Here is a 47,551-nt window from a genome sequence, read left to right on the forward strand (position 1 = left end):
TATCTGTCCAACCGGACCTGGAGCGCGTACGAGGCCCAACGCCCCCTGGACGGCGGCGAGATCGACGCGCACGACCCCGACGGTTCGCAGGAGGCCCACGGCCCCGGCGCGCCCGACCCGGACGGAGACGGAGCCCCGCACCCGCCCGCCCCGGTCCGCCCCGCGCTCGGCAGGCCCGGCTTCTGGTACGGACGCCGGCTCGTCGCCCGGCTCCGCGCCGCCCACACCGCGGCCGGGTTCCTGACCGTCGCCGCGGCCGTCGCCGGCGCCGCCGCACGGCACGACCGGAGCGCCGGGGGCCCGGTGCCCCCGTTCATCGGCGCGGCCGTCGAGGGCGGCATCGTCCTGTGCGCGCTCGTCGTCGTCTGGGTCGTCTGCCGCCGTGGCCGCAGCGAACGGACCCGCGACACCCGGCTGGACGCCGCCCTCATCACCTATCTGCCCGGCTCCGCACTCGCCCTGCTCGCCCTCTCCGTCCTGTACGCCTCCTGGTCGCGACCGGACTGGCAGTCCTCCGGCTCCCTGCCCGGCGAGACCACCTTCCGGCTCCTCGCCCTCGGCCAGGGCCTCCTCGTCGTCGTCCTCGCCGTCGTCGCCCGGGACCTCTACCGGCGCACCCCCGAACCCCGCACCATCCTGTACGGACTCGGCGGCCCCGCCGTCGCGATGCTCGCCTGCGCCCTCGGCGGCGTGATGACCGGCGGCGTGGCCCAGCGCGTCGCCGACTGGCTCGACGGGTCCGGGACCCCGGGCATGGGCCACGGCGCCGACATCGCCGGGCCGCCGGTCCTGCTCAGCTGGCAGGCCTCCGTCATCCCGGTGCTCCTGCTGCTCCTGCTCGTCCCGGTCCTGTTGCTGATCGTCCGCACCGCGCGCACCGCCCGCCGCCTGGGCCCGGTCATCGAGGCGGAGTACGCCCCCGAACCGCCCGACGAGGGCCGTACCCGCCGGATCGCCCGGATCCGCGCGACCGCCGCCCTCACCGACTCCGCCCCCTGGATCGTCGGCGTGGTCTCCGCCGCCACCCTGCTGCTCGGGGCGGGCGCGATCGCCGGCTCCTGGCGCAGCGAGGAAGTGCCGGGCCGGGCCGCCGACGGGAGCGGGCCGCTCCTCGAATCGTTCGCCGAGGCCGCCCAGTCGACCGGATCCTGGCTCATCGGATTCGGCTTCGTCCTGTTCGTCGCCGGCGGCCGCCGCGCCTACAAGGACGCCTCGGCCCGCCGCACCATCGGCATCCTCTGGGACGTGGGCACCTTCTGGCCGCGCGCCGCCCACCCCTTCGCGCCCCCGTGCTACGCCGAGCGCGCCGTCCCCGACCTCGCCTCCCGGATGTCCGCCTGGACGACGACCACGCCCCGGGGCCGGCTCGTCATCTCGGGCCACTCGCAGGGCAGCGTGCTCGCCGCGTCCGCCGTCTGGCAGCTGCCCGACGCCACCCGCCGCCGGGTCGCGCTGCTCACCTACGGCTCGCCCCTGGAGCGGCTGTACGGGCGGTGGTTCCCGGCCTACTTCGGCCCCGAGCCGCTGCTCGGGCTGCACCGCTCGGTGCACTGCTGGCGCAATCTGTGGCGGGCCACCGACCCGATCGGCGGCCCCGTCCGCATCTGCGCCGACCCCGACCCCGGCGTCGACCGGGGCCCCCTCAAGGACCCCCTGGCCTACGGGCGGACCACGAAGCTCCCGCTGCCCGAACCGATCCTCGGGCACTCCGACTACCAGGCCGACCCGGTCTTCGCCGAGGAGCGCGCCGCCCTCCTCGATGAACTGGGCCCGCTGGTGCCCCGACAGGCGGAGGCACGGCTTCAGAAGGGCAGTTCGGGGAGGTCCTCCGGATAGAGCAGGGTCAGGTCGTCCGTGCTCGTCTCGGCGAGCTGGGCGACCCGGCCCGCGTGCCGCTCCACCATCGACTCGAAGGTCTGCCGGGCGGTGCGGCCGTTGCCGAATGCGGGGCCCTTGGGGAGCGCGGTGAAGTACTTCAGGAGCGCCTCCCCGGTGCCCTCCGCCAGGCTGTACTCATGCTCCTCGGCCTGCTGCTCGACGATCCGCAGCAGCTCCTCGGGGAGATAGTCGCTGAACGTGATGGTCCGGGAGAACCGCGAGGCCACCCCGGGGTTGACGGTGAGGAACCGCTCCATCTCGTGGGTGTAGCCCGCGACGATCACGACCACCGCGTCCCGGTGGTCCTCCATCAGCTTCACCAGCGTGTCGATGGCCTCCCGCCCGAAGTCCCGGCCGGAGTCCTCGGGGGAGAGGGCGTACGCCTCGTCGACGAACAGCACCCCGCCGCGCGCCCGGTCGAACGCCTCCTGGGTCCGGATCGCCGTCGAGCCGATGTGCTCGCCGACCAGGTCGACCCGGGACACCTCGACCAGGTGGCCGCGCTCCAGCACCCCGAGCGAGGCCAGGATCTCCCCGTACAGCCGGGCGACCGTGGTCTTGCCCGTACCGGGGGAGCCGGTGAAGACGAGGTGGCGGCGGACGGACGCGGCCTTCAACCCGGCCTCCTGACGGCGGCGGCCCACCTCGATCATGTCGGTCAGCGCCCGCACCTCGCGCTTGACGCTGTCCAGGCCCACCAGCGCGTCCAGTTCACCGAGGACCGCCGAGGAGTCCCGGGCCGGCTCCGCCGCCGGAGCCACCGGTTCGGGCTCCACGGCCCGCTGGCCGGGCATGGTGGTGAGGAGGCCGGGCGTCGACTGCGTGGCCGTCAGCACGGCGGGGGCCGGAGCCGGTGCCGTACGCAGACCGCTCTCGTCGCTCGTGCAGTCCTGGGCCACCGGCCCGGTCGCGGCAGCGTGGTCGCCCTCGGGGAACTCGTAACCGCCCCGGGCACACCGCTCGGTCCGGCAGCGGGTCAGCGTGGTGCGGCAGCCGTCCATGACATGGAAGCCATAGCCCTCGCTGCCCGTCACCCGGCAGCTGTCGAAGGTGCCCCGGCCCTCCGCCGAGACGTAGAACCCGGCCTCGGCGGGCGAGGTGACCGTGCAGCGCTCGATCGTGGGATCCGCGCCCTTGGTGACGATGACCCCGGTCTGCGCCGCGTCGATCGTGCAGTTGTTCAGCGTGCCGCCGCTGCCGTGGTCGCGGAACCAGGCGCCCGTGGACGCCTCCCGGATCCGGCAGTCGTCCAGCTGGGCGGTGGCCCCGTCGCTCACGGAGACGGCGGTGTTACGGATCTGGGAGAGGTCGCTGTCCACCACGTCCGCGCGCGAACCCCGGTCGAGGACGAACAACGCGTCGGGCACGTCGTGCACCCGGCAGGCGTCCAGTATCACCGTCGCGCCGTCGCTGACCCAGACCGCCGGGTAGTCGCCCGTGCTGTCATGGATCTCGCACTGGTTGGCGTCGACCCGGGTCCCCGGATCCCAGACCGACAGCCCGTTGCGGCCGAAGCGGCGGACCGTGGAACGGGTCAGCGTGAGCACCGAACGCGACCGCAGGTCGATCGCGTTCTCCGGAATGTCGTGGATGTCGCAGTCGGCGAGCGTCAGCACCGCGTCGGTGTCCAGCGTGACGCCGTCCGCCGACGTGCGGTGCACCGTGCAGTCGGTCAGATGGGCCGAGGCGCGGGCGGTGACCTGGATGCCGCTGCCCTTGATCTCGTACACCTCGCAGCCGAACGCCTCCAGACCGCTGCCCTCGCCGGTGACGCCGATGCCCGCCCCGGACGCGTGATGGATCCGGCAGCGGTCCAGGCGCGGATGCCCGCCGTCGCGGACGGAGACCCCGGACTGGCCCGCCGAGACGATCTCGCACTCCTCGAACACCCCGCCCGCACCGTCCAGCACGGCGATGCCGACCCCGGCCGGATTGTCGACCGTGCAGCGCCGCACGGTGGGCCGGGCCGCGCCGCGTACCTCGATGCCCGCGGCGGACCGCGTCACGATCCGCAGGTCCGTCAGCTCCGCCGTGCCGTCCTCGACCAGCAGCGCCGGGGCCGTCGAATCCTGGCCCTCGATGTGCAGCCCCTGGACGACCGCGGAGGCGCGCACGGTCAGCGGTACGCCGTCGACCGGCGCGATCCGCACGGAACCGACCGACCCCTCGGGGCCGCGCAGCGTCACCGCACGGTGGACGACGAGGTTCTCCCGGTAGGTCCCGGGCGCGACGGTGAGGACGTCGCCGTCGGCTGCCGCCTCCAGGGCCGCGGAGAGGGAGGCGTACTCGCCCGTGCGGCGGCGCCATCGCGATGTGCCGGTGTGCGTCACCTGGACCGTGCCCTGTGCCATGGAGTTGCTCTGCCCCCACCTCGTGCTGTGCGCTGCCTCGGGTCCGTCGCCGGAGAGGCGGACGGGGTCGGACCACCGTAGCGCGCGCGAGGGGCGGGAGTTGACGAGTCGGCCCCTCGGCGCGATGTCGCCGGCCGTCGTCCCGGGCCGGGGGAGAGTGTGGTCAGCCGCCCGTTCCGGCCCTGCCCCAGTCCGGACCCGCCGAGGCCCACTCCCGGTCCAGTCGCGCGTACCGCTGCCGCACCATGCGCCCTACGACGCGCCGCCGGCCCGCCTCGACGCATCCGGCGACGAGCAGGAACGTGCCGATGCCGCCCAGCACCGCGTGGGTCCGGGCGGTGCGTCCGTCCATCGGCGGCGGAACCGGCAGCCCCGCCGCGTCCGTCCAGATCCGCACCCGCGCCCCCGGAGGCCCGGGCCGCGACGCGGTGGTCACCTCGCCGGTGCGCGGGCTGCCGTCCGGTGCCTGCCAGGACGCCACCACCCGGGTGCGCGCGGCCCGTTCGGAACCGCCCTCGGGATCACCGGCGAACCGCTCCCGCCCCGGCAGCCGGCCCACCACGACCGCGTCGACGGCATGACGCTCCGCGTGCTGGGCGCGCACCGACCGCTGGAGAGAGGCGTCGGCGAACGTCCCGCCCGCCCAGCCCGCGGCCGGGGCGCCGACCACGAGGAGCAGCAGCGCTCCCAGCGCCACCCAGGCCTCGCGGCGGTCGGTGGCACGGCGCAGCGGATTGCCGCGCCCGCGCAGCAGTGCCCACAGGACCCACACGCCCGTGCCCCCTCCCCTTTCTCGCCGACTTCATCGCGCACACGCCGAGCGAGGACGTGGTGGTCACCGGCAGCGACTCGACCGGACTCCGTACATGTGGCTCTCCGGGGCGTCAGCCGCACACCCGTGTGTTCCGGATGCGGGCGGACGCCCGGTGCGTCCCCCGGCGCACCGTGCTGTACGGAGTCGCGGTTCAGTACCCCCGGCTCTGGTACGGCCGGTTGTACGGGTCCTCGTACGGCGACTGCGCCGGAGCGGGCGCGGGCCGCGGCGAGGCCGGGCGCATCGACTCGTACCCGGTGGCGGGCGCGGGGCGCTGCGGCTGGGGCTGCTGCGGATAGCCGCGGACCGCCGAGGGCTGCTGCGGGATGTACGGCGCGGGCGCGTGCTGCAGCTGGGCGGGCTGCATCGGCGCGTGCTGCGCCGGAGCCTGCTGGTACTGCGGCATCGGCTGCTGCTGCGGGTAGCCGTAGGAGCCGGTCTGCTGCGACGGGGCCGCGGGCAGCGCCGGCAGCGCGGACGGCAGGGCCGGCAGATAACTGCTGCCGGTGTCATAGGCGGCCGGCACACGGATGGGGGCGATCTGCGGGGTTCCCCGCTCCGCGACCAAGGAGTCGTAGATCGGAGTGTCGGGGAACGACGCGGCGTAGTAGCCGCCGCCGAAGGTGGAGCGGGGGGACGTCATGCCACCTAAGTTAAGCCCACGATGTGCTGTATGGGGAGCCCCAATCTTTGGGTTATCCGTTTTACGCTGGTTCTGTGCGCCCGGCCCGCCAAAACATCGTTAAAGCTTTCGTTAACGACAGGGGTCTTTCCGCTGGTGGGTGATGGCTTCGGGCCGCGCTCCCGACGGTGATCGGGAACGGCTTCGACGTACACGGGTGGGAAGCGAATAGGGATTGACCCAAAGCGCGATGCGCACGGCTCGTCGTAGTGAAGATCGTCCGCGGACGTGAAAGGCCCGGCCCCGGCTCACCGGCACGACCAGCAGGGCGGCCAGCCCGGCCATGAGGGCCAGTGCCGGATAGCCCTCCCGTGCGACGACCGGACCCGACGCCAGGCTCCCGGCCGCCCCGGCGACCGCGAGGCCCATGTCCACCAGTCCCTGTGTGGTGGCGCGCCGGTCCGGGGGCAGGGCGTCGGTGACGATCGCGGTGCCGCTGATCAGCCCGAAGTTCCAGCCCAGGCCGAGGAGTACGAGAGCGGCGCCGAGCGCGGGCACCGAGCCCGCCGGCGCCAGGGCGGCGAGCGCCCCCGCCGCCAGCAGCAGCGGTCCGGACGCGAGGGCGACCCACCGTCCGCCGATCCGGTCGACGAGCAGCCCGGTGAGCGGGGAGGGCAGGAACATCGCTCCGACGTGCAGGGAGATCACGAGCCCCGCGGCCTGGGCGGTATGACCGTGCGCCAGCATGTGCACCGGCGTCATCGTCATGATCGCGATCATCACGACCTGGGTCAGGACCATCACGGTGGTGCCGACGGCGACATCGTGGCGCCCGGCGGGCGCCGGCCCGGTCCGCTCCGGCCCCTCCGGGCCCGCACCGCCCTCCTCGCCGGTGTCCGCGCCTCCGCCCGGTCCTCCGCCAGGTCCACCGGCCGCCCGGGCGGCCCGTGTCTGGGCGAGCCGGAGCGGATCGGGCCGGAGCAGGACCGCGAGCAGGACCGCGGTGGCGGTGAAGGCCGCCGCCGCCAGCAGGAAGGGCCCGGCGAGCCGCGGTACGCCCCAGGCGTGCGCGACCTCGCCGGCCGGCGTCACCAGCAGGGGCCCGGTCACCGCCCCCAGCGTGGTGGCGAGGAGCACCGTGCTCACGGCCCGTCCGCGCCGGGCGGGGGAGGCCAGGTCGGCGCCCGCGTAGCGCGCCATGAGGCCGCTCGCGGTGCCGATCCCGTACACCAGGAGGGCCGGGAGGAGCAGCGCGACGCTCCCGGTGGCGGCGGCCACCACCACGCCGGTGCTGCCGAGCGCCCCGAACGCGTAGCCCAGGGCGAGTCCGGGACGACGGCCCCAGCGGGTGCAGAGCCGGCCGATGCCGAGCGCGCCGAGTGCGGCCCCGGCGGTGAAGAGCGCGCTCGGCACGCCCGCGAGGCCGGCCCCGCCGAGCATCTCCTCGGCGAGCAGGGCCCCGACGGTTATCCCCGCCGTCAGCCCCGCGCCGCTGATGATCTGGGCCAGTACCAGCACGGTCAGAATGCGCCGCTGTTCCGGAACCTCACCGATGGCAACCGGATATCTGGTGCGAGTCGACAAGGGAGTGCTTCCGATCGTCATGCCGGCGAGGAGCGTGGCGAAGAGGGTGACGAAGAACGTTCCGCTCAGGCCACGGCAACGGGTTTCAGATCCGCGATGTCCGTGAGTGAAATCCCCATCTGCTCATGGAGGAACCGCACCATGGTCCAGTGCGGCAGCGCGCCTTCGTCGAACGGCCCGAATTCCCGGCAGTACAGGGGGATCCAGCGCAATGCCTCCTCCAATGCCTGTTCGCGCCCCGGCTCCTCCTGGTAATCCTCGTAGGCGATGCTGCGGTGGTTGATGAAGAACCGTCCGGGAAGCCGCTCTTCGCACAGCTCGCGGTATTCGCGGGTCTGCAGGATGAGGTAGTGCCATATCTCGTCGATGTCCTGTTCCACCGGCAGGAAAAGCCCACTGAGCCGGTCCCGGTACCGGGAGACGAGGTAGAGGTACCGCAGACATTCGGTGATCTGGCGCTCCACGAAGTCCTGCGGTGTGTCCGGCGCCCTGTCACGGAAGTGCCGCAACACCTCGGTGTGCAGTGTGTCCCCGAGAAGGCGCTTCAGGTCGTCGGCGGAGAGTGTCTGTCCGCTGGTCATGGCACTCCGTTTTCCGAAGGGGGAGGTGGCGGGTCGTCAGACGCTGTGGGTGGCGAGCCAGGAGTACTTGCCGGAGCGTCCGACGGGAATATGGGTGCGGTGTTCGATCCGGCAGTGACGTCCGGTCAGTTCGCCGATGCTCTGCCGCAACTCCGCCGCTTCCGTGGCGTCGACGGGTACGTCGGTGAACGTCGTGTAGAGGAGAGTGGCGTCGGCGTGGCCGTGGAGGTGGAGTTGGTGCAGGAAGATCCGGGGGGAAGCGTCCGCGATATGCCGGTCGAGGTCGCCCTGGGCGACCGGGCCGTTCGGTGTGCTCAGCAATTCCTTCTGCCGGCCGCAGAACTGGGTGATCGCCGCGGGGTCCGGCGTGCCGTCCAGGGTGCGCACACAATCGCCCGACCGGTAGCGGACGAGCGGCATGTAGGGATTGCGCACACTGGTGACGATGAGCTGGTGGATCGTGCTTCCGGGGGCCACCGGCAGGAGTTCGACGCTCATCCCGTCGAGGTGCGGCCGGTACCGGCCCTCCCGGTCGCTGTAGTAGAGGTAGCCCAGTTCCGTGCTGCCGAACAGATCGATGACCGGGCAGTCGAAGCGCCGGCGCAGGAACCGCCGGACGTTCGCCGGGGTGTATTCGTAGGCGTGGATGATGCTGGCCGGCGCGGGGAACGCGTCCAGCAGGCCGAAGGCCTCGGCCTTCCGCACCAGGTGCGCCAAGTGGTAGCCGGAGCAGTCGAGGTGGTACTGGCCCCGCGGGTGCGTGCTCCGGGCCAGATCGATCTCGCGGAGCATCCGCACGACCTCCTTGCGGCCCCAATGCGCCGGTTCCAGCCGGAGGTTGAGGTAGCAGGTGCGCGGATCGAGCCAGCGGTCGGCCAGGGTGGGGGTCCCTCTGAGCTCCACGCCGCGCCGGGCGGCGTTGACCCGCGCCACATGCTCCGTCGCGAGCACCGTGGTCAGCGAGACGCGGCGGCAGCCCGACTCCCATGTCCCGGCGATGTCGGGGTGGTTTTGCCACAGCTCGTAGTAGGAGTGGAGCAGGAAGTACGGCGGCCGGATGATCTGCATGCGGGCGTGGTTGGTGCCGGTGGACAGGACGAACTCCGCCTCGCCGGTCTCCAGCGCCGCCGCCAGCCGGGGCGTCATCCAGTTGTCGGGGAACCCGCGGGCGATCTCCGGCTTGTCGAGCAGCGGGAAGTGGCCCTTCGCCAAGGACTCCTGATAGATCGGTATGTCGCGAATATGTTCGATGACATCGCTGGTCGGCTGGCCCTTCATTAATTCCTTCTCATGTTTCGCACGGCTGAAGAAATATGGGCTATGGGGGAGTCGGAGTCGGGGCGCCCGGAAACATGCTGCGGTGGGTGAAGAATCTCTCACCGAGCTGTTCCTGCGCGCCCCTGCGGCCGATCAGGAGATGCAGCCGGCCTTCGGAGCCGCGCTGATGCAGCCGTTCTTGGGTGCGGCGCTGATGCAGCCGTTCTTCGCGGCCTGCTGGGCCGAGTTGGCGGCGAGCCAATTCTGCCAGACGCTGTCCTGCGCCATCTTCTTGATCAGGTGTTCCATGAGGTCCTCCGGTGATAGTGCGGAAGGTACTCCCTGTGCGGGGCCGACGATGAATGGATATCTCGTCGACCGCCCGCTGAATGTAAAAGCGCGGTTGAGCAACTGTCAATGAACCGCAATGCCGAACCATAGGAAGCAGCCCTTGGCGGGCCTTGTTTGGCGCGATTCCGTCCCATGGGCGTCGCGTCGGCGCCACTATCGGGCGCGGCTCGCGCGCTCCGCCGCATCATCCGCAGAGCCCCAGCTCGAAGGGGGTGGCCCGGGTACGGAAGCAGTGCGGGACCGCCCGCCGGAAGCCGCCGTCGCGACGACGGATACGGCGGCGGCCTCCGATCATGAGAATGCTCTCCTCAAGTCCGTCCCCGGGCCCGTGCGAAGGCATCATGGTCCGATGCTGTGGCGTGGGGTGGGGTCCGTATTAGCGGGATGTGGAGCTGGGGCACTGGTGTTACTGGTCGTCTGGTTGTGGCCCGGGCAGAATGTGCCGCCCTCCCTGGGGCCCGTGGTGGTCGTGCCCGTCCTGCAGGGCCCGATGCCGTCGGCCACCTCCCCGCCCGACCCCGGCCCGCCCGCCGTGACCCAGCCCCCCGCTTCGCCCGGCCCGTCCTGCACCTATGTGGGCGGCCGTGCCGTGCCGCCCTCGCCGCCGCCCGCGGCCGACGACGGGAAGGATTCCTCGGGGAACGGCCCGGGGCGCACCGGGGGTGAGGGGGCGTCACAGGTCTCCGGGGACGACGAGAAGGCCTCACGGGTTCCCCGGGGCGACACGGACGAGGACGGGGACGAGGACGGGGACGAGGACGGGGACGCGGACGGGGACGCGGACGGGGACGACGAGGACGACGGGGACGACGAGGACACGGACGAGGAGACGGGCGGGGAATCCTCGCGCGGCCGTCGGGGGGATGCGGACGACGAGTGGGACGACTGATGCTCAGGCGCTCGCCCAGCGCACGGTCCCGGATCGTCGGCTGGATGCTCCTGCTGCTCAGTGCGGCCCTGGCCGTGCCCACCTTCGGGATCACGATCGTCTGGCAGGCGGAACTGGACCGCCAGGTCGACGCACAGCTCCTGTCCGAGGCCGACAAGCTACGCGCGTTCGCGCGCACCTCGCGTGACCCGCACACCGGCGAGCGCTTCACCTCGGGCGCTTCGCTGCTGACGGCGTTCATGGCGGTCCACCGCCCCGAACACAACTCCGCCTTCTTCAGCGTCGTCGACGGGCGTGCTGACCGGCGCAGCCCGGGCCCGGTGCCGGCCCGGCTGGACCGGGACCCGGAGGTCGTGGCCCTCATGGCGCGTACGGCCGACACCCGTATCCGGTGGCTGGACTCCCCGGCGGGCAAGGTCCGTTACGGGGTCGTCCCGGTCCAGATGGCGGGCGACAACAGCGACACCCGGCTCGCCCTGCTGGCCTTCCGGGACCGGGAACTGCGGCAGGAGCGCCACATGGCGCGGCTGCTGCTGATCTCGGGCTGCTTCGCCCTGGTGGTCGCGGGACTGGCGAGCTGGCTGGTCGCGGGCCGGGTCCTGGCCCCGATCCGGCTGGTGCGGCAGACGGCCGAGCGGATCAGCGAGACGGACCTGACCCAGCGGCTGCCGGTGCGGGGCAACGACGACGTGGCGGCCCTGGCCGAGACGTTCAACCACATGCTCGACCGCCTGTCGGGAGCCTTCACGGCGCAACGCCAGTTCCTGGACGAGGTGGCGCACGAACTGCGGACCCCCATCACGGTGCTGCGCGGACATCTGGAACTGATGGACGAGGACGACGAGGACGACGACAGCGGGCGCCGCCAGACCCGCGCCCTGCTCTTCGACGAACTGGACCGGATGCGGCGGATCGTGGACGACCTGCTGCTCCTGGCCAGGGCCGAGCGCCCCGACTTCCTCACCCTCGGCCGGACCAACCTGACCGATCTGGTGGTCGACGCGGCGGCCAAGGCCCAGGCGCTGGGACGCCGGCACTGGGCGGTGGCCGAGGTCGCCGACGTCAGCGTGAACCTGGACGAACAGCGGGTCACCCAGGCCCTGATGCAGCTCGCGGCCAACGCGGTCAGCCACACCGGCGAAGGGGACGCCATCGAGATCGGGTCCCGCCTGCGGCACGGCCGGGTGCTGCTCTGGGTGGCGGACACCGGTCCCGGTGTCGCCCCGGAGGACCGCGAGCGGATCTTCCAGTGCTTCTACCAGGGGGGCACCGCCGTCCCCGGCCGGGCCGCCACCGGCATCGGGCTCGGGCTCGCCCTGGTCCGCGAGATCGCCCAGGCCCACGACGGGACCGCTCGCGTCGAGGAGGCCCCCGGGGGCGGCGCGAGATTCGTCATCGACCTTCCCGCACGGCACCCCACGACGGAAGGAACCCATGGTGAGCAGGATCCTGATAGCCGAGGACGAGGCAAGAATCGCCGCATTCGTCGATAAGGGACTGCGCCGCAGCGGGTACGTCACCCGGGTCGTCACCGACGGCGTCGCCGCCTACGAGCACGCCCGCGGCCGGGACTTCGACCTTCTCATCCTCGACCTCGGACTGCCCGGCGACGACGGGCTGACCGTGCTGCGCAAGCTGCGCAAGGCGCGCATCACCCTGCCCGTCGTCATCCTCACCGCGCGCGACAGCGTGAGCGACATCGTGGCCGGCCTGGAGAGCGGCGCCGACGACTACATGGTCAAGCCCTTCGCCTTCGACGAGTTACTGGCACGCGTACGGCTGCGCCTGCGCCGCGAGGAGCCGCCGGAGAACTTCCTGCTGCGGGTGGGCGATCTGCTCCTCGACCTCCGCACCCGCCGGGCCCAGGCGGGCGAGCGCGTCACCGACCTGTCGGCCCGTGAGTTCGCCCTCGCCGAGATCCTCATGCGCAACCCCGACCGGGTCCTGTCCCGCGAGCAACTCCTCAGCCAGGTGTGGGGGTTCGACTACGACCCCGGTTCGAACATCGTCGATGTCTACATCCGCTATCTGCGGCGCAAGATCGGCGCCGAACGGGTCCAGACCGTGCGGGGCGTCGGCTACCGGCTCCGGGCCTGAACTGCGGGGCGGGGCAGCCCGCGCCGGGCGGCGGACGCACACCGCCGCACCCGATGGGACACGCACACCACCGCACCGATGAGAACAGTCTCACCGCTGTCTCACCGCCACCTCATCGCCCGCCCCGAGACTCCTCCTCACGGGTTATCGGTGACGCGATTCCCGTGAGCGCCGCGGACGGTCGCCGCGGCCCCGCCCGGCACCAGGGCGCCGCCGCCACACCGAACAGCAGGCACGGAGGCGAACCCTCCGGCGGCATCGCGGCGCGACCACCCGCACCTGATCCCCGTGGTACCCGGGCCACCCGCGTACCACGGGGGCCCGGTGGTGGGCGGGGTGAGAGCCCGCCCCGCGCGACGAGCCACACACCACTTCCGTATGGAGGACACTCCTGTGCGACGACTCATCGACCACGCCCGCACCTTCCGCTCCCGCTGCGGCGGAGCGGGCCGTGATCTCCAGGGCTTCGAGGGCGGCCAGCGGCCCTCCGCCATGTTCATCACCTGCTCCGACTCCCGGGTGGTCCCCACCCTGCTGACCGACTCCGGGCCCGGCGAGCTGTTCGAGATGCGCACGGCCGGGAACATCGTCCCGCCCTACGATCCGGACGCGCCCACGAGCGAGATGGCGACGATCGAGTACGCCGTCTGCGTGCTGGAGGTGTCCGACATCATCCTCTGCGGGCACTCCCACTGCGGCGCCGTCGGAGCCCTGGCCCGGGGCGAGGACCTGAGAACCCTGCCGGCGGTACGCGGCTGGCTCGGCCGGTGCGCCCCCACGGGCGGCTTCCAGCACCCGGACGACATCGGCCCCGACTGCGAACAGCCCGTACAGCGCCATGCGGTGGCGCAACTGGACACCCTGCGCGACTACCCGTGCGTGAGCCGGGCCGTGCACGAGGGACGGCTCGGTCTGCACGCCTGGTACTACGAGGTCCACACCGGCGCCGTACAGGCCCACCGGCTCTCCACCGGAACCTTCTCCTCCCTGTGACAGCGACACACCGGTGAGCACGCGGGCCGCTCCCGCAGCCACCCGCTGTCTCCCCCCACTCCCTCAGGAGCTGAAGCTCTCATGTCGTCTTCTTCATTACTCCGGTTACGTCCGGACACCATGTCCCGCGATCTCCTCGCCTCGATCGTGGTGTTCCTCGTCGCCGTTCCCCTGTGCGTCGGTGTCGCGGTCGCCTCCGGCGTACCCGCCGAACTCGGCCTGGTCACAGGCATCGTCGGCGGCCTGGTCGTCGGCGCGATGCCGGGCAGCTCACTCCAGGTCAGCGGCCCGGCCGCCGGGCTCACCGTCCTGGTGTACGAGGCCGTCACCACCCACGGCGTCGCGGCGCTCGGCATCCTCGTCCTGGCCTCGGGACTCCTCCAGGTCGGGCTCGGCCTCATCGGCTTCGGCCGCTGGTTCCGCGCCATATCGACCGCGGTCGTCCAGGGCATGCTCGCCGGCATCGGTCTCGTACTGATCGGCAGCCAGCTCTACGCCCTGGCCGGGACCACCGCTCCCGGCAGCGGTCTGGACAACCTGGCCGGGCTGCCGGGCCTGTTCACACGGATCACGGGAGCCACGGCGATCTCCTCCAGCGCGGTCGGCGTCGGCACCATCGTCGTACTGATCCTGTGGAAACGGCTTCCCGGACGCCTGCCCCGGATGCTCCCCGGGCCGCTGGTGGCCGTGGGGCTGGCCACCGGAGCGGTGGCGGTGTTCGACCTGCCCGTCGCCACCATCGAGGTCCGGGGCCTGATCGACTCGCTGCGGCTGACCGGTCTGGACGACTTCGGTCTGCTGGCGAACCCCGCACTGCTGGGCGTCGTCCTCGCCTTCACCCTCATCGCCTCGGCCGAGTCGCTCTTCAGCGCCGCCGCCGTGGACCGGATGCACGACGGTCCGCGCACCCACTACAACAAGGAACTCATCGCCCAGGGGACGGGCAACACCCTCTGCGGCCTCGTCGGCGCACTGCCCATGACCGCCGTCATCGTGCGCAGTGCGGCCAATGTGCAGGCAGGTGGGCGCACCAAGGCGTCGCGGATCCTGCACGGTGTGTGGCTGCTGGTGTTCGCGGCCCTGTTCCCCGCCGTACTCGCACTGATTCCCGTGGCCACGCTCGCAGGTGTCCTCATCCACGCCGGCGCCAAGCTCATCCCTGTCACCACCATCCGCCCGCTCTGGCGCGAACACCGGGGCGAGGCCGTGGTCCTGGTGGTGACCGCGCTGGCGATCATCCTCACGGACATGTTCATGGGCGTCCTGCTCGGCATCGGGATGGCCGTGGTCAAGACGGCGTGGGAGACATCCGCCGTCCGCCTGGACATCGACGAACAGGACGACCGCACCACGGTCGCCCTCAGCGGCAGTGCCACCTTCCTGCGCCTGCCCCTGATCCTCGACACCCTGGAGGCCCTGCCGAAGGACCGGCCGGTGGAGCTCGACCTCACACGGCTGCGCCACCTGGACCACGCCTGCCGCACCGCCCTGGAGGCATGGAGCACGCACAGCGGCGCCGTCCACGCCCCCGTACCGGCGACGGACGGCACACCGCGCGAGGCCGCCCTCGCCGCCGTCGCTCCGGACGGCGAAGGACCCCCTCGCCCGGAGGGCCGCTAGCGGAGGCCGCCGGGACGACCCGGGCCGCCCGATCCCGAGGGGCGGGCGGCCCGGGTCGTCCCGCTGCCGGGGGAACCCCGGAACGGTCTCCGGGCGGGTGCCGCACAACACGCCGGGCGTGGGGATTAGGTTGTGGGGGAAAGCCTGCGGGCAGCCGGACTCGTGATGGGGGCGAGCATGACCATGCAAAAAGGAACCAACGTTCCGGTGCCGGCCGGCACCGTGCGCGTCGCAGTGGGGTGGCACACCGCACCGGGCGCCCCGGACGTCGACGCCTCGGCGCTCCTGCTGGTGGCGGGGAAGGTCCGCAGCGACGCGGACTTCGTCTTCTACAACCAGCCGGCCCACGCGTCCGGCGCGGTCCGGCACGAGGGCAAGCAGACCGCCGCCGACCGTGTCACCGACACCCTCGTCGTCGACTTCGGCAAGGTGGAGCCCGGGATCGAGCGCATCGTCGTCGCGGCCTCGGCGGACGGCGGGACCTTCGGCCGGGTGACCGGACTCTCCGTACAGGTCACGGACGCGGCGAGCGGTGCGGAGCTGGCCCGCTTCGACAGCACGGACGCCACGGTCGAGACCGCCTTCATCCTCGGCGAGCTGTATCTGCGTCAGGGCGCCTGGAAGTTCCGCGCGGTCGGGCAGGGCTACAGCACCGGCCTCGAAGGCCTGGCGACGGACTTCGGCATCTCCGTGGACGAACCGCAGCAGGCCCAGCCCGCCCCGCCCGTCCCGCAGGCCCCGGCGGCCCCTGCCGCCCCTGCCGCCCCTGCGCAACCGTGGCCCGCCGCCCCGGCCCCCGCGCCGGTCGCCCCCGCACCTGTGGCCCCCGCGCCGGTCGCCCCCGCGCCGCCGGCGGCTCCCGCCCCCATGCCGCCGGCCCCGCCCGCCCCGGCCCCCGTACGGCTGACCAAGGTCACGCTGACGAAGAGCGCGCCGTCCGTCTCGCTCGCCAAGCAGGGCGGAACCTCCGGCGGACTGCGGGTCAACCTCAACTGGGAGGTGCGCAAGCAGTTCAAGGGCTGGGGAGCGAAGCTCGGCCGGGCCGTCGCCATGCACGCCGATCTCGACCTCGACCTCTGCGCACTGTACGAACTCGCCGACGGCCGCAAGGGAGTCGTGCAGGCGCTCGGAAACGCGTTCGGTTCGCTGAACCAGCCGCCCTTCATCCATCTCGACGGCGACGACCGCACCGGCGCGCTGTCCACCGGCGAGAACATGACCATCAACCTCGACCACAAGGACCTGCTGCGGCGCGTACTGATCTTCGTCACCATCTACGAAGGCGCCCGGAGCTTCGCCGACCTCCACGCCACGGTCACCCTCCAGCCGCAGAACGGCGCGGCCATCGACTTCTCCCTCGACGAGTGCGCCGTGCCGTCCACCGTCTGCGCCCTGGCCCTGATCACCAACAACGGCGGCGACCTCACCGTGCAGCGCGAGGCCCGCTATCTCGTCCCCGAGCGGGGCGTGAGCCCGCAGCGCACCATCGACGCCGCCTACGGCTGGGGCATGAACTGGACGCCCGGCCGCAAGTGACACCCCCCGGCCGCGCCCGGCCGCCCGCCTCCCGGCGGCGTCACCGGTCGGGCGCGGCCTCCGGGCGGGCATACGTACGGCCCTTCCAGGCGGCGCCCCGCCCCCGGTAGTGCTGCACCGCCGAGTCCACCGTCATCAGCAGATACAGCACCGCCGTCAGCGGGAGCAGCGGGCCCAGCCACAGCGACTGGCGGTAGTACGCCAGCATCGGCAGATACGTCGCCGTCATCACCGCCCACGCCGCACCGCCCGCCCAGGCCGCCGCCCCGTCACCCGTCAGCACCCCCGCCACCAGCGTCGCGGGCGGCGCCACGTAGACGAGCAGCAGCCCCGGCACGGTCCCCGCCAGCAGCAGCGGGCTGTGCCGCAACTGCGCGTACGCACTCCGCGCGACCATCCGCCACAGATCCGCGAGACGCGGATACGGCCGCACACTGTCCACCCGCTCCGCGAGCCCCAGCCAGATCCGGCCACCGCCGCGCCGCACCTCCCGCGCCAGCGACACATCGTCGATCACCGCCTGCCGGATCGAGTCCGGGATCCGCGCCCGCTCGGCGGCCTCGGTGCGCAGCAGCACACAGCCCCCCGCCGCGGCCGCCGTCCGCGACCCGGCCCGGTTCACCCGGCGGAACGGGTAGAGCTGCCCGAAGAAGTAGACGAACGCGGGCACCACCAGACGCTCCCAGACGCTCTCCACCCGCAGCCGCGCCATCTGCGACACCAGATCGAAGCCGCCCTCGCCCCCCGATCCCGCCGCGGCCACCAGATCGCGCAGGCTGTCCGGCTCGTGCGCGATGTCCGCGTCGGTCAGCAGCAGGAAGTCCGGCTTGTCCCGCCGGGCCACCGCGATCCCGTGCCGCAGGGCCCACAGCTTGCCCGTCCAGCCCTGCTCCGGCTCCCCGGGCGACACCACGGTCAGCGGCAGCCCGCCGTACCGGGCGGCCAGCTCCCGGGCCAGCCGCCCGGTGCCGTCGCTGCTGCAGTCGTCGACGAGGATGATCCTGGCGTCCCCCGGATAGTCCTGGACCAGCAGCGACGGCAGGCTCACCGGCAGCATCTCCGCCTCGTCGCGGGCCGGCACCACCACCGCCACCGACGGCCAGCGCGCCGGGTCGGTGCGCCGGGGGAGCCGCTGGTCGGTCCGCCAGTAGAAGCCCTGGCCCAGCAGCAGCCACACCCACGCGATCAGCGAACCCACGGCGATCCAGGCAACGGCGCTCATCCGCCGAAGTCTGCCCCACTGAGCCCGGTCCGCAAGGGCTGTCGGCTAGGGTGACCGGGTGAAGATCGCTCTCATGGACTCCGGAATCGGCCTGCTGGCGGCGGCGGCCGCAGTGCGCCGCCTGCGGCCCGACGCCGAACTCGTGCTTTCCTCCGACTCCGGCTCGATGCCCTGGGGCCCCCGCACCCCCGAGGACGTGACCGCGCGCGCCCTGGACGTCGCCCGTGCCGCCGCGGCCTACGGCCCCGACGTGCTGATCGTCGCCTGCAACACCATCTCCGTCCACGCCCTGCCGGCGCTCCGCGCCGAGCTGGAGCCCGCCCTGCCGGTCATCGGCACGGTCCCCGCGATCAAGCCCGCCGCGGCCGGCGGCGGCTCCGTCGCCATCTGGGCCACCCCGGCCACCACCGGCAGCCCCTACCAGCGCGCACTGATCGCCGAATTCGGCGGCTCCGCCGAGGTCACCGAGGTGCCGTGCCCCGGGCTCGCCGACGCCGTGGAGCACGGCGACGAGGCCGGGATCGACCGGGCCGTCGCGGCGGCCGCCGCCCTCACCCCGCCCGACGTGCGGGCCGTCGTCCTCGGCTGCACCCATTACGAGCTGGTCGCGACCCGCATCCGCGACGCCGTGCAGCGGCCGGACCGCCCGCCGCTCGCCCTGCACGGTTCCGCCGGTGCGGTCGCCGCCCAGGCGCTGCGCCGGATCGGAGCGGCCCCCGCCCCGACGGCCGAACCCTCCGGTGCGCTCACCGTGCTCCAGGGCGGCCGCCCCGCCGGCCTGGCGGAAGCCGCCCTGACCTACGCCGAAGGCCGGATCCTGACCGCGGCGGCCCCCGTCCGCTGACCGCCCTTCTCGCCCGATCGGCGCTCCGCATCCCCGGCCGGGAGCCCGGAACGCGGCTACGCTGCTGAATATGACGGACCACCCCGAGAGTGCGAGGCACGGGTCGAGCCAGGCGCCGCCCACGGAGTGGAACGGCCGCGCCACCAACCGGCTCCAGTGGCTGCTGGCCCTCGCGGGAGCGGGCTGTGTGGCCCTCGGCATCGAGCTCGCCGTCGACGGCGCCTGGACCTCGGGCATCGCCCCGCTGCTCATGTCGGTGATCGGCTGCCTCGCCGCCGGACTGCTGATCCTCTTCGGAACGCTCGCCTTCGTCCATGTGGCCGTCAAGGTCGACGGGGACAGCCTGGAGGTGCGCTGCGGCCACGCCGGTCTGCCGCGCCGCAGGATCCTGCTCAGCCATGTGACGGGCGCGGAATTCGTCCCCCGGATCAACCCGCGCCAGTGGGGCGGCTGGGGCTACCGCTGGCGCCCCGAGCAGGGCACCGCCGTCGTGGTCCGCAAGGGCGAGGGCATGGCCCTGCGGCTCGGCGACGGCCGCACCTTCACCGTCACGGTCGACGACGCGGAGACGGCCGTACGGTTCATCCGGCAGCGCCTGCACCTGCCGGCCACCGGCAACCGGCCCGGCGACCGACCGCGCCGCCCCGCGCCGTAGAGGAGCCCGCGTCCCGGTCCCACGCAGGTCAACGCCGCCGCTCACAGCCGCCCACCGTAGACTCCGCCGGGTGAGCGCCACCATGACTCCCGTCGACGACCCGCCGCCCCCCGCCGCGTCCCCGGCCACCGGACCGCTGCTGCGGCGGCTCCTCCGCCCGGCCGCCGCCGTGCTGTCCGGACTGCTGCTCTACGCGAGCTTCCCGCCCCGGACCCTGTGGTGGCTCGTGCTGCCCGGGTTCGCGCTCCTGGGCTGGGTGCTGCACGGGCGCCGGCTCCGGGCCGCCTTCGGTCTCGGCCTCCTGTCGGGCCTCGGCTTCATGCTGCCGCTGCTGCACTGGACCGGCGAGGACGTCGGCCCGGTGCCGTGGCTGGCGCTCGCCGCCGCGGAGGCGCTGTTCATCGCCGTCGGATGCCTGGGGATCGCCGCGGTGACCCGACTCGCGTACTGGCCCGTGTGGGCGGCCGCGGTCTGGGTCCTGGACGAGGCGGTCCGCGCCCGGATCCCGTTCGGCGGCTTCCCCTGGGGCAAGATCGCCTTCGGCCAGTCCGAGAGCGCCTTCCTGCCGCTCGCCGCGCTCGGCGGCACCCCGCTGCTCTCCTTCGCCGTCGTGCTGTGCGGCTTCGGGCTCTACGAGGCCGTGCGCCAGGTCATGGCCTACCGGTCCACCGGAAAGGTCCCGCGCGCGGCCGTCGCCGGCGCCGCCGCGAGCGTCCTCGTACCGGTCGCCGCAGCGCTCGCCGCGCTGCCCCTGGTCGACGACTCGGCGGAGAACGGCACGGCCACCGTCGCCGCGATCCAGGGCAATGTGCCGCGCCTCGGTCTCGACTTCAACGCCCAGCGCCGCGCCGTCCTCGACAACCACGCCAAGCGCACCACCCAGCTCGCCGAGGACGTGAAGGCGGGCAAGGAGAAGCAGCCCGACTTCGTGCTGTGGCCGGAGAACTCCTCCGACCTCGACCCCTACCTCAACGCGGACGCCCGCCAGGTCATCGACGACGCCGTCAAGGCGATCGACGCCCCCACGGTCGTCGGCTCGGTCGTCGAGAAGGGCTCCGACAGCCTCCGCAACACCCTGATCGAGTGGGACCCCGACCGGGGCCCCGTCGACACCTACGACAAGCGGCACATCCAGCCGTTCGGCGAGTACATGCCGATGCGCACGGTCGCCCGCTTCTTCAGCGAGGACGTCGACCGGGTGCAGCGCGAGTTCGTCCCCGGCGCCGAGGTCGGCGTCTTCGACCTCGCGGGCACCAAGGTGGGGCTCGTGACCTGTTACGAGGCCGCCTTCGACGACGCCGTACGCGACACCGTGACCCACGGCGGCCGGATGATCGCCGTGCCGAGCAACAACGCGACCTTCGGCCGCAGCGAGATGACCTACCAGCAGCTGGCCATGTCCCAGGTGCGGGCCGTCGAGCACGGCCGGGCCGTCGTCGTCCCCGTCACCAGCGGGGTCAGCGCGGTGATCCGCCCGGACGGCACGATCGCGCAGAAGACCGGGATGTTCACCCCCGGCGCCCTCGTCGCGGAGGTCCCGCTGCGCTCCTCGCTCACCCCCGCCACCCGGATGGGCCCGCTGCCCGAGGGCGTCATCGCGCTGCTGGCCCTGGCGGGCCTGGGCTGGGTGACCGTCTCGGCGGTCCGGGCACGCCGGAGCGAGGGGACCGCGTAGGAGCACCTGATCCGGCCACGTAGGCTCGGATCCATGGCTACTCCCGACTTCATCCGTGAAATCCGCGCCACCGCCGGGCACCAGTTGCTGCTGCTGCCCGGGGTGACGGCCATCGTCCTGGACGACGAGGGCCGCGTGCTGCTCGGGCGGCGCGCGGACACCGGGAAGTGGTCGGTCATCGGAGGAATCTCCGAACCGGGTGAGGAACCGGCGGCGACGGCGGAGCGCGAGGTGCTGGAGGAGACCGGCGTCCACTGCGTGGCCGAGCGGGTGGTGCTCACCCAGGCGCTGGAGCCCGTGCAGTACGCCAACGGCGACCGCTGCCAGTATCTCGACATCACCTTCCGCTGCCGGGCGACCGGCGGCGAGGCGCGGGTCAACGACGACGAGTCGCTGGAGGTGGGCTGGTTCCCGCTGGACGGGCTCCCGCCGCTCGGCGAGTTCGCCCTGTTCCGGATCAAGCAGGCCCTCACCGAGGGCCCCGCCTGGTTCCAGCCCACCCCGCGCACGGCCTGAACCGCTACCGCACGGTGAAGGTCCCGGTGGTCCCGGTGAACGGTGTGATCCTGCCGAGCAGGTTCTTCGCGTCCCCGTGGTGCACGATCCGGTAGCTGCCGGGCGCGGTGTCCGCCGCGATGTCCCAGGTGATCGTGGCCTTCGAGGTGCCGGTCAGACCGTTGAGCCTGCTCCAGCGGTACGTCGTCTCCCAGTCGCCGTCGTCCAGCACCCGCTTCCAGGAGCCGCTCTCCAGCCGCTGCACCTCCAGGAAGGTGGAGCCCCGGCGGACGTTGTTCTTCGGGTGGCCGGTGGCGAACTCGACGGTCGCGGTGGAGCCGGGGGCGTACGAGCTCTCAGGGGCCTTCAGGACCCCGCCGAACGCCGTGCCCGAGGGCGGGTTGTCGTACACGACTCCCGTCTGGAAGGTGAACTGCCGGCCCGACTCGTCCGGCGGCGCCGTGCCCCGCTCCAGGTCGGTGCCCTCGCGCAGGGACTCCGCGATCCGGGCGTACTCCTGCTGGTAGGCGGGCAGCGTGTAGCGGCCGTACAGGGTGGAGCCGCCCTCGTAGTTCTGCGTGTCGTACTCCTCCGGCGTCGTGACGTACTGGCTGTAGGCGTTGGCGTACCCCTGGAGCAGGACGCGGTCCAGCGGGACACCGAGCTGCTCGGCGACCGTACGGCGCACACGCAGACCGGACGTGATCGTGAACTCGCCCGGAGCGGCCACCAGGTGCAGCTCGCCGATCTTCATGATCTGCAGGGGGAGGGTCTTCGGCGTGACCGGGTGGACGTTGCTCAGCAGGCCCGTCGGGATCAGGCTCGCCTTCGGGTACTGGCAGGTCTGCAGCCAGGACGGGGTGTCGATGCGCAGCGCGTCGATGATGCCCGCGACCGGGGTGCGCGTGCCCTCCTCGAAGCCGGGGATCGCCGGACCGTCCTCGACGCTGCCCGCGAGCGTGGACGCGCCCACGACGGCGGGGCAGGTGCGGTGCTCCTTCCCGTCCGGGGTGAACTCGGGGCGTACGGTCACGTTCTCCATGTCGACATAGGCGAGCCTGGAGTCGACGCCTCCGGCGACGGGCCGCGCGTCGGCGTAGATCTCGCGGGCCTTGTCGAGCTGCCGCTCGCCGATGATGCGCGTGTTCTCGAACTCGTCCTCGGTGGGCCCGGAACCCGGCTTCAGATTGAGGTTCGGCGACATGTCGCCGGCGTTGGTGTTGGGGAAGGCCGCGACGAAACCGGGGGTGTCGTCGAGATAGCGCACGCCCTCGTGGTCGTGCTCCCAGGCGTAGGCGGCGTACCCCTTGTTGTCGGGGCTGATGAGCGTGTTCTTGTTGGTGATCGAGGTGTTGTGGGTGGCGAACCAGCTGATCGCGCCCGCGTCCTTGTCGCCCTGCTTGAAGCGCAGCACGGTCATCGCCGGGTCGATCGCGTCGGGGAAGGCCGCCCGGTCGGAGGCCGGGTTGCGGTCGAACGCCTCCCGCGAGCGGTTGACGCTGGCGTTGGTGAGGGTCCCCGTGCCCAGGCTCATCGTGCCGGGCCTCAGGTCCTCGTGGGCCTTCGCGACGGAGTCCGCTATGCCGTCGACGATCGCCCGGTAGGTCTCCTTCTGGAAGCCGAGGACGGAGAGGTTGTAGGCGACGTGGTGGGAGTGGCCGCCGGGCCCCGAGTGGGTGTGGGTCGCCGACAGCAGGACGTTCTCCTCGTCGTACAGGCCGCCGTAACGCTCCTTCAGCCGGGCGACGACCCCCTGCTGGACGGACTGGAAGATCATCGCGAGGTCGGCGTTGACGTACACCACGCGCTTGCCGCTCGACCGGTCGACGACGACGAAGGCGCGCGACCGCTGCCGCTGGTGGATGCCCGAGGTCTTCTGGTCGAAGCTGGAGTAGCCCATCATCCCGGTCTCGGCGGCCTCGCCCGTGACATCGGCGATGCCGCGCCCGACGAGATAGTCCCCGTCGTCGGCGGCGCCCGACGCGGACGCGGGGGAGGGGGCGCCGAGGGTGACCGCTCCGAGGGCGGCGGCGAGCACCGCGACAGGGAGCCTGCGCCGGGAGCGGCGGGCGGTGGGGGGTGGCATGGAACCTCCTGGGGCGGGAGACGGGGATGCCCGGGCCCGGTCGGCGGCCCGCCGAGGTGGAGGGGCCGGGGCAGTGCCCCGACGGTAGAGGAGTGTGACCTGCGTCGCATAGATGTCTACCGGCCAGTAAAGCGATGCGCCCGTGTCGTGTCCGCGTCTCGCCCGGCGGTGCGCCCCTGTCCGGCTCGTTGACATGGGCATGTCGCATTGTTCTACTGAGTGGCGGATCAATTGGCCAGTACGGGAGGAGGATATTCATGCAGGCAGTTGAAGAAAAGGTCCAGGGCGGAACGGACCGGAACGCCGATGATGTATTCGATCTGGTGATCGGCGATCTGGAACAGGAAATTCCGCCGCTCGCTTCACCGACGAACTCGGGCAGCGGTACCGCCTGTGGTTCGTGCGCGAGCATCTACTGCTGTTGACGCGCGCCGGGTGGTGTCGCTCATCCCCGGCGCCACCCGGGTGCGCCGTGCTTCCCCGGTGACGCATCGGACGAATCGAAGGGCTGCTGTGCCGGATTCAGCTGTGGACGCCGAGCCGCTCTGGGAAATGTGTGCCCCCGATGGTGACCTCGGCCGGGGCGCCGAACGGGACGGATCGCCCCAACTCTCCCCGGTGGCCCGGCGGATGATCGCGGCCGTCCGGAAGGGCGAGGCGGGCGGGCTGTTTCCGCCCGTCGTCGCGGAAGGCCCCGAAGGGACCGTCGCGATCGACCGGCTGCTCGGCGGCGAGGCCGATGCACGGATGATCGAACACGCGCTCCGCGACCGGCGGTTCGCTCCGCTGCTGAGCCTGTGGTACCGGCTGGACGCCTGGTGCGTATCCTCCGGACAGCGATATTCGGCCGTTGTCTCCGCCGGAATACTGGATATCACCAATGCCGACATCTTTGGCCCCGTGGTATCCGAGGCATTCGTGGCCTGCGCTGCTGGAAGGCCGCACTACGCCCATGACCGGGTGGCCGAGTGGGCGGAGCGCTGCGAGGAATTCCTGACGCTCTTCCTCGACCGATTGCAGCGTGACATGGACGCCTGCTGGCCCGATGAACCGGCGTTCCGGGGGCCGGTCGTCGGACTGTGGGCCCACGGCGAGGAGACCCACAACGGACGCCAGCGTGTCCTGCGCCTCGACTGCGCCGGCGGCGGCCGGGTCGCCTACAAACCCCGCCCGGCCTCCGGCGAGCTGCTGTTCACCGCGTCCACCGGAACCGCCTCGTCCACCGGAACCGGTACGCCCGGCTCGCTGTTCGATCTCCTCAACCACGCGCCCACGGCGTCCGGCGAGGTCCGGCTGCCCGTGCTGGCCTGCTGGCCCGGAGCCGAGCCCGGCTATCTGTGGCAGGAGTGGATCGAGCCGCCCGCACAGTGGGGACCGATCCGGGCATCCGGACCGTGGAAGCTGACCGGCACCCGGCTCACCCCGCGGGAGTCGGGGCGGTTCTGGCACCGGACCGGCTCGCTGACCGCCGCGATGTTCGCCTTCGGGATCACCGACATGATCGGCGGCAATGTGGTCACCGGGCACCGGCCCGGCGACCCGGAGCCGCTGCTCTACCCGATCGACCTGGAAATCTACTTCTGCCGGGTCCCGCGCCTCTACGACACGGGCCTCCTGCACGACGCGACCGCCGAGGTCGACCAGCACCACGTCGGCCTGGAGCGCACCGCCCGCTGGTGCAGCGCCGAGGGCCCACCGGTGTGCTGGACCGCGCAGCCGACGGGGGCGCTGCGCCTCCACCGCCGCCGCAGGTCCCTCGCCCGGGACGAGACCAGGAACGTCGTCGCCGACACCGACGGGCGGACCGGGTACGGGCCCTACCTCCCCGCCATGCTGCGTGGCATGTTCGACGCCTGGACCCTGATGTGCCGGCAACGGCCCGCCATCGGTGAGTTCCTGTCGACCGCCATCGCCGGCCACTACGTCCGGGTGCTGCGGCAGCCCACGTTCCGGTACTTCGACGCGCTCGTGCCCCGCTGGCTGTCCGGCGGCGGTGCCACACCCCACCCCGCCGACCCCGACGTCCACTTCGACCGGGCCGAACGCGATCAGCTGCGGCGCATGGACGTGCCCTACTTCGTCCGCTCGCTGGAGGGCGGGCCGGTGCTGCGGGTCGAGCCGCCGCCCCGGCCGTTCGGGACGGGACGGGTCGCGGCCCGGCCGGAGCCCGAGGGCGGCTGGCCCCCGCTGCCGGAGCTGCTGGAGGGCGCGAACCTCACCCTCGCCGGTCTCGGAGTGGCCCTCCGGGACGCCGTGGAGCACGTGTTCGACGATGTGACGGACCACGTCATCGCCGACGCCGCGCTGGGCGTCCGGCTGCATCTGCAGAGCCCCTCCGAGGGCCGGGTCGCCTTCGACTGGCCGGAGGCCGGCCGGCGGATCACCTACCTCTGGGACCGGACGAAGGTACGGCTGCGCATCGACCCGGTCGACGCGCCCGAGGCCCCGGTCGAGCCCGCGCCGGCCGGGGAGATCCGGCGCAGGCTGCTGCGGCTGGACCGGCTCGACGGCGCCGTCCGGACACCGTGGGCCGACGGTGGCATGAGCGACCCGGCCGCCGAGCGCCGCCTGCGGGACCTGACCGATGCCGGGATCGCGTGGCTCACCACGGTCGTGCACGACCACGGGTGGCCGGGGCACCGTCTGGTCGGCGCGGAGGCGGCCGCCGCCGCGAGCCGCCTTGTCCAGCACGCCCGGGAACACCTGGACTTCCGCCGCCACTGCCTGGAGCTGATGCGGGACGCCGCCGGGCGAGGCGATCTGCCGTGGCGGGAAGTCGCTTATCTGACCGACGAGTTGCGCGTGACCGATGGGCTCCCGCAGGTGTACGGAACGAAGTTCGAGCCCGTCGGTGGAGTGCTGGTCCCGTGGCCGGTCGAGGACCCGGAAGAAGTGGACCGCCGCCGGGCCGCTCTCGGTATGGAGCCGCTGGCCGATCACACGGACCGGATCCGGCGGCGGTTCCCCCTGGAGGGGACCGAGGGAAGGGAAGCATCATGAACACGCTGGCCCCCGTCGTGCGGCGGACGCCGGACGGAATCGACTGGGAGCTGTTCGCACAGCGCGACTGGGACCGGCGGCCCGTCCGGCTGCGCGCCCGGCCGCCGTTCGGCCTCGACGAGGTGCACCCCCTGAACGTCACCTCCTGCGCCCCGTTCCGCGCCGGCACCCGCTTCTGGGTGATGCCCGACGTCCGGTTTCTCCTCGGCGACGGCTGGCTGCGCGCCCCCGGCGCCCTGCTGCCGGACACCACCGACGCCACCCTGGACGACTACCTCGACCGGCTCGCCGCCGACGTCCCCGGACAGGGCTACTTGCTGACCGTGCGGCAGCCGCTCCTCCTGGACCACGCGCTGTGGTCCGCGGTACGGGACACCATCAGCGGGCTGTGGCGGCAGGTCGGCTGGCCCAACCTCCCCGTCGTCGCCGAGGTGCTGACCGGCGACCGGTTCACCCAGCACGCGGGGGCGACCGCGGCCCCGACGCACGCGGCCCTGACCTGGGTGCTGCGCGGACGGATGGACGTACGGCTGTGGGACGAGCACGGCGGGCCCCCGCCGGCGGACATCGCCGACCCGGACCGGGAGGTGCCCGGCGTACGCACCCTGAGCGCCGGTGCCGGGGAGCTGCTGTACTGGCCCGGCGACCGGCGGCACGTGGACACCTACTGCGAACGGTGCGTGGCCCTGCGCCTGCGGATCCCGGTCGACCGGGGGCTGCCGTTCACCACCTTGCGGGATCTGCTCGCCGACCTGGTGCACGGAGGGCAGGGCAACGACGAGACCGTGCCGTACTTCCCGTTCGGCCCCGGAACCCGTATCGACGACCGGGACGGTGTGCTGCCCCGGCTGACGGCGCTGGGCGACGAACTGCGGACAACCGTGGAGGGCGAACAGCTGCGCAGGGCGCTGCGGATCCGCTGGGCCGCGCTGCGCTCGGCCGCCGGGCTCGAACCGATTCCGGTGCCCCGCGAGGGCGTCACCATCACCCGGGACACCCGTTTCCGCCGCACCGGCGAGATCATCCGGATGCCGGACGGGCCCGCGCGCGAGGTCTGGGCGGTCGACGGGAACGTCTTCACCCTGCCCACCGCCGCGAGCGACCGGGTGTACGCCGCCCTCGGCGACGGGGAGGAGACCGGCGCCGACGCGGTGTGCCGCGCCCTCGCCGCGGGCGACGACGACAGGAACGACCGAACGGTGCTCGCGCTGCTCGACAAGCTGTACCGGCTGCGCGGCATCGACATGGCCGAGGAGCGGGCCCGATGACGCTGACCATCGAGAAGTCCTTCGACTGGGACACCTTCGCCGACCGGTTCTGGGACCGGGCGCCCGTGCTGTACAAGGGCCTCGACACGGTGCCGTTCGACGAGCCCGAGGTGTTCCGGGCCGCCGTGCTCGGCAGCCGCCCGCCCCACCCGCTCGCCGTCCCGGGCAACCTCCAGTTCCTCGTACGGCGGCGGCAGCAGACCCGCCCCCACGACTACCTGCCCGAACTGCGCGACGGCTCGCTCGACGGCTACGAGCGGCGCATGGCCGACCGGCTGGACGGGCAGCGCTACGCCCTTGTCATCCACCGGTTCCACTCCTTCTCCCACCCACTGTGGGACCGTGCGCAGCGGTTCTACGCCGGGCTGTGGGAGCGGGTCGGCCAGCCCACGCACTCCGCCGGTTCCACGCTGTTCCACGGCTCGTACGAGCACAGCCCGGTCGGCGTGCACCAGGACCGTTTCGCCACCTTCATGTTCTGCGTACGCGGCGCCAAGCGGATGCGGTTCTGGGCCGAGCGGCCGTGGTCGGACCCGGTGCACACGGTGCTGGACTACCAGCCGTACCTGTCCTCCTCGTTCGTCGCGGAGGTCGAACCGGGGGACCTGCTGTACTGGCCCTCGCGCTACTACCACGTGGGGGAGAGCGCCTCGGACGCCCCGGCGACCAGCGTCAACGTGGGCATTCCGCGCCGCGAGCACCGGCCGTACTACGAGATCAAGGACCTGTTCCGGGGCACCCGGCCGACGGCCTCCGCCCCGCTGTTCACCCCGGACGCGGGCCCGGGCGGCCGACTGAGCGGTGAGCTTCCCACGGCGTTGGCCGACGCCGTGGACGCCTTCGCGGAACACCTGGACGAGGACCGGTTCGCCGACCGGGCCACCGCGCTCGCCCTGCGGGTCAGAACGGCGGGCGGCTTCTGGCCGACCGAGCCGCCCGCCGAGCCCCGCCCTCTGGACGACGACACCCTCGTACGCGGCTGTGCCCCGCTGCTGCCGGCACCCGGCGATGACCCGCGCGGGTGGGCCGCCAACGGCCATGTCACCTCGGGTGCGACCGGCGCCGAAGCCCGTACGGTGCTGCGCCGGCTGGACGCCGGCGAGGCGGTGCGGGTCGGCGAAGTGCCCGAGGTCCGGCGCGCGGACGTCCGCCGCTTGTTGCAGGAACTGGAGAGCTTCCGTGCCATCACCCGTGTCGACCCCCGCTGACCGGACGCCCGTCGACGGCGGGCCCGCCGACCGGACGCCCGCTGTCGGGACAGCGACCCCGACATCGGAACCGGCGCACCGGCAGGCCGCCGCCCGGGTCGTCGCGGAGGTCGCGGACCGGCTGGCGGACCCGGAGCGGGTGGCCCGGATCGCGGGCGTGCCGGACAATGTGATGCGCTACCCGGGCGACCCGCAACCGGTGTGGGACCCGCTGCATCTCTCCGACGGCCACCCCGGAGTCGCCCTGCTCCACGCCGAGTTGGCCGCCACGGACCCGGGGCTGCGCGACCGGGCACACGCGCATCTGTCCGCTGCGCTCGCCGCCGGTATCCGGCTGCTGCCGCAATCGCTGTTCGGCGGCATGGTGGCGCTCGCGTACGCCGGACACACCGCGGCCGCCGGCTCCGGCGGCTACGCGACGATGCTCGCCGGACTGGACCGGCACATCGTCGGCCAGGCCCGTATCCGCGTACGCGCCGACCGGGAACGGACGCTGGCCGGGGAACCGGCCGGCGCGTGGAGCCGCTACGACGTCCTCGGCGGCACCGCTGGGATCGGCCGCTACCTGCTGGCCAGGCAGCAGGCGGCGGACGGGCGCGCGGAGCGGGAGGCGGCCGGAGCCGCGCTCACCGAAGTGCTCACCTCCCTCGTGGCGATGGCCACCGCCGACGACATCACCCGCCACGGCGCCCGGCTGCCCGCATGGTGGATCACCGACGGTCTCGACCACGGCCTCGCCGAACACGTCAACCTCGGTCTCGCCCACGGTGTCCCCGGGCCGCTCGCGCTTCTCTCCGTCGCCTGGCGGGCGGGGGTCCGGGTGGACCGCCAGGACGAGGCCATCGAGCGGATCATGGCGCTGCTGTCCCGCCTGAGCACCACCGACGCGGCCGGTCCGCGCTGGCCCCACCTGATGCCCCTGGAACGCATCGAGAGCGGAGAACCGCCGGAACGCGGACGGGACTCCTGGTGCTACGGTGCCGCCGGCGCGGCGCGCGCCGTCCATCTGGCCGGATCCGCGCTGGACCGGGCGGACTGGCGCGCCGAGGCGGGGGCCGCACTGCGCGGCGCGCTGACCGTGGCGAGCGACGAGCTGATCCGGGACTCCGCGCTGTGCCACGGCTGGGCCGGGCTCCTGCAGATCGTCCTGCGTACGGCCCACGACAACGACGACCAGGACCTCCATGCCGTCGCCGACCGGCTGGCGGCACGGGTGCTGGACGGGTTCGACCCCGAGGCTCCGTTCGGCTTCCGCTACGCCCACACGCTCGCGGCGCGCGCACTCGACCGCCCCGGCTTCCTGGAAGGGGCCGCGGGCATCGCCCTCGCCCTGCACACGTACGCCACCGGGAATGTGCCGACGACATCCTGGGACAGTGCCCTGCTGCTGAGCTGACCCTCGGCCCGTGCGGGAACAGCCGTGCGACGGTGCGATAGTTGGGAGCGCGTCGGCACGGGGCCGGCCGGAGGGGGTGCCGTGCACTACGAACTGGCCGACCGACTGGTCATCGGGATCGCGTCCAGCGCTCTCTTCGACCTGACCGAGTCGGACGCCGTCTTCCGGGAACAGGGCGAGGAGGGCTACCGCGCCCACCAGGAGCAGCACGTCGGCGACCGGCTCCGCCCGGGAACCGCGTTCCCCTTCATCCGACGTCTGCTGTCGCTGAACGACCTGGGCGAGGTGAACGACCCCCTGGTCGAGGTCATCGTCCTGTCCCGCAACGACCCCGACACCGGACTGCGGGTCATGCGCTCCATAGAGAGCCACGGACTGCCCATCAGCCGCGCCATCTTCATGCAGGGCCGCTCGCCCCACCGGTTCATGCCCGCCCTCAACATGTCCCTCTTCCTGTCGGCGAACGAGCAGGACGTCCGGGAGGCGGTCGCGGCCGGGCTGCCCGCCGGACACGTCCTGGGCGCCCCCTACGAGGACGACGAGGACGACCACGACCTGCGGATCTCCTTCGACTTCGACGGGGTCCTGGCCACGGACGCGTCGGAGCAGGTGTTCCAGGAGGGCGGGATCGAGAAGTTCCGCGCCCACGAGGTCACCAACGCCGGGGTTCCGCACGACGCCGGGCCGCTGAGGGACTTCCTGGCGAACGTGAACCGGATCCAGCAGCGGGAGGAGCAGGAGCGCCTGAAGAACCCCGACTACCGGACCCGCCTGCACGTCTCCATCGTCACGGCACGCAACGCCCCCGCGCACGAGCGTGCGGTGCAGAGCCTCAAGGGGTGGGGCGTGACCGTCAACGACGCGTTCTTCCTCGGCGGCATCGACAAGGGCCGCATCATGAAGATCCTGAAGCCGCACATCTTCTTCGACGACCAGCAGGGCCACCTGGAGAGCACTTCGCGGACCACCCCGAGCGTGCACGTGCCGTTCGGCAAGCTCAACGAGGTGCCGGCGCCCGAGGCCCCGGACGCCCTGAGCCGGACGGGCGAGGGGCACGGCCCGTCCCCGCTGCGTGCCGCCGGGTGGCGCGGTACGGTCGCCACCGGAGGCCCGGTCGGCGGGAATCCCGGCCAACCGCCTGGTACGGGCAGTGAGTAGAGGAGAGACATGAGCGTCGACGACGACGACTTCCGCCGCAGTATCCGGTCCGACGTTCCCCACTCGGCGCGGGTCTGGAACGCGTGGCTCGGCGGCAAGGACCACTACCCGGTGGACCGGGAGCTGGCCGAAGTGGTGAGTGCGGCCTACCCGCAGATGGTCGACATCGCCCGTGCCTCACGCGCCTTCCAGATCCGCGCGATCCACTACCTCGCCTCGACGGGGGTACGCCAGTTCCTGGACGTCGGGACCGGGCTGCCGGTGGCGAACAGCACCCACGAGGTGGCGCAGAGCATCGCACCCGAGTCGCGCATCGTCTACGTGGACAACGACCCGATCGTCCTCGCCCACGCCGAGGCGCTCCTGACCAGCGCCCCGGAGGGCCGCACGGCCTATGTGGACGCCGATCTGTCCGCGACGGACACGGTGGTGGACGAGGCGGCGAAGACGCTCGACCTGTCCGAGCCGGTCGCCGTGCTTCTGCTCTCGACCCTCGGGCACCTCGACCCGGCCGAAGGCATCGCGGTCGTCCAGCGGTACCTGGCCCGGATGCCGTCGGGAAGCTGTCTGGTGCTCTGCGACACGGTGAAGACACCGCAGACGCTGGCGGCCCAGGAGGCGTACGCGTCCGGCGACAACCCGCCGTACCTCGTCCGGGAGCCGGAGGAGATCACCGGCTGCGCCGAGGGAATGGAGTTGGTCGAGCCGGGATTCGTCCCGATCGACCGCTGGCGGCCCGAGGAGGAGGACGCGGTGTCGGTCGACCAGTGGGGGCTCGTCGCCCGCAAGCCGTAACCCCGCGGCGGGACGCCGGGCGGTCGCGTGAAGCGCCCGGCGTCCCGCACGGTGGTGCGGAGGCGCTACCGGCGGATCGTCACCGGCTCGATCTCCGCGTTGTTGTGCCGGCGCGCCCAGTTCTCCAGGGCGACCCGGCAGGCGTGGTCGAGGTGGCGCAGTCCGGTCAGGTCCAGCTCTATGGGCTGGTCCTGCGGGAGCTTCTCCAACTGTTCCAGGATGCGGGGCAGTCGGAGGAAGGTGGCGTTCCCGGTGAGGGTCACCACGACCCGGCCGCCGGTGAGCTCGTGGGTGATGAGCTGGACGTGCGAGGTCTCCCAGGCCGACTTGACCACGGCCAGCAGCAGGCCGAGCACGACTCCCTCGAAGAGGTTGGTCACCACGATGGCGATCGCGGTGATCGCCAGCAGCACGGCTTCCCCCCGGTGTTCGCGCCACAGGGGGCCGAACTCCTTGGCGGGCACCAGCTTGCACCCGGCGTGCACGAGGATCCCGGCGAGCGCGGCCAGCGGGATGATCCCGATGGCGGCGGGCAGCAGCGCGGCGAAGAGCAGCAGCCACAGACCGTGGGCGATGCGGGAGAGGGAAGTCGTCGCCCCGGCCTGGACGTTGGCGGCGCTGCGGACGATGACCGCGGTCATCGGCAGCGCGCCGAGCGCCCCGCAGAGGGTGTTGCCGACGCCTTGGGCGACCAGCTCCTTGTCGTAGTCGGTGCGCGGTCCGTCGTGCATCCGGTCGACGGCCGCCGCGCTGAACAGGCTCTCGGCCGAGGCGATCAGGGCGAAGGCCAGGACGGTGCCGATGACCGCCACATCGGCGAGTCGGGCGAACTCCGCCCCGCCGGGCAGATCGATGGCGTGCAGCAGCCCGTTCACATCGGCCACCGCCGGCCGCATACCGGCCAGCGAGGCGACGGCGGTGGCCAGGGCGACTGCGGCCAGCGGCGCCGGGACCAGGCGCACGGAGGCCGGGAGCTTCGGCCACAGCAGCAGCACGGCGACCGTTCCGGCGCCGAGGCCGAAGGCGGTCAGTGCCTCCTGGTTGGTGACGATCTCGACGACGAGACCGGGGAGTCCGGCCAGCTTGGCCAGGCCGCTGCCCGGCTGTTCGGTGTCGGCCATGGCGTACACCTGGCCCAGCACGATGATCAGGCCGATGCCGGCGAGCATGCCCTGCACCACGGAGACGGAGATGGCGCGGAACCAGCGGCCGAAGCGTGCCAGGCCCAGCACCACTTGGAGCAGTCCGGCGGCCAGCACGATCGGGCCGAGCGTGCTGAGGCCGAATTCCTTGACCGCCTCGTAGACGAGCACGGTGAGTCCGGCCGCGGGCCCGCTGACCTGGAGCTTGCTGCCCGGCAGGAAGCCGACGACGAGCCCGCCGACGATCCCGGTGACCAGGCCCAGTTCGGCCGGGACCCCGGAGGCGACGGCGATGCCGACGCACAGCGGTAGCGCGACGAGGAAGACGACGAGTGATGCCAGCAGGTCACGCCGCACGACGTGGGGGTTCTTGAGTTCCTTCGCGGAGATCACGGTGGATTCCCTTGTGGGGTACGGATCGTGCCCGGAGGGGGCCGGGCACGTGAGGGTGGTGGGGGAAGGGAAGCCGTCAGAGGCGGGCGAACTCGGTCCCGCGCTCCGGCCGGTGGACGCTGATGGAGCCGGTGTCCACTTCGTAGTACCAGGCGTGCAGGCCGAGGGAACCCTCGGTGAGTCGCTCGCGCACCGCGGGGTAGCCCCGCAGGGTGTCGAGCTGGGCGAGGGCGTGGGCCTGGATCGCCCCGGGGAGGTCGGCGGGGTCCGCCGCCGGGTCTCTGCCGTCCGTGGAGTGCTCCAGCCAGTGGCGGACGGCGGGCATGGCGGAGAGGTCGTCGCCGCGGAACACGGCGCCCACCGCGCCGCAGTGGGAGTGCCCGCACACGATGATGTCGCGCACCTTGAGCATGCGCAGCGCGTACTCGATGGTCGCGGCCTCGCCGGTGGGCCGGTCCTGCGCGGGGTAGCGCGGCACGATGTTGCCGGCGGTGCGGAGCTCGAAGAGCTGTCCCGGGCGGGCGCCGGTGAACAGCGAAGGGACGACACGTGAATCCGAACACGTGACGAAGAGTGCTTCGGGGGTCTGGCCGTCCGCGAGACGTTCAAAATCCTTTGCGTTCGCGGCGACGTGCTCGGTGAATGTCCGGGCGTGGTCTACGAGGGACTGCATGGTGGCCTGCCTCCTGCATCCGGCGGTGCCGGGGAGCGGTGTGGTCGGGTCATATTGACGAATGCGCTGTTTGTATCCGTATGAATGTTCGGAATGGGAGGGGTGTCTCACCTCGCGGTTTGCCGGATGGCAGCCGTCATGAGGCCCACTCCGGTCGCTCCTCGCGGATACGACTACAGCTCAGCATATAGACCAGAACTTTGCTATCGCATTACCTTCTTGTGAAGGAACGCAAATGCGCCACCCTTGTCATTCATTCGGCTTGTTCTTTGTGATAGCCAATGGTCAAGGCGTGCCGTGTGGGAACGCTGCGCCGTTAGTTGCGGCGGTTAGCTGGCGGCCGTGCAGGAACAGGTGCGGCTCGGGCATGCCCGCCGGGTGATCCGGGGTGAACAGCGCGCTGTGCGTCCACTCCACGGCGATCCCCGCCCGCGCGGTCAGAGCGGTGAACTCCTCGGCGCCGAAGCTGGAGACCCGGACCGGCTGCCCCATGAACACCGCGTCGACGCCCGCGACGTCCACCGGCACCGTCGCGACGACCAGCAGTCCGCCGGACCGCAGCGCCCGGGCGAGCCGCCCCAGCAGCTCGCCCTGCTCGCCGCGCTCCATCTGCAGCAGCGAGAAGTACACACAGACCGCGTCGAACTCGCCCTCGGGCAGGGGGAGATCACGGATGTCCGCGCACCGGAACTCGGCCTCCGGCACCTGCCGGGCGGCGAGCGCGGTCATCACCGGCGACACATCGACACCCAGCACCCGGTGCCCCGCGTCCGCCAGGGTCCGCGCGGTCGGCCGGCCCGTCCCACTGCCCACGTCCAGCACCCGGCTCCCCGGGGCGAGGTCCGCCAGCAGCCGATCCAGCGACTCCCGGTGGGCGGCCGAAGCGGCGAAGGCCTGTTCGTACTCCGCGCCCAGCGCGTCGAACACCGCCGCGGCCGGACGTCCGTGACCGTGCTCCACCGGCCCCTGGCCGTCGCGGTGTTCGCCGTTGTCGCCCGGTCCCTGGCCGTCACCCATCGAGGCGCTCCCTCCGTGCTCCTGCGGCCGGGCCCGGATCCGTGCACCCGGCCGCTGTGAGCGTCCCCCGGCGAGCGGATGAGTATGCCGGTCCCGCGCCCCTGAGTACGTTGCCCGATGTTCCGGGTCCCCGGGCCGCTGTTCGATGGCCGTATGACCTCCGAAGCGCCGCGCCGCCCCCGCATCCAGCACGTCACGACCGCCGGTTCCGCCCTGGCCGTCACGCTGCTTCCGCTCGTGGTCGGCGTGCTGCTGGCCAAGACCATGGCGGCGGACCCGATGACGTCGGTGAACGCGCTCGTCACCAACGGCGGGCACCGTCCTCGGGTGTCGCCGAAGGAGTGGCGCCGGTGCGGCGGCCACGCGCTGCGCCGACTGCGGACCGCCGAGCGGAGGGCTCTCACCCGCATCGGCACGCGCTGACGCCGCCCGGCCGGTGAGGTCCGGCCGAACGGCGTGGGCAGGGGTGAGGCTGGGGGGCTGGGGCTGGGTCTGGGTCGGGGACGCCGGGTCAGTGGACCGGCTGGACCGGCCGTTCGCCGTCCGAGGACGGCCGCTCGAACTGGGTGCGGTACAGCTCCTCGTACCGCCCGCCGGCCGCGAGCAGCTCGGTGTGCGTGCCGTTCTCGACGACCCGGCCCGCCTCCACGACCAGGATCCGGTCGGCCGCCCGTACGGTCGAGAGGCGGTGGGCGATCACCAGGGCGGTCCGGCCCGCCAGCGCTTCGGCCAGCGCCTCCTGGACGGCGGCCTCCGAGGTGGAGTCGAGGTGCGCGGTCGCCTCGTCGAGGATCACGACCCGCTGACGGGCCAGCAGCAGCCGGGCGATGGTGAGGCGCTGGCGCTCCCCGCCGGAGAGCCGGTAGCCGCGCTCGCCCACCACCGTGTCGAGCCCGTCGGGCAGCGAGGCGATCAGACCGTCGAGCCGGGAGCGGCGCAGGGCGTCCCAGATGTCGTCCTCGGCGGCGTCGGGCCGGGCGAGCAGCAGGTTGGCCCGCACCGACTCGTGGAAGAGGTGCCCGTCCTGGGTGACCATGCCGAGCGTGTCCCGGATCGAGTCGGCGCTCAGATCGCGTACGTCGACCCCGTTCAGCCGTACGGAACCGGTGTCCGCGTCGTACAGCCGGGGCAGCAACTGCGCGATCGTCGACTTGCCCGCGCCGGAGGAGCCCACCAGGGCGATCATCTGGCCCGGTTCGGCCCGGAAGGAGACCTCGTGCAGGACCGGTGTGCCGCCCCGGTCGTCGAGCGTGGCGACCTCCTCCAGCGAGGCGAGCGAGACCTTCTCGGCGGAGGGGTAGCCGAAGGAGACCCGGTCGAACTCCACGGAGACCGGACCCTCCGGCACCGCTCGGGCGTCCGGCTTCTGCTCGATCAGCGGCTTCAGGTCCAGGATCTCGAAGACCCGCTCGAAGCTGACGAGCGCGCTCATCACCTCGACCCGGGCCCCGGCCAGCGCGGTGAGCGGGGCGTACAACCGGGTCAGCAGCAGCGCCAGCGCCACCACGGCCCCCGGCTCCAGGCTGCCGCGCAGGGCGTAGAAGCCGCCGAGCCCGTAGACCAGGGCCAGCGCCAGGGCGGAGACCAGGGTGAGGGCGGTGATGAACGCCGACTGGGCCATCGCCGTACGGATGCCGATGTCACGCACCCGGTCGGCGCGGGCGGCGAACTCGGCCGACTCGTCGGAAGGCCGCCCGAAGAGTTTGACGAGCGTCGCGCCGGGGGCGGAGAAGCGCTCGGTCATCTGGGTGCCCATCGCCGCGTTGTGGTCGGCCGCCTCCCGCTGGAGTCCGGCCATCCGGGCCCCCATCCGGCGGGCCGGCACGACGAACACCGGGAGCAGCACCAGCGAGAGCAGGGTGATCTGCCAGGAGATCGTGAGCATTACGGCGAGCGTCAACAGCAGGGTGACGACGTTGGAGACGACGCCGGAGAGCGTATTGCTGAAGGCCCGCTGGGCGCCGATCACGTCATTGTTGAGCCGGCTGACGAGGGCGCCGGTCCGGGTCCGGGTGAAGAAGGCCACCGGCATCTTCTGCACATGGTCGAAGACGGCGGTGCGCAGGTCCAGGATCAGGCCCTCGCCCAGCGTCGACGACAGCCAGCGGGTGAGCAGGCCGAGACCGGCCTCGACGACGGCGATGAGCGCGATGAGCAGGGCGAGCCGGGTGACCGTCCCGGTCTCCTCCCCGTTCACGATCGCGTCGACGACCTTCCCTGCCAGCACCGGGGTGGCCACCGCGAGCAGCGCGGTCAGGACGCTCAGCAGCAGGAAGCGGTAGATCCGCCGCCGGTGGGGCCGGGCGAAGAGCACGATGCGGCGCAACGCCTTCCGGGAGAAGGGCCGGCGGTCCTGCTGGGCGTTCATCGCGCTGTGCAGCGAATGCCACGCCGTGACTTCCATGTCCATGGGGCGCTCCGAAATCTGATGGCCTGCGGAATAGCGGAATAGCGGAATAGCTGAATAGCTGATGGCTTGCGGATCCCGTCGGCCGTACGGCCCCGGGTTCACTCGGAACGCTAAGACCTGAAGTTTGGTTGAGGTCAAGCGGTCGCGGGGCGGCGGTGCGAGTCTGGGAGGCGACGGACGAGCAGGCGAGGGAGTAGCGGCGTGCGCATCGATCTGACGGGCAAGAACGCGGTGGTGACCGGTTCCTCGCAAGGTATCGGCCTCGCCATCGCGACAGGGCTGGCCGCGGCCGGCGCCGAGGTCGTTCTCACCGGGCGGAAGGCGGACCGGCTGGACGCGGCGGCGGCGACCCTGCGCGCGGCGGTGGCGGACGCGTCCGTGGTGACCGTGGCCTGCGACCTGACCGCCGAGGAGGGCGCCGAGCGGCTGTACGCCGCCGTGCCCACGGCCGACGTCCTCGTCAATAATCTCGGCATCTTCGGGTCCAGGCCGCCGCTGGAGATCAGCGACGCGGAGTGGCGGACGTACTTCGACACGAACGTCCTCAGCGCCGTCCGGCTGATCCGGCACTACCTGCCGGGCATGACCGGGCAGGGCTGGGGGCGGGTGCTGAACATCGCCAGCGACTCCGCGATCGTGATCCCCGCCGAGATGATCCACTACGGCATGTCGAAGACCGCGCTGCTCGCCGTCTCCCGGGGCTTCGCCAAGGAGGCCGCGGGCACCGGCGTGACGGTGAACTCCGTGATCGCCGGCCCCACGCACACCGGTGGCGTGGAGGACTTCGTGTACGAGCTCGTCGACAAGGAGCTCCCCTGGGACGAGGCCCAGCGTGCGTTCATGCGGCTGCACCGCCCGCAGTCCCTGATCCAGCGGCTCATCGAGCCCGAGGAGATCGCCAACCTGGTCGTCTACCTCAGCTCCGCGCAGGCCTCGGCGACGACCGGGGCGGCCGTGCGCGTCGACGGCGGCTACGTGGACTCGATCGTGCCCTGAGCGCGGCGGTCGCGGCGGTCGGAACGGTCATGCGGGGCTGGCATGATCGGGGGATGAACGAGAGCATCATCGCCGCGTGTGACGGGGCGTCGAAGGGAAATCCGGGACCGGCCGCCTGGGCGTGGGTCGCCGCCGACGCGCAGGGGAATCCGGTGCGCTGGGAGGCCGGTCCGCTCGGCACCGCGACGAACAACGTCGCCGAGCTCACCGCTCTGGCGGAGCTGCTGGAGTCCACCGATCCGGCGGTGCGCGTCGAGGTGCGGATGGACTCGCAGTACGCCATGAACGCCGTGACCAAGTGGCTGCCGGGCTGGAAGCGCAACGGCTGGAAGACCTCGGGCGGCAAGCCCGTCGCCAACCGTGAGCTGGTCACCCGCATCGACGCCCTGCTCGCCGACCGCTCGGTGACGTTCCGCTATGTGCCCGCACACCAGGTGAACGGCGACCCGCTCAACGCACTCGCCGACCAGGCCGCCAGCGAGGCGGCCGTGTCCCAGAGCCCGGCCGGTACGGCGCACGGCGCCACGGCGCTGCCCGTACCTGCGCCCGCGCGGTCCACGAAGGGGCGCACCGAGGCGTCCGGAGCGTCGGGCGGTGGCAAGGGGCGGAGTGCCGGGGGCGCGTCCCGGGGCGGGCGGTCCAGCGGCACGATCGCGGCGCGTTTCGCGGGCCGGTGCCACTGCGGAAAGTCGTACGCGGCCAAGGAGCCGATCGCGAAGAACCCGAACGGCTGGGGCCACCCGGAGTGCCGCACCGCTCCCGCCTGATCACGCCGGGGCGCCGCGAGGACGTGTTCGCGGGGCGGCCCGGACGGGGGTCATGCGGGAAGGACGTGGGGCGGGCTCAGACGTCGGCCCAGACGAGCCGGCCCGCCAGTGCGGCGCGGGTGCCCCAGCGGGCCGCCAGTGCGTCGACGAGCAGGAGCCCTCTGCCGTCCTCGGACAGACAGTCGAGCACGTCGCCGCCCACCGCCGGGACCCCGGCGACGGGAAGGCCCGCCGAGTCGCCCGGGGTCGCCGGGGCCGGGATCCGGGCCCGGCCGCGATTCCACACGCAGATGCGCACGCCGTCCGCGGAACGCAGGAGACGGCAGCGGATCCGCCGGGTGGTGGTGTGCTGCACGGCGTTGGTGACCAGCTCGGTCACTATCAGAGCCGCCGCCTCGATCCGGTCGGCCGGTTCGCCCCAGGCCCGCATGGCCTCCTGGACCCGGTGCCGGGCCTCCGGCACGCCCCCGGGCAATCGGGGAACCCACCAGCTGTGTGCGCCTCGGGCACATCCGGCACCTCGGACACCTCCGTCATCGGGAGCACGCTCCGCGCAACTGACTATTTCCGACATGTATGCACTCTCGGCGCAAAACGCATACTTTGCAAGCGACAGAGTGTGTAATGCTCCGCCGCGGGGCTCGACAAGGAAGGTTTGCGCATGCGAGCCCGTTCAGGTCCCACCGTGGAGCACCGCGTCCTCGCGGTCCGCCTCCGCATGCTGCGGGAACGCGCGGGCATCAGCCTGCGGGCCGCCGCCGAGGCGCTGGACGCCCACCCCGCCACCGTCCGGCGCATCGAACGCGCCGAGACCGGACTCGACGCCCGGCAGGTCGGCGAACTGCTGCGCTGCTACGGAGTGCCCCCGGCCGTGGCCGAGCGCATCATGGCCGGGCTCGGAGCCGCGAACCGGCCCGGCTGGTGGCACCGGTGGCGGGACGCGATGGAGAGCTGGCAGCAGGACGTCATCGGCGTGGAATCCTCGGCGAGCCTCGTACGGACCTGGCACCCGGCACTGGTGCCGGAGCTGCTGCGCACCCCCGCGTACGCCGCCGCGCTCTACCGCACGCAGTACCCCGAGGACAGCCCCGCCCGCCGGGAGCGGCGCGTCGAGCTGCTGCGGGAGCGCCGCCGCCGCATGTGCGAGCGCGGGGCCGCCGTGTGGGCCCTCTTCCCGGCGGCGGCCCTCCACACGCGGGTCGGCGACCGGGACACCATGGACGAGCAGCGGGCCGCGCTGACCGAGACGATGAAGGAACAGCACGTCACCGTCCAGGTGGTGCCCATGGATCACCCACCGCATCCCCTGACCGGGGTACCGCCCCTGCACATCCTCCGGGTGCCCGCACCCGAGATCGGGGACCAGGCGGTGCTGGAGACCCCGGGCGTCCGCGTCGACCTCATCGACGACCCCGAGGCCGTGATGGCCCACCGCATCCGGCTGGACGCCGCGTGCGCCGCCGCACCCGGACCCGGGACGCCGCTGCCGGAGTGACCCGGCCCGGAGCGGCACCCCCGGCCGCCGCCGGGATGCGGCGGGCCCCGGCGCCGTACAGCGTGGGGGAGTGGTGCAGCTGCGCAGGGCCAGGTGGATCCCGCTGGGGGTCGTCGTGCTGGCCGTCGTGCTGGACCTGGCGACCCCGACGGACGTCACCTCCGCGCCCCTACTGATGGCCGCCCCGGTCGCCGCGGCGCCGCTGCTGAGCCTGCGCGGCATCATCGCGGTCGGCGCCCTCTCCATGGCCGTCCACGCGGTCCTCGCCCGGGTCGACGGCACCTTCGGCTGGCAGCGGGGCGTCGCCAACCAGCTCACCCTTCTGGCCGTAACCGTGCTGGCCGTCCTCATCAACCGCTCCCTGGAGGGACGGGACGCCCGGACCCGGCGCGCCCGCCACATCGCCGCCGTGGCCCAGAGCGCCGTCCTGCCGAGGCCTCCCTCGCGCCTGGGTGAGCTCAGGATCGCCGCCCGGTACGTGCCCGCCGAGAACGAGGCCATGATCGGCGGCGACCTCTACGTCGTCCAGGACACCCCGCACGGGGTGCGTGTGATGGTCGGCGACGTACGCGGCAAGGGCCTGGGCGCGGTGAGCGCGGTCTGCGCGGACCTGGGGGCGTTCCGGTACGCGGCGGACGAGGCGGAGGACCTGCCCGGCCTGGTGACCGCGCTGGAGCGGGCCCTCCTGCGCGAGGGCGGCCGGCGCGGTGGCCAGGAGCAGGACGAGGGGTTCACCACCGCGCTGATCGCCGAGTTCGCCGAGGGCCTCGACGTCGTACGGGTCGTCAACCGGGGGCATCCGCCGCCGGTGCTGCTGGACGCCGAGGGCCGGGCCACCGTCCTCGAACCGTCCGAGGAGGCGCCCCCGCTCGGCATGAGCGCCCTGGGGACCTGGTCGTCCCCGGTCGACGCGTTCCCGTTCCCGCCCGGCGCCACCCTCATCTGCTACACGGACGGGGTCACCGAGGCCCGCGACGAGTCCGGGATCTTCTACGACGCGTCCGTCCGGCTGCCCCTCCTCGTCCACCACCGCGCGCTGATCGGCGACCCGGCCACCCCGGCGCAGATCCTCCACCTGCTGATCGAGGACGTCGGCTACCACACCGGCGGCCGGATCCAGGACGACCAGGCGCTCCTCGCCCTGCACCGCCCCCGGGTCCGCCCGCCCGCGTAGCGGCCGCCATGCGCTGCCGATGACCCGATGTGCCCACCCGATACGTGTTTGAGGCGCCGATCGTCGGTCACCCGCACGGAAGACGCGTACGGCAAGCGGAAGACGCGTACGGCAAGTGACTGACGACGTATCGACATCGGGAGTGAGCAGAGTTGAGCAGCGCAGAGTCGAGCGGCATGGAGAACTGGCGCCTGCACGCCGCCTGCCGCGAGGAGGACCCGGACCTGTTCTTCCCCATCGGGAGCACCGGCCCCGCCGTCGTCCAGACAGCGGAGGCCAAGGCCGTCTGCCGGAGCTGCCCCGTACAGGCCGCCTGCCTGGAGTGGGCCCTGGAGAACCGGCAGGACTCCGGCATCTGGGGCGGCCTGTCCGAGAACGAGCGGCGCGCCCTGAAGCGTCGCAGCCGCAGGCGGGCGGAGGCCCGGGGGCGCGGCACGGCCTGATCCGCACCGCCGCACTTTTCGGCCCCGGAGCGCCGGCATCGCCGCCACGGGTTCGTGATCCGGGAGCGAGTGGGTACACGATGAGCCATGGACACCACCGTTTGGCTCGTTCTCGGCGCCGTGGCCGCGCTGCTCATGCTGGCCCTGGCCGTCGTGCTGCTGGTGCGCGTCTTCAAGGCCAGGAAACTGCTGGTCGACGCCGGGATCCCGCTGCGGAACAAGGCGCTCGTCTGGGCGGCCGTCATCTACACCGTGTCACCCGTCGACCTGCTGCCCGACCCCGTCTACCTCGACGACATCGGCTTCCTGCTGGTCGCCCTGCGCTCCCTCCACTCGGCCGCCTCGGCAGCCGGAGTGCGTACGGGGACGCGGGCGAAGACCCCGGTGGAGAGCCGCCCCGACGCCGTGGGCTGAGGGGGCGGCGGTTCTCCGTCCGTTCAGCCGATCGCGGGTGCTCCCTGCGGGGCCGTCCCCGGTCCGGGATCCTGCGGGTCCGGGGAGTCCGGGCCGGGCGGCTGCGGGGCCGACTGCGAGTCGGGCGAACCCGGCGGGTCCTCCGGCGCGGGCTCGGTCCCCGGGTCGTCGGGCGGCGGCTCCGAGGTCGCCGGGTCGTCCGGCGGAGGCTCGGAGGTCGCCGGATCGTCACCGGGCCGCGACGCCGGGTCGTCCGGCGAGGACTCCGACGGCGTGGCCCCCGACGACGAGGGGCAGGGGTCCGAACCGGGCGGGCAGGGGGATTCGGAGGCGTCCTTCGGCGGGTCCGTCTTCTTGTCGCCGTCGCCCGTGTCGCCGGACGGCCGCTTGAACCAGTCGCCGTTCTCCGGGTCGACCATCACGAACTCCTTCACCGGCTTCTTCGACGGCTCCACCACGACCACGTCGGAGGCCCGGTAGCCCGGCCACGCCTTGCCCGTCTGCCGTGGATCCTCCTGGGCCACGGGCGGCAGCAGCGGGTTCCCGCACGCGCAGCGCACCCGGGGCACGCCCCGGTCGTCGACCATGACCGCCGTACCCGCCTGGAGCACCGCCTGGTAGGCGTTCGCCTCGCCGTCCCGGTAGCCGTGGTTGGTGACGCGGGTGTCCATGCGCAGCGTCACGGGGGTGAGCCCCCGCAGATAGCCGGGGACGGCGGACGGCTCGATGTCCTGGACCGAGGCGAACGCCCGGTTCTTGTCCGGCGCCGCTCGCAACACCTTGATCTGCTGCTCCACATCGCAACTGGCGACCTTGCGGGTGCCCCCGTAAAGACCCGGCGCCGCGCCGTCCACCCCACGTGTCACCTGCGCGCCGGTCGCCGACGCGCTCGGTGCCACGGAGGGGCTGGCGGTCCCGGGCCCGGGGGCGTCGTCCTCGGCCGTGGACTCCGTGAACGGATCGGGCCCGGACTCGCCCGCCGCCTGGAGGAACACCTCACCGCCCGCCTTCGACCCGCCGTCGGGCCGGGTCAGGACGACGACCAGCACCACCGCCGCGACGAGAGCCGTCGCGATCGCCGCGATCCGGGGGACCGAACGCCACCAGGGGCGGCCGGGGCCGGAACCGGGGGCGGCGCCCGAGCCGCTGCCCGGGTCGCCGGGACCGCCCGGACCACCGCCGGAATCCCCGCCCCCGCCGCCCGAGCCGCCCGGTCCGCCGTGGTCGCCGCCGCTGGGCGGGCCGGGCGGCGGGCCGGACACGGTCGGAGGGGGCGGTGTGGGGCCGGACTGCGAGGGGCCCGAGAGCGGGCCGGACGGCGGTCCTGTGGGGCGGCCGGATGGCGGTGGTCGGTCACTCACGGGCTCTGCTCCCCGACGTCGGTACCCGCCCCGGTCGTCCCTGCCCGGCCCCGTTTCCGTACCAGGGCCATCAGGCGACAATCCGGGGCATATCGCCTCATTGTCTGTCCTGTCGGGGTGGTCCCCGCAAGCGGAGGGAGGGACCGGTTTCCCCGGGAAGCGGAGCGTTCGGACCCTGTTTAGCGTGGGGGCGTGAACGTCCGCGCGAGCAACGACGAGAACAGCGCACCCGCCCCCCACGGCTGGCGCCACGCCCTTCTCGCGGTCCTCACCGGTGTGCTGGCCATGGTGGTGACCGCGGCGCTCGGCCTGTGGGCCGCCGGTGCGGCGGGGCTGCCCGGCGGCGCATTCCCGGCCGTGGTCGCCGCGGTCGTGGTGATGGCGGCGGGCGGCTCCGTCGGGCTGTCCGGGGACGCCGGTTCCCTCGTGGGGACGCAGGCCGACCTCTCGGTCCTGCCGCTCTCGGTGACCCTGGTGGGCGCACTGCTGATCGCCCGGGGCTTCCTCCGCCCGCTCCACCACCGGGCCGTCGCGGGAAGCCGCGAACTGGCCGGCTGGGCGGGCCGCGTCGCCGCCCTGTGGGTCGTCGCGCTGATCGTGATCTCGCTGATCGCCCGGCACACCTTCACCCTCTCGGCCGACGACCTCACCGGCAGCGACGCCGGGGATCTCCTCGGCAGCGACCCGAAGGTCGGATTCCGGGCGGAGATCCCCCTCACCCTGGTCTTCGGGCTGCTGTGGCTGGCCGGTGTCCTCGTGCTGGCCCTGCTCGTCTCGCGCCGGGCCCCGCTCCCGGCCCGGCTGCTGCGCTTCCAGGAAGCGGTGCGCCCGGCGGCGTTCGCCATGGTGGCGCTGCTCCTCGCCTGCGTCGCGCTCGGTGTCGTCGCCGGTCTCGTCGTGATGATCACGCGCGGGCACCCCGCCGAGACCGTCGCGGTCATCCTCCTCGGACTGCCCAACCTGGTCTGGCTCGCGCTCACCCTCGGCATGGGCGCGTCCTGGGAGGGCAAGGTCGAGGGACCCTTCGGGCTGCCCATGCCCCAGGTGCTCGACTCCGTCCTGCGCACCCCCGACCTCTCCACCCTGAACCTGAGCACCCTCGCCGAACAGGACGGGCGCGTCCGCTGGCTCGTGCTCGTCGTCGCCGTGCTGGTGCTCGCCGCCGCGTTCCTCATGGCGGCCAGATCGCCCGCCCGCACGCGCCTGTGGCAGCACGCGGTGCACATGGCGGTGGCGCTCACCCTGACCGTGCTGTTCATCTGCCTCACCGCCCGGATCTCCGCCCACTACGGACTGTCCCTCCTGGGCCTCGGGGACCTCGGCGGCGGACTCGGCGGGGAGGTGTCGCTGCGCCCGAAACTGTGGACGGCGCTCGGATTCGCGGTGCTGTGGGGCCTGGTCACCGGCTTCCTCGGCGGCCTCGCGGCCACCCGGGTGCACCGGCGCGGCGAGGTCAAGGACACGGGCCCGGACACCTGAACCGGCCTCACCCGAACCGGCCTTACCTGAACCGGCCTTACCTGAACCGGCCTTACCTGAACCGGCCTTACCTGAACCGGCCTCATCCGGACCGGCCTCATCCGGACCGGACCTCACCCGAACCGGCCTCACCGGACCGATCGGCCGGCTTCCGGGAACACCGGGTCGGCCCAGCGCGGCGGCGCGGGCGGAGCTTCGGGGGCCGCCGACCAGGAACCGGCGGGTGCGTCCACCCGGGTCGGCGCGTGCTCACCGGGTCCGATGCCCGCAGCCGCTGCCCGCAGCGCGGCGACGAACCGCAGACAGGTCTCGTAACGGTCCTCCGGGGACTTGGCGAGCGCCTTCGCCAGTACGCCGTCGACGGCGGCGGGGAGCCCGGGCCGCAGCCCGCTCGGCGGGGTGGGCGGGTCGTACTGGTGGGCCCACAACAGCGCCATGTCGTCGTCCCGCCGGAACGGCGGCGCACCGGTCAGGGTCTCCTGGACGACGCAGGCGAGGCTGTACACGTCGCACCGCCCGTCCACGGGCCGCCCGGAGATCTGTTCCGGCGCCACGTAGTCGAGGGTGCCGACGAACTGGCCGACCGTGGTGAACCCGGTCAGCGACAGTGACTTCTTCGTCAGCCCGAAGTCCGTGAGATACACGTGCTCCGGATGGTCGCTGTCGGTGCCCGCCGCCACCAGGATGTTGCCGGGCTTCACGTCCCGGTGCACGAGGTCGTGGTCATGGGCCGCGTCGAGCGCGGACGCGACCTGTGCGGCGATCCGGACGGCGGCCGTGAGGTCCAGCGGCCCGCGCCGGTCGATCAGGACGCGCAGATCGGCGCCCGCGACGAAGCGCATGGCGATGTAGAGCAGCCCCTCGGTCTCGCCCGCCTCGAACACCGGCACGATGTGGGGGTGGTCGATCGCGGCTGCCACCCGCGACTCATGCGTGAACCGCTGCCGGAAGGTGTCGTTGCGGGCCAGCTCCGGCGCGAGCAGCTTCAGCGCGACGATCCGGTCCAGCCGCAGGTCCTTGGCGCGGTAGACGACGGCCATGCCGCCGCGCCCGATCTCGGCCTCCACGAGGTAGCCCGCGATCCGCTTGCCGACGAGATCGTCCTCGCGCCCGGTGGGCAGCCCGGCGTCGTGCGACGGAGGAGGCGGTGGCGGCGGTGGTGGCGGTGGTGGCGCCATCGGCCGTCACCGCCCGGCATTCCCCGACGCGCCGCCGCCGGGCGGTTCGTCGGGCCCGGTGACGGTGATCGCCCGGGTGGGTTCGGGGGCGTCGGGGGGCGTGGGGCGGATGGGCTCGGGTTGGTCCGGAGTGACGACGCGGGTGGGCTCGGGCCCGTCCGGCGGTGCGATGCGTGTGGGTTCGGGAGCATCAGGCGGTGCGGCGGCGGGCGTGGGGTCGAACTCGTCCGGTGT

General features: G+C 72.7%; 42 protein-coding genes and 1 pseudogene (1 of these 43 cut by a window edge). 26 read left to right on the forward strand and 17 right to left on the reverse strand.

Going from position 1 to position 47,551, the window contains the following annotated elements; all coding sequences use genetic code 11:
* Window positions 1-1,836: the 3' portion of a hypothetical protein gene (locus ACIQPT_RS26735; protein WP_401159250.1), read on the forward strand. 615 nt of this gene lie to the left of the window's left edge; only the last 1,836 of its 2,451 coding nucleotides appear in the window; the start codon falls outside the window, past its left edge; the stop codon is at window positions 1,834-1,836.
* On the opposite strand, the gene ACIQPT_RS26740 is transcribed toward ACIQPT_RS26735, so the two are convergent.
* The 7 genes from ACIQPT_RS26740 to ACIQPT_RS26770 form a co-directional block, all read right to left on the reverse strand.
* Window positions 1,803-4,229, reverse strand: coding sequence for a right-handed parallel beta-helix repeat-containing protein (locus tag ACIQPT_RS26740; RefSeq protein WP_401159252.1), 2,427 nt, complete (start codon window positions 4,227-4,229; stop codon window positions 1,803-1,805). The genes ACIQPT_RS26735 and ACIQPT_RS26740 overlap by 34 nt on opposite strands.
* 163 nt (window positions 4,230-4,392) lie before the next feature.
* Window positions 4,393-5,001, reverse strand: a complete 609-nt coding sequence (locus ACIQPT_RS26745) for a hypothetical protein (protein ID WP_401159254.1) — start codon at window positions 4,999-5,001, stop codon at window positions 4,393-4,395.
* Window positions 5,002-5,194: 193 nt separating this feature from the next.
* Window positions 5,195-5,686 carry a DUF6643 family protein gene (locus ACIQPT_RS26750; protein WP_401159255.1) on the reverse strand — a complete coding sequence of 164 codons (492 nt, stop codon included), beginning with the start codon at window positions 5,684-5,686 and terminating at the stop codon, window positions 5,195-5,197.
* Between the two features lie 111 nt (window positions 5,687-5,797).
* Window positions 5,798-7,183: an MFS transporter gene (locus ACIQPT_RS26755; RefSeq protein ID WP_401159256.1), complete on the reverse strand. Its 1,386-nt coding sequence runs from the start codon at window positions 7,181-7,183 to the stop codon at window positions 5,798-5,800.
* A 131-nt stretch (window positions 7,184-7,314) separates the two neighbouring features.
* Window positions 7,315-7,830, reverse strand: coding sequence for a hypothetical protein (locus tag ACIQPT_RS26760; protein WP_401159258.1), 516 nt, complete (start codon window positions 7,828-7,830; stop codon window positions 7,315-7,317).
* A gap of 36 nt (window positions 7,831-7,866) precedes the next feature.
* Complete coding sequence (locus tag ACIQPT_RS26765; protein WP_401159259.1) at window positions 7,867-9,108, reverse strand: hypothetical protein; 1,242 nt, start codon at window positions 9,106-9,108, stop codon at window positions 7,867-7,869.
* A gap of 132 nt (window positions 9,109-9,240) precedes the next feature.
* Window positions 9,241-9,396, reverse strand: coding sequence for a hypothetical protein (locus ACIQPT_RS26770; protein ID WP_181009485.1), 156 nt, complete (start codon window positions 9,394-9,396; stop codon window positions 9,241-9,243).
* A 502-nt stretch (window positions 9,397-9,898) separates the two neighbouring features.
* Here ACIQPT_RS26770 and ACIQPT_RS26775 point away from each other — a divergent pair.
* The 6 genes from ACIQPT_RS26775 to ACIQPT_RS26800 all read left to right on the forward strand — a co-directional run bounded on the left by ACIQPT_RS26775 (window position 9,899) and on the right by ACIQPT_RS26800 (window position 16,573).
* Complete coding sequence (locus ACIQPT_RS26775; protein WP_401159261.1) at window positions 9,899-10,327, forward strand: hypothetical protein; 429 nt, start codon at window positions 9,899-9,901, stop codon at window positions 10,325-10,327.
* Window positions 10,327-11,820 (forward strand): sensor histidine kinase, encoded by a 1,494-nt coding sequence (locus ACIQPT_RS26780; RefSeq protein WP_401159263.1) that lies wholly within the window; start codon window positions 10,327-10,329, stop codon window positions 11,818-11,820. The genes ACIQPT_RS26775 and ACIQPT_RS26780 overlap by 1 nt, the downstream gene beginning before the upstream one ends.
* Window positions 11,765-12,424 carry a response regulator transcription factor gene (locus ACIQPT_RS26785; protein WP_401159265.1) on the forward strand — a complete coding sequence of 220 codons (660 nt, stop codon included), beginning with the start codon at window positions 11,765-11,767 and terminating at the stop codon, window positions 12,422-12,424. Before ACIQPT_RS26780 ends, ACIQPT_RS26785 begins: the two co-directional genes overlap by 56 nt.
* Window positions 12,425-12,817: 393 nt before the next feature.
* Window positions 12,818-13,417: a carbonic anhydrase gene (locus ACIQPT_RS26790; RefSeq protein WP_401159268.1), complete on the forward strand. Its 600-nt coding sequence runs from the start codon at window positions 12,818-12,820 to the stop codon at window positions 13,415-13,417.
* An 81-nt stretch (window positions 13,418-13,498) separates the two neighbouring features.
* Entirely contained in the window at window positions 13,499-15,037 is a 1,539-nt protein-coding gene (locus ACIQPT_RS26795; RefSeq protein ID WP_401159269.1) for a SulP family inorganic anion transporter, read from the forward strand.
* Between the two features lie 165 nt (window positions 15,038-15,202).
* On the forward strand, window positions 15,203-16,573 hold the full coding sequence (locus ACIQPT_RS26800; protein ID WP_401159417.1) for a TerD family protein: 1,371 nt from the start codon (window positions 15,203-15,205) through the stop codon (window positions 16,571-16,573).
* A 40-nt stretch (window positions 16,574-16,613) separates the two neighbouring features.
* Here the strand turns inward: ACIQPT_RS26800 and ACIQPT_RS26805 are convergent, their stop codons facing one another.
* Window positions 16,614-17,795, reverse strand: coding sequence for a glycosyltransferase (locus ACIQPT_RS26805; RefSeq protein ID WP_401159271.1), 1,182 nt, complete (start codon window positions 17,793-17,795; stop codon window positions 16,614-16,616).
* A gap of 58 nt (window positions 17,796-17,853) precedes the next feature.
* On the opposite strand from ACIQPT_RS26805, the gene ACIQPT_RS26810 reads away from it, so the two are divergent.
* The 4 genes from ACIQPT_RS26810 (at window position 17,854) to ACIQPT_RS26825 (ending at window position 21,485) form a co-directional block, all read left to right on the forward strand.
* Complete coding sequence (locus ACIQPT_RS26810; protein ID WP_401159273.1) at window positions 17,854-18,639, forward strand: glutamate racemase; 786 nt, start codon at window positions 17,854-17,856, stop codon at window positions 18,637-18,639.
* Window positions 18,640-18,709: 70 nt separating this feature from the next.
* Window positions 18,710-19,294 carry a hypothetical protein gene (locus ACIQPT_RS26815; RefSeq protein WP_401159274.1) on the forward strand — a complete coding sequence of 195 codons (585 nt, stop codon included), beginning with the start codon at window positions 18,710-18,712 and terminating at the stop codon, window positions 19,292-19,294.
* 82 nt (window positions 19,295-19,376) lie between these two features.
* Window positions 19,377-20,969: an apolipoprotein N-acyltransferase gene (gene lnt / locus ACIQPT_RS26820; protein WP_401159419.1), complete on the forward strand. Its 1,593-nt coding sequence runs from the start codon at window positions 19,377-19,379 to the stop codon at window positions 20,967-20,969.
* 33 nt (window positions 20,970-21,002) lie between these two features.
* Window positions 21,003-21,485 (forward strand): NUDIX hydrolase, encoded by a 483-nt coding sequence (locus tag ACIQPT_RS26825; protein WP_401159277.1) that lies wholly within the window; start codon window positions 21,003-21,005, stop codon window positions 21,483-21,485.
* Window positions 21,486-21,489: 4 nt separating this feature from the next.
* Here ACIQPT_RS26825 and ACIQPT_RS26830 read toward each other — a convergent pair whose 3' ends face one another.
* On the reverse strand, window positions 21,490-23,550 hold the full coding sequence (locus ACIQPT_RS26830; RefSeq protein WP_401159279.1) for a neutral/alkaline ceramidase: 2,061 nt from the start codon (window positions 23,548-23,550) through the stop codon (window positions 21,490-21,492).
* Window positions 23,551-23,807: 257 nt separating this feature from the next.
* Here ACIQPT_RS26830 and ACIQPT_RS26835 point away from each other — a divergent pair, with 257 nt between their 5' ends.
* The 7 genes from ACIQPT_RS26835 to ACIQPT_RS26865 all read left to right on the forward strand — a co-directional run bounded on the left by ACIQPT_RS26835 (window position 23,808) and on the right by ACIQPT_RS26865 (window position 32,375).
* Window positions 23,808-23,975 (forward strand): hypothetical protein, encoded by a 168-nt coding sequence (locus ACIQPT_RS26835; protein ID WP_003970887.1) that lies wholly within the window; start codon window positions 23,808-23,810, stop codon window positions 23,973-23,975.
* 127 nt (window positions 23,976-24,102) lie between these two features.
* Entirely contained in the window at window positions 24,103-26,550 is a 2,448-nt protein-coding gene (locus ACIQPT_RS26840) for a DUF4135 domain-containing protein (protein ID WP_401159421.1), read from the forward strand.
* The gene (locus ACIQPT_RS26845; RefSeq protein WP_401159281.1) at window positions 26,547-27,818 is read left to right on the forward strand and encodes a hypothetical protein; all 1,272 of its coding nucleotides are present in this window, start codon (window positions 26,547-26,549) and stop codon (window positions 27,816-27,818) included. The genes ACIQPT_RS26840 and ACIQPT_RS26845 overlap by 4 nt, the downstream gene beginning before the upstream one ends.
* A complete protein-coding gene (locus tag ACIQPT_RS26850; RefSeq protein WP_401159283.1) occupies window positions 27,815-29,026 on the forward strand; it encodes a JmjC domain-containing protein in 1,212 nt (403 codons plus the stop codon). The genes ACIQPT_RS26845 and ACIQPT_RS26850 overlap by 4 nt, the downstream gene beginning before the upstream one ends.
* On the forward strand, window positions 29,010-30,422 hold the full coding sequence (locus ACIQPT_RS26855) for a lanthionine synthetase C family protein (RefSeq protein WP_401159285.1): 1,413 nt from the start codon (window positions 29,010-29,012) through the stop codon (window positions 30,420-30,422). The genes ACIQPT_RS26850 and ACIQPT_RS26855 overlap by 17 nt, the downstream gene beginning before the upstream one ends.
* Window positions 30,423-30,503: 81 nt before the next feature.
* Window positions 30,504-31,580, forward strand: coding sequence for a 5'-nucleotidase (locus tag ACIQPT_RS26860; RefSeq protein WP_401159287.1), 1,077 nt, complete (start codon window positions 30,504-30,506; stop codon window positions 31,578-31,580).
* Between the two features lie 9 nt (window positions 31,581-31,589).
* Window positions 31,590-32,375, forward strand: a complete 786-nt coding sequence (locus ACIQPT_RS26865) for an SAM-dependent methyltransferase (RefSeq protein WP_401159289.1) — start codon at window positions 31,590-31,592, stop codon at window positions 32,373-32,375.
* A gap of 65 nt (window positions 32,376-32,440) precedes the next feature.
* On the opposite strand, the gene ACIQPT_RS26870 is transcribed toward ACIQPT_RS26865, so the two are convergent.
* From ACIQPT_RS26870 to ACIQPT_RS26880, 3 genes are all read right to left on the reverse strand, one after another.
* A complete protein-coding gene (locus tag ACIQPT_RS26870) occupies window positions 32,441-33,910 on the reverse strand; it encodes a SulP family inorganic anion transporter (RefSeq protein ID WP_401159290.1) in 1,470 nt (489 codons plus the stop codon).
* Window positions 33,911-33,986: 76 nt separating this feature from the next.
* Window positions 33,987-34,583: a carbonic anhydrase gene (locus ACIQPT_RS26875; protein ID WP_401159292.1), complete on the reverse strand. Its 597-nt coding sequence runs from the start codon at window positions 34,581-34,583 to the stop codon at window positions 33,987-33,989.
* 285 nt (window positions 34,584-34,868) lie between these two features.
* Entirely contained in the window at window positions 34,869-35,600 is a 732-nt protein-coding gene (locus tag ACIQPT_RS26880; RefSeq protein WP_401159293.1) for a class I SAM-dependent methyltransferase, read from the reverse strand.
* 153 nt (window positions 35,601-35,753) lie between these two features.
* Between ACIQPT_RS26880 and ACIQPT_RS26885 the strand changes: the two genes are divergently transcribed.
* On the forward strand, window positions 35,754-36,023 hold the full coding sequence (locus ACIQPT_RS26885; RefSeq protein WP_401159295.1) for a hypothetical protein: 270 nt from the start codon (window positions 35,754-35,756) through the stop codon (window positions 36,021-36,023).
* 88 nt (window positions 36,024-36,111) lie between these two features.
* On the opposite strand, the gene ACIQPT_RS26890 is transcribed toward ACIQPT_RS26885, so the two are convergent.
* On the reverse strand, window positions 36,112-38,010 hold the full coding sequence (locus ACIQPT_RS26890) for an ABC transporter ATP-binding protein (protein WP_401159297.1): 1,899 nt from the start codon (window positions 38,008-38,010) through the stop codon (window positions 36,112-36,114).
* Window positions 38,011-38,211: 201 nt separating this feature from the next.
* On the opposite strand from ACIQPT_RS26890, the gene ACIQPT_RS26895 reads away from it, so the two are divergent.
* Window positions 38,212-39,006, forward strand: coding sequence for an SDR family NAD(P)-dependent oxidoreductase (locus ACIQPT_RS26895; protein ID WP_401159298.1), 795 nt, complete (start codon window positions 38,212-38,214; stop codon window positions 39,004-39,006).
* Between the two features lie 53 nt (window positions 39,007-39,059).
* Window positions 39,060-39,773, forward strand: a complete 714-nt coding sequence (locus ACIQPT_RS26900; protein WP_401159299.1) for a ribonuclease H — start codon at window positions 39,060-39,062, stop codon at window positions 39,771-39,773.
* A 76-nt stretch (window positions 39,774-39,849) separates the two neighbouring features.
* Here ACIQPT_RS26900 and ACIQPT_RS26905 read toward each other — a convergent pair whose 3' ends face one another.
* The gene (locus ACIQPT_RS26905) at window positions 39,850-40,248 is read right to left on the reverse strand and encodes an ATP-binding protein (protein ID WP_401159301.1); all 399 of its coding nucleotides are present in this window, start codon (window positions 40,246-40,248) and stop codon (window positions 39,850-39,852) included.
* Between the two features lie 186 nt (window positions 40,249-40,434).
* Here ACIQPT_RS26905 and ACIQPT_RS26910 point away from each other — a divergent pair, with 186 nt between their 5' ends.
* The 4 genes from ACIQPT_RS26910 (at window position 40,435) to ACIQPT_RS26925 (ending at window position 43,299) form a co-directional block, all read left to right on the forward strand.
* Window positions 40,435-41,268: a Scr1 family TA system antitoxin-like transcriptional regulator gene (locus tag ACIQPT_RS26910; protein WP_401159303.1), complete on the forward strand. Its 834-nt coding sequence runs from the start codon at window positions 40,435-40,437 to the stop codon at window positions 41,266-41,268.
* A gap of 70 nt (window positions 41,269-41,338) precedes the next feature.
* Window positions 41,339-42,442, forward strand: a complete 1,104-nt coding sequence (locus ACIQPT_RS26915) for a PP2C family protein-serine/threonine phosphatase (protein WP_401159305.1) — start codon at window positions 41,339-41,341, stop codon at window positions 42,440-42,442.
* A gap of 176 nt (window positions 42,443-42,618) precedes the next feature.
* Window positions 42,619-42,885 (forward strand): WhiB family transcriptional regulator, encoded by a 267-nt coding sequence (locus ACIQPT_RS26920; protein ID WP_401159307.1) that lies wholly within the window; start codon window positions 42,619-42,621, stop codon window positions 42,883-42,885.
* 87 nt (window positions 42,886-42,972) lie between these two features.
* Entirely contained in the window at window positions 42,973-43,299 is a 327-nt protein-coding gene (locus tag ACIQPT_RS26925) for a YkvA family protein (RefSeq protein WP_401159308.1), read from the forward strand.
* 23 nt (window positions 43,300-43,322) lie between these two features.
* Here ACIQPT_RS26925 and ACIQPT_RS26930 read toward each other — a convergent pair whose 3' ends face one another.
* Window positions 43,323-44,660, reverse strand: coding sequence for a DUF6777 domain-containing protein (locus ACIQPT_RS26930; RefSeq protein WP_401159310.1), 1,338 nt, complete (start codon window positions 44,658-44,660; stop codon window positions 43,323-43,325).
* 192 nt (window positions 44,661-44,852) lie between these two features.
* Here ACIQPT_RS26930 and ACIQPT_RS26935 point away from each other — a divergent pair, with 192 nt between their 5' ends.
* Entirely contained in the window at window positions 44,853-46,139 is a 1,287-nt protein-coding gene (locus ACIQPT_RS26935) for a streptophobe family protein (RefSeq protein ID WP_401159311.1), read from the forward strand.
* 128 nt (window positions 46,140-46,267) lie between these two features.
* On the opposite strand, the gene ACIQPT_RS26940 is transcribed toward ACIQPT_RS26935, so the two are convergent.
* A complete protein-coding gene (locus ACIQPT_RS26940) occupies window positions 46,268-47,317 on the reverse strand; it encodes a serine/threonine-protein kinase (protein WP_401159313.1) in 1,050 nt (349 codons plus the stop codon).
* A 6-nt stretch (window positions 47,318-47,323) separates the two neighbouring features.
* A pseudogene (locus ACIQPT_RS26945) lies at window positions 47,324-47,551 on the reverse strand (hypothetical protein); the annotation flags it as partial.

The sequence above is a fragment of the Streptomyces sp. NPDC091289 genome (assembly GCF_044757365.1).
Taxonomy (GTDB): Bacteria; Actinomycetota; Actinomycetes; order Streptomycetales; family Streptomycetaceae; genus Streptomyces.

Excerpts from the sequence above, each read along its gene's own strand:
- ACIQPT_RS26795 (WP_401159269.1), top strand. The coding sequence starts at position 13,499 with ATGTCGTCTTCTTCATTACTCCGGTTACGTCCGGACACCATGTCCCGC.
- ACIQPT_RS26805 (WP_401159271.1), bottom strand. The coding sequence starts at position 17,795 with ATGAGCGCCGTTGCCTGGATCGCCGTGGGTTCGCTGATCGCGTGGGTG.
- ACIQPT_RS26750 (WP_401159255.1), bottom strand. The coding sequence starts at position 5,686 with ATGACGTCCCCCCGCTCCACCTTCGGCGGCGGCTACTACGCCGCGTCG.
- lnt (WP_401159419.1), top strand. The coding sequence starts at position 19,377 with ATGACTCCCGTCGACGACCCGCCGCCCCCCGCCGCGTCCCCGGCCACC.
- ACIQPT_RS26885 (WP_401159295.1), top strand. The coding sequence starts at position 35,754 with ATGACCTCCGAAGCGCCGCGCCGCCCCCGCATCCAGCACGTCACGACC.
- ACIQPT_RS26865 (WP_401159289.1), top strand. The coding sequence starts at position 31,590 with ATGAGCGTCGACGACGACGACTTCCGCCGCAGTATCCGGTCCGACGTT.
- ACIQPT_RS26835 (WP_003970887.1), top strand. The coding sequence starts at position 23,808 with ATGCAGGCAGTTGAAGAAAAGGTCCAGGGCGGAACGGACCGGAACGCC.
- ACIQPT_RS26910 (WP_401159303.1), top strand. The coding sequence starts at position 40,435 with ATGCGAGCCCGTTCAGGTCCCACCGTGGAGCACCGCGTCCTCGCGGTC.
- ACIQPT_RS26920 (WP_401159307.1), top strand. The coding sequence starts at position 42,619 with ATGGAGAACTGGCGCCTGCACGCCGCCTGCCGCGAGGAGGACCCGGAC.
- ACIQPT_RS26765 (WP_401159259.1), bottom strand. The coding sequence starts at position 9,108 with ATGAAGGGCCAGCCGACCAGCGATGTCATCGAACATATTCGCGACATA.
- ACIQPT_RS26740 (WP_401159252.1), bottom strand. The coding sequence starts at position 4,229 with ATGGCACAGGGCACGGTCCAGGTGACGCACACCGGCACATCGCGATGG.
- ACIQPT_RS26815 (WP_401159274.1), top strand. The coding sequence starts at position 18,710 with ATGACGGACCACCCCGAGAGTGCGAGGCACGGGTCGAGCCAGGCGCCG.
- ACIQPT_RS26800 (WP_401159417.1), top strand. The coding sequence starts at position 15,203 with ATGGGGGCGAGCATGACCATGCAAAAAGGAACCAACGTTCCGGTGCCG.
- ACIQPT_RS26850 (WP_401159283.1), top strand. The coding sequence starts at position 27,815 with ATGACGCTGACCATCGAGAAGTCCTTCGACTGGGACACCTTCGCCGAC.
- ACIQPT_RS26880 (WP_401159293.1), bottom strand. The coding sequence starts at position 35,600 with ATGGGTGACGGCCAGGGACCGGGCGACAACGGCGAACACCGCGACGGC.
- ACIQPT_RS26925 (WP_401159308.1), top strand. The coding sequence starts at position 42,973 with ATGGACACCACCGTTTGGCTCGTTCTCGGCGCCGTGGCCGCGCTGCTC.
- ACIQPT_RS26840 (WP_401159421.1), top strand. The coding sequence starts at position 24,103 with ATGTGTGCCCCCGATGGTGACCTCGGCCGGGGCGCCGAACGGGACGGA.
- ACIQPT_RS26770 (WP_181009485.1), bottom strand. The coding sequence starts at position 9,396 with ATGGAACACCTGATCAAGAAGATGGCGCAGGACAGCGTCTGGCAGAAT.
- ACIQPT_RS26845 (WP_401159281.1), top strand. The coding sequence starts at position 26,547 with ATGAACACGCTGGCCCCCGTCGTGCGGCGGACGCCGGACGGAATCGAC.
- ACIQPT_RS26825 (WP_401159277.1), top strand. The coding sequence starts at position 21,003 with ATGGCTACTCCCGACTTCATCCGTGAAATCCGCGCCACCGCCGGGCAC.
- ACIQPT_RS26760 (WP_401159258.1), bottom strand. The coding sequence starts at position 7,830 with ATGACCAGCGGACAGACACTCTCCGCCGACGACCTGAAGCGCCTTCTC.
- ACIQPT_RS26900 (WP_401159299.1), top strand. The coding sequence starts at position 39,060 with ATGAACGAGAGCATCATCGCCGCGTGTGACGGGGCGTCGAAGGGAAAT.
- ACIQPT_RS26890 (WP_401159297.1), bottom strand. The coding sequence starts at position 38,010 with ATGGACATGGAAGTCACGGCGTGGCATTCGCTGCACAGCGCGATGAAC.
- ACIQPT_RS26875 (WP_401159292.1), bottom strand. The coding sequence starts at position 34,583 with ATGCAGTCCCTCGTAGACCACGCCCGGACATTCACCGAGCACGTCGCC.
- ACIQPT_RS26780 (WP_401159263.1), top strand. The coding sequence starts at position 10,327 with ATGCTCAGGCGCTCGCCCAGCGCACGGTCCCGGATCGTCGGCTGGATG.
- ACIQPT_RS26830 (WP_401159279.1), bottom strand. The coding sequence starts at position 23,550 with ATGCCACCCCCCACCGCCCGCCGCTCCCGGCGCAGGCTCCCTGTCGCG.
- ACIQPT_RS26940 (WP_401159313.1), bottom strand. The coding sequence starts at position 47,317 with ATGGCGCCACCACCGCCACCACCGCCGCCACCGCCTCCTCCGTCGCAC.